Raw genomic sequence first — 57,671 nt, 5'->3', positions numbered from 1 at the left:
GCCGATGCGCCTTGCGGACAAGTAGCGGACCAGATCGTCGCTGCTTACAACGACCGCGAAGCGGCCCGCGAGTTGGCTCGCCGGGCGGATGTCATTACGTACGAGTTCGAGAATGTCGATGCCGATGTGGCGGCGATGCTCATGTCGGAATCGTACGTGCCGCAGGGCAGCGAGCTGCTCTATACGACGCAGCACCGGCTTCGCGAGAAGCGTGCGATCGAAGCGGCGGGCGTACGGGTTGCCCCGTACAGCGAAATCCGGAGCAGCGAAGAGCTGCGAGCCGCAGCTGAAAAGTTTGGACTTCCATGCGTGCTGAAGACGGCAATGGGCGGTTATGACGGCAAAGGGCAATGGGTGATTCGGAGCTTTGACGAGATCGAAGAAGCGTACGAGACGTTAAGCCGTGCCGGCGTAGAGCTAGTGCTGGAGCAATTCATTAAGTTTGACAAAGAATTATCCGTTATTGCGGCAAGAAGTCCTCAAGGCGAGATAAAAGCGTTCCCCGCTGCGGAAAATATTCATGTCGAGAATATTTTGCATCTGTCGATCGTTCCGGCACGCATTGCGGAGAGCGTTCAGAAGGAAGCGGAGAAGCTGGCGGTCAAGATCGCGGAAGGGCTTGGCGTAGTTGGCCTGATTGCCGTAGAGCTGTTCCTGACGGCCGATGGCGAGCTGTTCGTTAACGAGCTGGCACCGCGCCCTCATAACAGCGGCCACTATACGATGGAAGCTTGCCGGACCTCGCAGTTCGAACAGCATGTTCGCGCGGTATGCAATTTGCCGCTGGGCGATACGGAGCTGCTTACGCCGGTTGTTATGGTGAACGTCCTTGGTCAGCATGTAGAGCCGCTGCTTGCGCGGATGGCGAAGCATGATGAAGAGGCGGCAAGATTAAACGTTGCTCCGAAGGTTCATCTGTATGGCAAGAAGGACGCCGTATTCAAACGGAAAATGGGCCATGTAAACGTGCTTGCCGGCGATGTGCAGCAGGCGCTTGATTGGATAGAAGAGACAACTATTTGGAAGGTGTGAACGGTACATGTTAGAGCGTTACAGCAGACCGGAAATGAGAGCAATTTGGACGGAGCAGAATAAATTCCAGGCATGGCTTGAGGTTGAGCTTTGCTCCTGCGAGGCTTGGGTTGAGCTTGGCGTTATTCCGGCAGAAGACGTAGAAGCGCTTCGCAAAGCGGCTACTTTCAATATCGACCGCATTTACGAAATCGAGCAAGAAACCCGCCATGACGTAATCGCGTTCACTCGCGCGGTATCCGAGACGGTTGGTCCGGAACGCAAATGGGTTCACTACGGCCTGACTTCGACTGACGTTGTCGATACGGCAAACGGCTACCTGCTTCTTCAAGCAAATGCGATTCTCAAAAAAGACATCGAGCGTTTCATCTCGATCCTTCGCGAGAAAGCGATCCAATACAAAGATACGCCTATGATGGGCCGTACGCATGGCGTGCACGCCGAGCCAACAACGTTTGGCCTGAAAATGGCGCTGTGGCATGAAGAAATGAAACGCAACCTCGAGCGCTTCGAGCATGCGGCAAACGGCGTTCAATTCGGTAAAATTTCCGGTGCTGTCGGTACTTACGCGAACATCGATCCGTTCGTTGAAGAGTTTGTTTGCAAAAAGCTCGGCATTAGCCCGGCTCCAATCTCGACGCAAACGCTGCAGCGTGACCGTCACGCTGAATACATGGCGACACTGGCGCTTGTTGCAACATCGCTTGATAAATTCGCTACGGAAATCCGCGCTTTGCAGAAGAGCGAATTCCGTGAAGTGGAAGAAGCTTTCGCAAAAGGCCAAAAAGGCTCGTCCGCAATGCCTCACAAACGCAACCCGATCGGCTGCGAGAACATCTCCGGCCTGTCCCGCGTAATCCGCGGCCACATGCTGACCGCTTACGAGAACGTACCGCTCTGGCATGAGCGCGACATCAGCCACTCGTCTGCGGAACGCGTTATTTTGCCGGATGCAACGATGCTTCTGAACTACATGCTGAATCGTCTGGGCAACATCATTCAGAACCTGACCGTGTTCCCTGAAAATATGAAGAAAAACATGCAGCGCACATTTGGCGTTCCGTTCTCCGGCCGCGTCATGACAAAGCTGATCGACAAAGGCCTCAGCCGCGAGCAAGCTTACGACACGGTACAGCCGCGCGCGATGCAGGCGTGGGAAGAGCAGCGCCAATTCCGCGACATCATCGAGTCGACACCTGAGATCACAAGCCTTCTGTCGGCTGAAGAGATCGAAGATGCTTTCAATCCGGCTTGGCACTTAAAGCATGTGAATACCATCTTTACGCGTCTTGGCTTGAACTAAAGGGCAAGGGGGATTCGAGGAATGACTGCACAATCGCAAGCTTTATCCACGGCGGCGGACTACATCAAAGCTCCGCTGCTGTATAAAGGCAAGGTTCGTGAGCTTTACGATCTTGGCGAGCATTACCTGATCGTCGTGACAGACCGCATCTCGGCATTCGACTATGTATTGGATCCGGCTGTTCCGCAAAAGGGCAATGTGCTGAACCGCCTGTCGGCTTTCTGGTTCGAGCAAACGGCCGATATTCAAACGAACCATGTCGTACACACGGACGTCGAAAAGCTTGGGGACATCGTTACGGCGCCCGAGCTTCTGAAGGACCGGATCATGGTGACGAAAAAAGCCGAGCGTATCGACATTGAATGCGTCGTTCGCGGCTATATCACCGGCGGCGGCTGGAGACAATACCAGCAAACGTCCGCGATCAACGGCATCGAGCTTCCGGAAGGCATGCGCAAAAACGAACGCTTCCCTCAGCCGATCTTTACGCCGGCAGCGAAAAACGACGTTGGCCACGACGAGGACATTCCGTTCGAGCGGATGCAGGAGATGGTTGGCGCTGAGCTCGCTGAAGAGCTTCGCGACCGCAGCATCAAGCTGTACGAATTCGCTCACGAATATTGCGCGAAGCATGGCATTATCCTTGCCGACTGCAAATTCGAATTCGGGCTGATCGACGGCAAAGTCATTCTGATCGACGAGATCTTTACCCCGGATTCCTCGCGTTTCTGGGCGGAGAGCAACTACGCTTACGATATCGAGATCGACAGCATGGACAAAGAACCGGTCCGTACTTACCTTCTCGGCTCCGATTGGGATCGAGACAGCAAACCGGCTCCTCTTCCCGAATCCGTCGTAAACGAAACAACCAATCGTTACCTCGACATCTACAGCCGTTTAACCGGCCGTTCGCTGGTATAGATCGAAATTATTTATCTGTATATTAGTTAATTAATATATTTATTAGTTAGTTTATTGATATATCGATGTACGTTCTTATGTTTTTATGGCGTTGAGCACGATAGTGCGCTAACGCCCAATGCTGCTCACACGACTACCCGGGAGGGTGTTGGAAGTCCGGCTGCCGGGAGTAAGGGAGCAAGGGTATCTATCGGAGAGCGATAGCGCTCGCCTTTGAAATTCGGAAAATAACCGCTGAGCGGTTCTAATCAAATTTTCCGATTTCAACAGCGATGTAGAGAGATACCCTTGCGACCGAGCGAACTAATGGCTGCCAGCACGTCCCACCTCACGACCGGAAAAACCATTTTCAGGAGGCCCTACTATGAAAGCAAAAGTCTACGTCACGATTAAAGAAAATGTACTCGACCCGCAAGGTCAAGCCGTTCAAGGCTCGCTGCACACGATGGGCTTCGCGGAAGTTGATAAAGTCCGCATCGGTAAATACCTGGAGCTTCAGCTCGACACGAACGACCGCGCGGAAGCGGAAGCACGCGTGAAAGTCATGTGCGAAAAGCTGCTGGCAAACACGGTAGTCGAAGATTTCCGTTTTGAATTGGAGGGATAATCGATGAAGTTTGCGGTTCTCGTATTCCCCGGCTCCAACTGTGACATTGACTGCTTCAAAGCGGTAGAAGATACAATCGGCCAAGAGGTTGATTACGTATGGCATACGGCGACTGACCTTTCCGGTTACGACGCGATTCTTGTACCGGGCGGCTTCTCCTACGGCGACTACCTGCGCTGCGGCGCAATGGCTAGTTTTGCTCCGGTCATGAATGAAGTTGTAAAAGCAGCAGAGCAAGGCAAGTTTATCCTTGGCATCTGTAACGGTTTCCAAATCCTGACCGAAGCTAACCTTCTGCCAGGCGCACTGATTCGCAACACAGGTCTTAAATTCCGTTGTCAGCAGCAGCTGCTTGAAGTGGTAAACAACGGAACAGCATTTACGAACCAATACTCGCAGGGCGAGATTATCGATATTCCGATTGCGCATGGCGAAGGCAATTACTATTGCGATGATGCAACGCTGGCTGAGCTGAAAGCGAACAACCAGATCGTATTCCGTTACGCAGGCGACACGAACCCGAACGGTTCGGTAGAGAACATTGCGGGCATCAGCAACAAGAAGGGCAATGTCGTGGGCATGATGCCTCACCCGGAGCGCGCGGTTGACCAAATCCTCGGCTCGGAAGACGGCAAACGGATGTTTACATCGATTTTGAATGCATGGAGGGAACAACATGGCGCAGCAATTAACGGCTAAGGAACCGACGCCTGAACAAATCGTCGAGCAAAAGATCTATCAACAATTCGGTGTATCGGATTACGAATTTGAGCTTATCTGCGGCTTCCTCGGCCGTACACCTAACTATACGGAAATCGGCGTATTCAGCGTTATGTGGTCCGAGCATTGCGCGTACAAGAACTCCAAGCCTATCCTGAAGAAATTCCCGATTACAGGCCCTCGTGTCCTGATGGGACCGGGCGAAGGCGCGGGTATCGTGGATATCGGCGACAACCAAGCGGTTGTATTCAAAATCGAATCGCATAACCATCCGTCCGCGGTTGAGCCTTACCAAGGCGCTGCAACGGGTGTAGGCGGCATTATCCGCGACATTTTCTCCATGGGCGCTCGTCCGGTAGCTCTGCTGAACTCGCTTCGTTTCGGCAAGCTGGAAAATGACCGCGTGAAATACTTGTTCGAGAACGTCGTAAGCGGCATCGCCGGCTACGGCAACTGTATCGGTATTCCTACCGTTGCAGGCGAAGTGATGTTCGACGAGAGCTACGAAGGCAACCCGCTCGTTAACGCGATGTGCGTAGGTCTTATCGATCATGACAAAATCCAGCGCGGCGTGGCAAAAGGCGTTGGCAACCCGGTATTCTACGTTGGTCCGGCAACGGGCCGCGACGGCATCCATGGTGCAACATTCGCATCGGTTGAGCTGTCCGAAGAATCCGAAGAAAAACGTACCGCGGTGCAAGTCGGCGATCCGTTCATGGAGAAGCTCGTTATGGAGTCTACGCTTGAGCTGATCAACTCCGGCATCGTACTCGGTATTCAAGATATGGGCGCAGCGGGCCTCACTTGCTCGAGCGCAGAGATGGCTTCCAAAGCCGGGAACGGCCTGGAATTGTACCTGGATGAAGTTCCGCAGCGCGAAACAGGCATGACGCCTTACGAAATGATGCTGTCGGAATCGCAAGAACGCATGCTGTTTGTTGTTGAGCCTCAGCATGAAGCGCAAGCGCAAGAAATTTTCGACCGTTGGGGCGTTATCTGCAAGAAAGTCGGAAAAGTTACCGACGATGGCCGTCTCCGCCTGTTCCACCAAGGCGAGCAAGTTGCCGACATGCCGGTTAAAGCTCTCGTTGACGAGTGCCCGGTATACAACAAGCCATCTTCCGAGCCTGCTTACTACCGCGAGAACGCAAGCGTGGATGCAGCTGCTTTCGAAGAAATTACCGACCTTAACGGTGCTCTTGAAAAAGTACTCGCTTCGCCGACTGTGGCAAGCAAAGAGTGGGTATATAACCAATATGACTACATGGTTCGTACGTCGACGGCCGTTCAACCAGGCTCCGACGCGGCAGTGGTTACGATTCGCGGCACCCGCAAAGGTCTTGCGATGACGACGGACTGCAACGGACGTTACGTATATCTTGATCCTGAAGTAGGCGGCCAGATTGCCGTAGCGGAAGCTGCCCGCAACATCGTGTGCTCCGGCGCAGAACCGCTTGCGATTACGGACAACCTGAACTTCGGCAGCCCGGAGAAGCCGGAAGTATTCTGGCAGATCGAGAAAGCTGCAGACGGCATGTCCGAAGCTTGCCGCGTGCTTGATACGCCGGTAATCGGCGGCAACGTCAGCTTGTACAACGAGAACGCAAAAGGCGCGATCTATCCTACTCCGGTAATCGGCATGGTTGGTCTCGTGCATGATGTGGATCACATCACGACTCAAGGCTTCAAAAAAGAAGGCGACGTTATTATCCTCGTCGGCGAGACGAAAGCGGAGCTTGGCGGCAGCGAGCTGCTCTACGCTCTGAACGGCTCGGCGGCAGGACGTCCGCCGCAAATCGATCTGGCAACGGAGAAGACAACGCTGAACGCTATTCTGACAGCGATCCAAGGCGGTCTGGTAGCTTCGGCGCATGACCTGTCCGAAGGCGGTCTGGCAGTCGCGCTTGCTGAATCCGCAATTAGCGGCGGCATTGGCGCAGAAGTAAACGTTGCAACGGATCTTCGTCCGGATCACCTATTGTTCAGCGAATCGCAATCCCGTATTCTGCTTTCGGCAACGCCTGAGAAAGCAGCGGCATTGCAAGCGCATCTGAACGAGCAAGGCGTAGTGAATGCGGCAATCGGCACTGTCAAAGGCAGCAGCCTGACCATCAACGTAAACGGCAAATCCGGCGTAAACGCACCGGTACAACAACTGGAGAAGGTCTGGAAGGATGCGATTCCATGTCTGATGAAATAAAACAGCTGAAGCTGTGGACGGGAAATCATTATAACGAAGGCATTGGCCGTGACGATATTTTTGATAAACTGCGCGAGGAGTGCGGCGTGTTCGGGGTCTTTAACGTCCCGAACGCGTCCTCCCTCAGCTATTACGGCCTTCACGCCCTGCAGCACCGCGGCGAAGAGAGCGCGGGAATCTGCGCTGTGGATACGGAGAACGGCAGCCGTTTTGCCTACCACCGCGGCATGGGACTTGTGAAGGAAGTATTCGATAAAGAGCGGATTGAGTCGCTTCCCGGCAACCGCGCTATCGGCCACGTTCGTTATTCGACCGCTGGCGAGAGCAAGCTGGCGAATGCGCAGCCGCTTATTTTCCGTTATCGGGACGGAGATCTGGCAGTCGCAACAAACGGCAACATCGTTAATGCGCCTGAGATCCGCAAAGAGCTCGAGAGCCAAGGCTCGATCTTCCAGACTTCCAGCGATACCGAAGTTATTGCCCACTTGATCGCTCGTTCTCCTAAGAGCTTCGAGGAAGCGGCAAAGGATGCCCTGCAGCGCATTATCGGGGGCTTTGCGTTCCTGATCATGACCAATGACAAGCTGCTGGTAGCTTCCGACCCTAACGGTCTTCGTCCGCTCGTAATGGGCAAATTGGGTGACGGATACGTCTTCTCTTCCGAATCCTGCGCATTCGAATCGATCGGTGCCGAGTACGTCCGCGACGTGCAGCCTGGCGAGCTCTTGTACCTTGATGCTGACGGCATGCGCGAGGACCGTTACGCGGAAGTGGAACGCCGGGCAACCTGCGCAATGGAGTACATCTATTTTGCCCGTCCGGACAGCGATATTAATACTATCAACATCCACTCCGCGCGTAAGCGGATGGGTAAACAGCTTGCGATGGAGTCCTTCGTGGATGCGGATATCGTAACCGGCGTACCGGATTCGAGTATTTCGGCGGCAATCGGTTATGCCGAGCAAACGGGTATTCCATACGAGCTTGGATTAATCAAGAACAAATACACGGGCCGTACTTTTATTCAGCCTTCTCAGGAGCTTCGCGAGCAGGGCGTTAAGATGAAGCTGTCCGCCGTGCGCAAAGTCGTGGAAGGCAAACGCGTCGTTATGATCGACGACTCGATCGTACGCGGCACGACTTCCCGCCGGATCGTGAACATGCTTCGCGAAGCTGGCGCGACGGAAGTGCATGTGCGGATTACATCGCCGCCATTCAAGAACCCTTGCTACTACGGTATCGATACGCCGGACCGCAAGGAGCTGGTTGCTTCTTCGAGAACGGTGCAGGAAATGTGCGAAATGATCAATGCGGACTCTTTATCTTTCCTTAGTCAAGAAGGCTTTATCGATTCGGTAGGCGGCAATGACGGCGCGTACAACCGCGGCATGTGCCTCGCTTGCTTCGATAACGATTATCCAACGCCGGTAAACGAAGAGTCGGATAAGAGCTGCAGCTGTTAATAGTATAAAAAGGGGTTGACTGGTGTGTCAGAAGCGTACAAAAAAGCCGGTGTCGATATTGCGGCCGGCAATGAAGCAGTCGAACGGATGAAGAAGCATGTTAAGAAAACGTTCCGCCCGGAGGTACTGACGGATCTCGGCGGCTTTGGCGGATTGTTCGGCCTTAACAAGGACAAATACGAGGAGCCTGTACTCGTATCGGGGACGGACGGCGTCGGCACGAAGCTGAAGCTGGCGTTCTTGATGGATAAACATGACACGATTGGCGTTGACGCAGTTGCGATGTGCGTAAACGATATTATCGTACAAGGCGCCGAGCCTCTCTTCTTCCTCGATTATCTGGCATGCGGTAAAGTCGTTCCGGAAAAAATCGAAGCGGTAGTCAAAGGCATCTCCGACGGCTGCGTGCAAGCAGGCTGTGCCCTGATTGGCGGCGAAACAGCCGAAATGCCTGGCATGTACCAAGGCGACGAGTATGATATTGCCGGCTTTACGGTTGGCGTAGTGGATAAGAAGAAAATTATCGACGGCACGACAATCGCTCCAGGCGACGTTGTACTCGGATTCGCATCGAGCGGCATCCACAGCAACGGCTACTCGCTGGTACGCCGTCTTCTTCTCGAAGAGTGCGGTTACGCGCTGGACCAACGTCTGCCTGAACTGAACGATGAGGTTCTTGGCGATGTGTTGATCGAGCCTACCCGCATCTACGTGAAATCGGCTTTGAAGCTGATCGAGCAAGTAAATGTAAAAGGCATGGCGCACATTACGGGCGGCGGCTTTATCGAGAATATCCCGCGCGTTCTTCCGGAAGGCGTAAACGTCAATATCGAATACGGTTCGTGGCCGATTCTGCCTGTCTTCCAGCTTATGCAGGACAAAGGCGCAATCACCAACCGCGATATGTTCACAACCTTTAATATGGGCATCGGGTTAGTCGTAGTGGTTCCAGCAGATCAAGCGGAGAAAGCCCTTCAAGTGGCGACTGAGCTTGGCGAAAAAGCATACCGAATCGGAACTGTAACGGAAGGCAGCCGCGTAGTTACGTTCACGGGAGCGGACGTTTAATGGGAACACTCCGAATAGCCGTCTTCGCGTCAGGGCAAGGAACGAACTTCCAAGCCCTGGCCGATGCGGTGCGGCAAGGAAGGCTCGATGCAACCATCGAGCTTCTTGTTTGTGATAAGCCTGCTGCTCCGGTTGTGGAGCGGGCTCGCATGGCCGGGATTGATACCTTCCTCTTTGTGCCGAAGGAATACCCTTCCCGCGAAGCATACGAAACCGAAATTTTGGAGGAGCTTCAGCGCCGAGGCATCGAGCTGGTTGTCCTTGCGGGTTATATGCGCATTATTACTTCCGTGCTCGTTGAGCCTTATTACGGCAGAATGATTAATATCCATCCGGCTTTGCTGCCTTCTTTCCCAGGCGTAAACGGGATTGGACAAGCGCTGGAATACGGCGTGAAGGTGACGGGCATTACCGTTCATTATGTGGACGGGGGAATGGACAGCGGGCCGATTATCGCGCAAAGCGTTGTTGAAGTGCAAAGCGGCGACACGGAGGACACGCTAGGCGAGCGGATTCACGCAGCCGAGCAGCAATTGCTGCCCCGGGTTGTGCAGTCCATTGCGGAGGGACGCGTGACTCTGGAAGATCGTATCGTTACGGTTAAACTTTAAATATATAAGTACCTATTTTGAGGAGGCAATATCGCGTGGCAATTCGTAGAGCGTTAATTAGTGTATCGGACAAGACTGGCATTGTTGAATTTTCTCGTGAGCTGGCAGCTCAAGGCGTGCAAATCATCTCGACTGGCGGTACGTTTAACCTGCTGGAGAAGGAAGGCATTCCGGTTATCGGCATTTCCGACGTAACAGGCTTCCCGGAAATTTTGGACGGCCGCGTTAAAACCCTTCATCCTGCGGTTCACAGCGGGCTTCTCGCGATCCGCGACAATGAAGAGCATCAAAAGGTTATGCAGGAGCTTGGCCTGGACTACATCGACCTTGTGGTTGTTAACCTGTATCCGTTCAAGCAAACCATCGCAAACCCTAACGTGGAATATGAGGACGCAATCGAGAACATCGATATCGGCGGTCCTACTATGCTTCGTTCGGCCGCGAAAAACCATGCATTCGTAACGGTAGTTGTGGATGCTAACGATTATGCTGGCGTTATCGAAGAAATTAAAGCCGGCGGCGACACCACGCTGGAAACGCGCAAACGCCTGACGGCAAAAGTATTCCGTCACACAGCAGCCTACGATGCGCTGATCGCGGACTACCTGACGAAGCAAGTTGGCGAAGAGCTGCCTGAGTCTTACACGGTTACTTACGAGAAAGTGCAGGATCTGCGTTACGGCGAGAACCCGCATCAGAAAGCGGCGTTCTACAGCAAACCGCTTGCTCCTGTCGGCAACATCACAACGGCTGAGCAGCTGCACGGCAAAGAATTGTCCTACAACAACATTAACGACGCGAACGCGGCGCTTGCGATCGTCAAGGAATTCGACGAGCCAGCCTGCGTAGCCGTGAAGCATATGAATCCATGCGGCGTTGGCATTGGCGCAGATATCCATGAAGCCTACCAAAAAGCATACGCGGCCGACCCTACTTCGATCTTCGGCGGCATCGTTGCGGCGAACCGTACGATCGGCGCGGAAACAGCCGAGCTGCTGAGCCAAATCTTCCTCGAAATCATCATTGCGCCGGACTTCACGCCTGAAGCGCTGGAAGTGCTGACGAAGAAGAAAAATATCCGTCTTCTGAAGCTGGGCGAGCTGGCCGGTTCCGCGGCTGAGCGCAAATCCGACTGGCTGTCGACAACGGTTGACGGCGGCTTGCTTGTCCAAGAGAGCGACGTTCGCAGCCTGACCGAAGCGGATCTGCAGTTCGTTACGAACCGCAAGCCGACGGAAGAAGAACTGAAGCAATTGCTGTTCGGATGGAAAGTCGTGAAGCATGTGAAATCGAACGCGATTTTGCTGGCGAAAAACAACATGACCATCGGCGTAGGCGCAGGTCAAATGAACCGCGTAGGCGCAGCGCGTATTGCCATTGAGCAAGCGGGCGAGCAAGCTGCGGGAGCGGTACTCGCTTCCGATGCGTTCTTCCCAATGGGCGATACGGTTGAGCTGGCCGCCAAACACGGCATCACCGCAATCATCCAAACCGGCGGCTCGATCAAGGACGAAGAGTCGATCGCCGCAGCGAATGCGCATAACATCGCGATGGTGATGACGGGCGTTCGCCATTTCAAACACTAGGATAAGCAAAGCTTAAGGTAGCGGAGCTTCTTGTCGCAGCGTGCACGGGTAAGGCATGCGGCGGCAGGACTGCTTCGCTATTAGGCATTTATATTCGCTCACTATCATATCAGGGGGTATATCGAAGCAATGAGAATTTTAGTTGTTGGCGGCGGCGGACGTGAGCATGCGATTGTCTGGGCGCTGAAGAAAAGCGAGAAGGTCAAGGAAGTGTTTTGCGCGCCGGGCAATGCGGGGATTGCGCAAATTGCCGATTGCGTGCCGATTGCGGTTAACCAATTCGACGAGCTTGTGAAGTTTGCGAAGGATGCGGCGATTGACCTCGTCTTTATCGGTCCGGACGATCCGCTGGCGGCGGGTATCGTAGATGCGTTCGAAGCACATAACATTCCGGTATACGGTCCGAACAAAGCGGCAGCCGAAATTGAAGGCAGCAAAATCTTCATGAAGGATCTGCTCCGCAAATACAACATTCCTACAGCGAAATACGAGACGTTCACGAGCTACGAGCCGGCTCTAACTTATTTGCGCGAGCAATCCGTTCCAATCGTTATCAAGGCGGACGGCCTTGCAGCAGGCAAAGGCGTAACGGTTGCGTATTCCATGGAGGAAGCGGAGAAAGCGTTGAAGGAAGCGATGGTCGACAAGGTGTTTGGCGAAGCCGGCAACCAGATCGTTATCGAGGAATTCCTGGAAGGCCAAGAGATGTCCATCCTGGCATTTGTAGACGGCGAGACGGTTAAAGCGATGGTACCGGCGCAAGACCATAAGCCGGTATACGATAACGACAAAGGCCCGAACACGGGCGGCATGGGTACCTATACGCCTCTGCCTCATATCGATCAGGCCATCATCGAAGAGTCGATCGAGAACATCATCAAGCCAACGGCGAAAGCGATGGTGAGCGAAGGACGTCCGTTCCGCGGCGTATTGTTCGCCGGTCTGATGATTACGAAGGACGGTCCCAAAACGATTGAATTCAACGCGCGTATGGGCGACCCTGAGACGCAAGTCGTTCTGCCGCGCCTGAAGACCGAGCTGGTTGACGTCGTTCTGGCGTCCCTGAACGGTCGCCTGGACCAGCTGGAGCTGGAATGGAGCGACGAAGCGGCTGTTTGCGTTATCGTTGCATCGGAAGGCTATCCGGCTTCGTATCCGAAAGGCCGCGAGATTACCGGCCTTGATGCGGCTGAAGCGCAAGGCGCGCTCGTGTTCCATGCGGGAACGGCGGAGAAAGACGGCAAGATCGTAACGAGCGGCGGACGCGTGCTTGGCGTTGTAGGCCGCGGCCGCGACATTGCGGAAGCGCGTGCCCGTGCTTACGAAGCGGTTAGCGTTATTCATTTCGACGGCATGCACAGCCGTACCGATATTGCGGCAAAAGCGCTGAAGGGCTAAGCTCTTCGGACGGCAAAAAGACCTTCTTCCAGCCAACGGGGCGGAAGAAGGTCTTTTTTTTTCTTAAGACCGGTTACTCCTTGTAGAACAACAGGCTGCGTTCAAGGATGATATATACGACGGCAACCACGATGCCGGCGAGCAATAGAACCGTCAGCCAATGGTCCGTTAGCCAGGATATCCACATCGGCATAGGAATCATCTCCTTGGTTGGACATTAATGTACTGATTATAGATTGAGCAAGGAGCCGCACAACTATTCCTCCCGAAGAGCATTTTATAGTGGTGAACCCTCATCATTCGGACAGAATAACGGTATTGACACCATCCTCGTAAGGATGATAATATGAACCCAATACAATTCATAGTAATCGGGTAGGAATTATAGATAATAAGAATGGAACCGCAGGAGGACTTATCGTTATGGAGAAACAATTATTGCTGCGTCATGAAGAGCTCGAGCTTACCGCTACGCTTCATTATCCGAGCGATCATCAGAAGGACAATGCCAAGAAGCAGGCCATTATTATTTGCCACGGCTTTATCGGAAGCCGCGTAGGGGTTGACCGGTTGTTCGTTAAGACGGCAAGAGCGCTGGCGGCGCAAGGCTCTTACGTGATCCGGTTTGATTACGGCGGCTGCGGCGAGAGCAACGGGGATTACGGAGCGCTTGGCTTTGAAAGCATGATTGACCAGACCCGCACGGTGATTGATTACATTGCCGGCATGGATTGCGTGGACCCAAGACGAATCGTTCTGCTTGGCCACAGCCTTGGCGGCGCGGTTGCGCTTATGACGGCGGTACGGGATAAACGCGTGAAGCGTCTTGTTATGTGGTCTCCGGTTGCGTATCCGTTTAATGATATTGTCCGGATCGTCGGACGCGCAGGTTATGACGAGGCGGTTCAGAAGGGCAGCACGGACTATGCGGGCTTTACGCTTCAGCCGGTATTTTTCGAATCGCTGCTGCAGCATCAGCCATTCCAAGCGGCAACGCGCTTTGGCGGAGAAGTACTGCTTGTCCACGGCACAAGCGATGATCTGATTCCGGTCGATTACAGCTTCCTGTACCAGAAGGTATTCTGGACGCGCAGCGACGGGTTATGCGACAAGGAGATTATCTTCCAGGCGAACCATACGTACTCCACCCGCCATCATCAGGAGGAAGCGATCCGCGTGACCTCCGAATGGCTGGAAGGGCTTGATAAGAAGCAGCAGGAATGGCATAACTGGAGTATTTAGGAAGACATGTCCCGCTTTTTATGTTTAAATGATAGTAATCGTTATATCGAACGCTATCATTCTCTACTAAAAGGCGGGGAACTCATGGGAAGTCGTATTCGCAGGGCATGGTTGGTCAGCTTGGTTATTCTACTTGTTTTCATATCCGCTTGCAGCAGCGGTTCAGGCAAAAATGCGGGAGAAGCAGCACCTTCTCCGACATTATCTGAAGAGCCGGAGGCTACGCCGTCGGCTGAGCCTACGCCGGAGCTTTCTTTCACGGCTCCTCTTACGGGGCTGAAGCGGGAGACGGACGCGGCGGCGCGACCCGTTGCGGTTATGGTCAACAATCTGAAGCCGGCGCGTCCGCAATCCGGACTTACCAATGCCGATGTGGTATGGGAAGTGCTCGCGGAAGGCGGCATTACGCGGCTGGTGGCGATCTTCCAAAGCACGGACAAGGGTGCCGATGCGATTGGACCAATCCGCAGCATTCGCCCGTACCTGATTGATATCGGGGAAAGCTACGGCGCTATTCTGGCTCATTCGGGAGCCAGCAATGACGCCTATGATATTTTGCAGCATCAGGATAAACCTTATCTGGACGAAATCTCGAACGCGGGTCCGTATTTCTGGCGGAGCAAGGACCGCAAGGCGCCCCATAATCTGTACTCCGAGCTGGATAAGCTTCGGGCAGGAGCCGAGAAGAAGGGGTACCGCAGCGATGTGACGGTTCCGACCTACACCTTTGCGGAAGAAGGCGCAACCGCTTCGGGCGCGGCAGCGTCCTCGATTCAGATCAAGTTTCTGCTCAAGGACTACAAGGTCTCCTATGAGTATGACGCGGCAAGCGGCTTGTATAAACGACTCGTCAATGATGAGCCGCATACCGACCTGAATAACGGAGAGCAGCTGAGCGCGGCCAACGTGGTTGTGCTTGGCGCCAATCACAAGACGCTGGATGATGTAGGACGGCTTTCGGTTGATCTTCATGCGGGAGGCTCGGCGTTATTGTTTCAGAAGGGCAAGGTCGTCGAATGCGAATGGGTTCGCGCAAGCGACAATATGGTGAGGCTGATGAAGGATGGCGCAGAGCTTCCTTTTGTACCGGGGAAAACGTTCTTCCAGGTCGTTCCGAATACGCCAACTTTCGCCGAGCATGTGATTTATGGGTAAAAAATAGACAAGTCGGACACACTCTAACTAGGTGTAGAGGGTGTCCGCAAAAAGAAATGAAGCGGTGCGTTCCTTTGCGGAACGCATCTTTTTATATTTTTTTTGCAAAAACGAAAACTTTTCATAAATCCTTTACATTCCCTTAACAAATATAAAGTAAACTGTGTTAAGATATTGTGGGCTCATTTCGAAATGATGCCTAACCATCCAGTCGGGTAAAGGGGATTACGATGTTTAAGAAAAAGGATATTTTCTTTAAGACGTTTGAAGAAATGGCGGATACACTGGTTGACGCAATCGAATATTTCGCAAACGGTGTTTCGGACCTGTCGGATGTCGCTCAGTTCGCCAAAATCATGAAAGAGCATGAGAGCAAAGGCGACCAGTACGTTCATACGATTCTGAAAGAACTGAACAAAACGTTCATTACCCCCATTGAGCGGGAAGATATAATGGCTTTAACAAGTTCGCTCGACGATGTGCTTGACGGCATCGAAGCATGCGCATCTCGCTTTGAAATGTACAACATTCAGGAAAAAGACGAGTACATAACGCTGTTTGGCGATATACTGCTTCGTTCCGCGAACCAGATCAAGAAAGCGATCTATCTCCTTACCGACAAGAAGCTGCTGGCGATCCGCGAGCCTAACATTGCGCTTAACGAGCTGGAGAACCAGGCGGATGACCTGCTGCGCGTTTGTATCAAGAGCCTGTTCACGAATGTGACTGATCCGATTGAACTGATGAAGCGGAAAGAAATCTACGAAATGTTGGAGCAAACGACCGACTACTGCGAAGACGTAGCGAACACGCTGGAATCGATCATTATGCGCAACAGCTAAGCTTACACGGAGAGTAGGAGTCAATTCAAATGGATTCAATCACATTATGGATGGTTGTCATACTTGCGCTCGGTTTCGATTTTATTAACGGTTTCCACGATACGGCGAACGCGATCGCTACGACGGTATCAACCCGTGCCCTGAAACCAAGGGTTGCCATTATTATGGCGGCGTGCATGAACTTTATCGGTGCGATCACGTTTACGGGCGTTGCGAAAAAAATCGGCAGCGGCGTTGCCAATCCGGCGGATTTGTCCAACGGGGTAGAGATCGTTATCGCGGCCTTAATCTCGGCGATTGCCTGGAATCTGCTTACCTGGTGGTTCGGCATTCCTTCTTCTTCCTCGCATGCCTTGATCGGCTCGCTTGCCGGCGCGGTAGCTTCGGGAGCGGGATTTGATGCCATTAACGCACACGGGTTTGTCGATATCGTTAAGGCGCTTATCTTCTCGCCGCTGATTGCTTTCACGGCCGGTTTTATTATCATGTGGATCTTAAAGCTAATCTTCGCGAGGACAAGCCCGCATCAGGTGAACAAGGGCTTCCGGTTCGGACAGATCCTGACCGCGGCATTCCAGTCGTTCTCCCATGGTACAAACGACGCCCAGAAAGCGATGGGTATCATTACGTTTGCGCTCGTGGCAGGCGGTATCCAGGATCACTTCGAGGTCCCGCTGTGGGTTAAGATGTCCGCCGCGCTTGCGATGGCTCTAGGTACATCCATTGGCGGATGGAAGATCATTAAGACGATGGGCACGAAGATCTTCAAGATCGAGCCGATTAACGGCTTTGCAGCAGACGTAGGCTCGGCGGGCGTTATCCTGTCGGCAACGATGCTTGAGCTGCCTGTCAGCACAACGCATGTTATCACCTCTTCGATTCTCGGCGTAGGCTCCGCAAAACGCTTCTCCAGCGTACGCTGGTCGCTTGCCGGGAAAATCGTTATCGCATGGTTTATTACAATTCCGATCACGGCGCTTTTTGCGGCAGGCGTGTATTGGGTAATTGATACGGTATTTATGTAAGAAGAAAACAAAAAGTGCCGGGGATGGTTCCCGGCACTTTTTGTTTTCTTATTGAAGCTTTATTGCAGCTGCCACAGGGCAGGTACGTTGGAAGGCTCCCAACCGGTGAGGGAAGTATGAGCCTGAAGGCATTTATAAGTAGCTCCGTTATACGTAACGAGGGTTCCTACCGCATAAGCCGTATTTGGCGCCCAGGCAGGCGCGCCCGTAGACGCTGCCGTTGTGCCGCTGACCGTGCTGGCAGACGATTGGTTGCCGGCCGCATCGATGGCATATACGGCGAAGTTGTAGGTTGTGCTCGCCGCAAGACCTATAACGGTATAGGATGTTGCGGTACCTGAGGTCGTTGCGACTAGCGTGGACCCGTTATAAATTTTGTAGCCCGTAACCCCTACGTTATCGGTAGACGGACTCCACATCAGCATCATGCTGGAGGAGGTTGGAGTACCCATGATATGAAGTCCTCCCGGTGCGGTAGGTGCCGATGTATCGACGGCCGGAGGCGCCGTTGTCGTAATGCTCAGGCTGTTGCTAGCGGCGGATTCGTTGCCTGCGGCATCCACCGCTTTTACGGTAAACGTATAGGCCGTGCTTGCCGTGAGGCCGGTAACGGTATAGCTGGTGCCCGTGGCCGTTCCGGCTAGCGTAGTGCCTCTATAAATTTTGTAGCCCGTTACGCCAACGTTATCGGTCGAAGCATTCCAGGACAAGGTTACTGTTGTCGCTGCCGTAGCGGTTGCCGCAAGAGAAGCTGGGGCGGAAGGAGCCGTTGTGTCGACGGGATTCGAGCCGGTAAAGTTAACGTCGATGACGTTATAGAAAGCATTGGCCGTATCGGCTACTTCCCACACGGCGAGGATGACATGGTAGCCGCTTCGTTCGGGTACGCTGCATGTATTGGAGTAGGAGAATGGCGGCTGCGCGCCGTTATAAGCAACGGAGCAGAACGGCGTCAGATCGAAGGAATCGCGGGTAAGCGCGGCATTGGGGTTCCAGGTCGGCTTGGTAATATAGTACTTCCAGCTTGCGGTTGAATGATTGGCCGTCAGCTTCCAGGTGAAGGTGTTTGTGCCCGAGGAAATGTTCACTTTCGACCAGCGGGTTGCGGATTGCTCATCCAGCTTGGGAAAAGCACCGTTCGCGCTTGCGATTTTGCCGTCGGCAGGTCCTGCTGCAGGGAAGCCTTTAGGGGCTTCCAGGCTTTGCGGCTCATACACGATTGCTCCGCAATCGGTATTGGCTCCGCTTTTGCACAGCGCTGCCCGGCTGGCCGGTCCTTCCACGTAGCCATGCGAGTACGCTTTTGCCGTCGTGAACAGCATGGAGACGGCGGCAAGCACGAGAAGAGCACAAATCGTCATGATCTTGAATGGAGTAGGCCGCGATAATCGTAATACAGTCATTATTCATACCTCCTAATAATTTGTTTATATAAACTCGGGGGGAGCTTATATCGGGCAAACAAGGATCGGGTACAATGGCTGCAGCGATAAAGTTGTTTTAAAAGTTATAAGGTTATAATGATTGTAGTGGAAGTTAAGAAAATCCTCATGAGTCTTTTGGAGTAAAGTTCCAAAATTATGAAATTTATGTTCAAAATATAGCTCTGCCTGTGCAAAAACGAGTGTTGAATTTGACAACCAACGTCAGAAAGCGTTGATTCGACAATGCGGCTAGTTCTATAGTCATAGCGGAGCATGGACTAATCTTGCATAACTCGACAAACGGGCAAATAAAAAAACCACCCCGCCTGCAGCCGGAGCTGCAATCGGAGTGGTTCAGTAGGCATTGCTAATTAACGCTGCCGCTTCCGCTTGCGGCGTCTGCCGGCGGAGCCTGTTGGTTTTCTGCGGCGTTTGCGCTTCTTCGGCACAACTTCGATATCATCGTCCGCCGCGTCGCTGCCGGAGTCCTTTTTGAAGGAGCCTAGAATGACCTTGACGAGAGGAGCCATCTGCGACACACTGGATACGACCTTTTGAACCTTGCCCACCGTGGTCAGAATGCCATCCAGTCCGCCAATCCGGTCAACAAAGCCTTTGATCTCGGTCAAGCTTGGCATGCTAAAGCCGCCGGCTTTGGCCGGTGTTGTCGTCTCCACCAATTCTGCCGCCGTAGCCGGCACGACGACGGGAAGGCTTTCCTCATGTTGTATAATAGTCTCTTCCGTCGAAAAGACAGGAGGCGCAGGTGGAATCGGGGCGCCGTCCGTACCGAAGCCAAGAGGATTCTGGAAGCTGTTAAATCCCTGACTGGTCTGGTTACGGGCATAGCCGCGCCGGTGATGGCCGCTGTGCGGTGAGTGCGGCGGATACTGGTGAGGGTTCGAATGTCCGCCCCCGCCAGGATAGTTCCGGTAATTCACGCGGATCACAACCTTTTTTCAAAGTTTATGGAACAATGTCTTCCCTACTCCGTCCGCTTCCACATGGGGGATCAGCCTGCACGCAGGTCCGGTCCCGTATGCCGTATAGGGAAGTATTCTTGGTATTAGTCTATGGCATAGGCAAACATGACGATTGGACGAATGCCCTTTTTTTATATAAATAATGCGGATATTTACCTACGGGCTGCTCTTCCGTCCTGTAAAGCGTGAATACGGTAATGCTTGAAAAAACCCCCTAAAAAAGCTACAATGTGAGCATTAGACATTAATGACAATGCCTGAAATGCGCGTGTAATCACGCCCCTGAGGAGTGGATGACAATGCAGCTTAAGAAGCTGAACGATAAAGCAATCGATCAATTATTCGAAGCGATTCTTACCCTTAAATCCGTCGAGGAATGTTATATCTTTTTTGATGATCTGTGCACGGTAAACGAAATCCAGTCGCTGTCGCAGCGTCTGGAAGTTGCGCGCATGCTGGGCAAAGGCAGCACATACAACCAAATCGAAGCAGAGACAGGCGCCAGCACGGCTACGATTTCCCGGGTTAAGCGCTGTTTGAATTATGGCAACGATGGGTATAAAATGACTTTAGAGCGTTTAGGCAGATAGTGCTATGAAGCCGGGCATTCTCGTGATAAGTCATGGTTCGAGGGAAGCAGAATGGGTTCGGCTGGTTGACGAGGCGGTCGCCACTGCGGCAGCCTCTCCGCGCGTGCAAGGCGTGCCGGTCTATTCTTCTTTTCTCGAAATTGTTGAAGGCCGTTTGATTCAGGATGGCATAGATGCGTTGGAAGAGCAGGGAGTAACGGATTTATTCGTGCTTCCTTTGTTCCTTTCGTCCGGCAGCACGCATGTCGATGAGATCGGGCAGGCATTTGGCCTGCCGCCGGTAGCCGAGCTTGAAGGCGATCTTGGAATCTTCAGAGTTAATGCCAAGGTTCATTACGGCATGCCGATTGACGACGATCCCGATATAGCGGAGCTGCTGCTGTCGAATATTAAGCCGCTGTCCGTTCAGCCTGAAGAAGAGACGGTTATGCTTATTGCGCATGGCAGCCGGGAAAAGGTTTTCCATGAACGCTGGCAGCACGGTCTGAACCAGCTCGCGGAACGGCTTCGGAAGCTGGGCGGATTCGCTCACTCCGCTACGGCGATGCTGCTGCCCGACCAGGCGGCGGATCATTTGAGGGCTTTGCAAGAAGAGCGGCCAAATGAAGCGGTAATCGTCGTTCCTTTATTTTTGAGCAAGGGTTATTTTACGAATACGGTCATTCCATCGCGGTTGAAGGGTCTGGATTACCGGTATAACGGGCAGGCTATGCTGCCTCATCCGGCTATTGAGCGTTGGCTGGAACGGCGTATGACGGCTTGGCTTCAGGACAGGTAAATGACCGTTTTTTGAAAGAAATGGTGGGTTAATCGATGAAGCGTGCAAGATTGATTTACAACCCGACATCGGGAAGAGAAGAGATGAAGCGTCGTCTCCCGGATATTCTGCAGAAGCTGGATCAGGCAGGAATCGAGACCAGCTGCCACGCAACGATTGGAGCGGGAGATGCAACGATTGCCGCGGCGGATGCGGCCGAGCGGGATTATGATCTGATTATCGCGGCAGGCGGCGACGGAACCATCTATGAGGTCATTAACGGAATGGCCAATAAGCCTAACCGGCCTCCTCTTGGCATTTTACCGCTGGGAACAACGAATGATTTCGCCCGCGCGATGGGCATCCCGAAGCATTGGGAATACGCGTGCGATCTGATTATCCAGAATTACACGCGGCCGATTGACGTCGGTCAAGCCAATGAGCGTTATTTCATCAATATCGCGGGTGGCGGCTCGCTGACCGAGCTGACCTACGATGTGCCGATTAAGCTGAAGACGATGATCGGGCAGCTGGCTTATTATTTGAAAGGCTTAGAGAAGATGACCCGCTTAAGCCCGACGGAGCTGATTATCGAAGCGGATGGGGTAGGCAAATTCCACGAGGAATTTATGCTTTTCCTGATCTGCAACAGCAATTCGGTTGGCGGCTTCGAGAAGCTGGCGCCGGATGCGAAGCCGGATGACGGGCTGTTTGACGTCGTGCTTCTCCGGAGATGCAACCTGGCCGAATTTATCCGAATCGCTACGCTGGCGCTTCGGGGCGAGCATCTGAACGACTCGCATGTGATTCATTTCCGTACGAATAAGATGAAGGTCACTTCACCAAGTTATGTGCAGATTAACCTGGATGGTGAATACGGCGGTACGCTGCCGTTTACGTTCTCGGTGCTGCCTTCGCATCTGCAGATTTTTGCCGATGAGCATGGCGAAGCTTCCTATCGCAATCGCTGATAGCAGCAATTGGAATAAACCTCTAATAGCAGGCCTGGTGCCTGTTGTTGGAGGTTTATTTCTTTATGCAGATGCATTACACTATAGGGATAATAGCATGAGGAAGCGGAGAGCAATGATGAATAGAAATCATACGCGTAATAATGCGGGTTCAAATAGAAAAAGCCATACGCAAGGCGGACGGAGGAGCGGGGGAACGGAAAGGGCTTCTTCGCAGGCAGCCGTGGATGCGCCGGTGCAAAAAAACGATGAGGTTGTTGTCGACATCATTGGTTTGACCCATGACGGCGAGGGGGTTGGCCGGGCGGACGGCTATACCTTGTTCATTCAGGGGGCATTGCCAGGCGAGCGTGTACGGGCGAAAGTGATGAAGGTGAAAAAAGCATACGGCTACGCGCGTTTACAAGAGCTGCTGGAGGCAAGCGCGGACCGCATTGTTCCGGTATGCGGCATTTACGACAAATGCGGCGGCTGCCAGCTCCAGCATATGGACTATGCCGCGCAGCTGAACTGGAAGCGGCAGCATGTCGTCGATGCGCTGGAGCGGATCGGGAAGCTGCGGATTGCCGGCGAAGGCGAGACGTCGTCCGGAATTATCGTTCATCCAACGGTAGGGATGAGCGATCCGTGGCGCTACCGCAACAAGGCGCAGGTGCCGGTCGGGGCATCGGCGGGCGACGGCGAGCTGGTTGCAGGCTTTTACGCCAAGGGCAGCCATCGCATTATCGATACGGATGAATGCCATATTCAGCATGACCGCAACGATGAGGTTGTCCGGATTGTGAAGGCGATCGGCCGCGAGCTTGGCGTTTCCGCCTATAATGAGGAAACCGGGCAAGGGCTGCTGCGTCATGTCATGACGCGGACAGGCTTTGTAAGCGGCGAGATTATGGTCGTGCTTGTGACGAACGGACGCAAGCTGCCGCAAGCCGAGCAATGGGTGGAACGGATTCGCGCGGCGCTGCCGGAAGTAAAAAGCATTGTGCAGAACGTAAACACGCGCGATACGAATGTTATCTTTGGCGACGAGACGCGGGTGTTATGGGGCAGCGAGGTTATCTATGACGAGCTTGACGGTATCCGGTTCGCGATCTCGGCGCGTTCATTCTATCAGGTAAATCCGGCGCAGACGGTAGAGCTCTACCGGACCGCGGTTGATTATGCGCAGCTGACGGGCAAGGAGTCCGTTATCGACGCTTATTGCGGCATCGGAACGATCTCTCTGTTCCTCGCACGGAAGGCGGGCCGAGTCTACGGCGTAGAGATTGTGCCGGAGGCGATCGAGGACGCGAAGCGTAATGCGGAGCTGAACGGCATCGGCAACGCTTCGTTCGAGGCAGGTCCGGCGGAAGTGGTCATCCCGCGCTGGCGCGAAGAGGGAATTATTCCCGACGTTATCGTCGTGGACCCGCCGCGTAAGGGCTGCGACCCGGCGCTGCTGGATACGATTCTGAAGATGCAGCCGGAGCGGGTGGTGTACGTCAGCTGCAATCCTTCCACGCTGGCGCGCGACTTGCGCACGCTCGAAGACGGTGGCTATAAGACGGTGGAGGTTACGCCGGTCGATATGTTCCCATGGACCTCGCACGTGGAGTCTGTTGTGTGGATGAAACGAAGCATGTAACTGAAAGCTTCCTTCCGAGATGCGGAAGGAAGCTTTTTTATCATTTTTAAGAGGCTGGCACGTATAGTTGTAAAGGCAGTGGATTCTTTGATAAGGGGGGTATGGCATGTACAATTCGCCATTCGAACGTCTGGATGATCATCCCGTGCTAATGAGTGCCAGGCAGATAGCCGCAAATCAAATTCTGTTAACGTATGATCGGCGGGCTGACCTTAATTCGGCCGTACGTTTATCTAACTATTGGATTCGCAGCAATGCCGGAACGAATAGTGCCGCAAGCGTAAATATGGGGGATGCCCTAACGGCATCGAACGCCATCCGGCCGGATATGGCGATGATAACGCCCGCGGACAATTCAGGCATGCATTTTCTCATGACGTTCAGGAGCAACATTCCTCCCCGCACGTTTTATATTGTTCTTCCTTGCTTTGTGAATCTGGAAGGGGGAGCAGGATTTAACGGCGAGAACTGGGGACCTTTCAGCATGAATATGTTTATCGGCATGTAATTTTTAATTCATCAAGACTCAGCCAGGGAGCTTTAAGCCACTTCACGTGAAGTGGCTTTTTGTTTTTTTGGAGGACAGCGATAAATAAGGCGTTGAACATCAGATGCTTTTTTTACATGTCTTGGGCTTAACTGGAAACAATACAACAAGGATACTCCATTCATTCAAACAAGGAGGCCAAACTTTATGCGCGATATTCTAGCTTCCATCTACCGTTTGACCGAACAGCCGGATTCGGTGCCATTACTCGGGCTTCTTAACGAAGCCTTCGCGGATTCCAGCGACTACAGGGCATCGCTCATAGGAGCGGTCGAAGGCGAAGAATTGTACTTGTGTTATTTGGATTCTTTGTGCTCGACTGAAAAGCTTGAATTTCTGCTCGGGGATGAGAGCGGCGGGGATTTATCCTTTCGCCTTTCCCGATATAGCGGAGCCGGCTTAATGGAAGGAGAGTTTCAACGCTGCGAAATAGCGGTTTGCAGCGGGTCGGCCGTGTTATGCAAGCAGAGCTCCTCTGCCGGGCTGATCCTGCCTTTAGCGGAAAACCAACAAAGGGGAATCGGATCGCCCGTAACCGAAAATGTTCTTCAAGGCCCGATGAACGCCTTTATCGAAAGCCTGGATGTAAACACCGCTCTCATCAGGCAGCAGATTCATTCGTCAAAGCTGAAAATGTGGGAAACCGTAATTGGTACGGCCAGCCATACGCGTGTTGCCCTGTATTATTATGCGGATGCCATTGACCCCGAATTGTTATCCGATCTGCAGGATCGGATCGCCGAAATTCGGATCGAATCCATCCAGGACAGCGCGCAGTTCCTGCGGATTCTCATGTCCAGAAAACGATTCCATCTATTTCCCTTGGCAATTTCCACGGAAAGACCGGACCGGGTTTCCATGGATCTGCTTAAAGGAAAGGCCATTATTATGATTGACGGCTCTCCGTTTGCTTTGAGCATTCCTTCGGTATACACCGACTTCTGGCATTCTCCAGAAGATAAATACGTCAATCCGTTTGTAACCAATTTCCTTCTTACGCTGCGTTTCCTGGCCATGTTTATCAATTTATTCCTTCCTGCCCTGTACGTAGCGCTTACCTCCATCAACGTGGACGTCAATCGTCTGGAGATCAGCCTGGCAGCTGCCGCAAGCCGCGAGGGCGTGCCTTACCCCGTGTTTGTGGAAACGCTTCTCATGCTGATTATGATCGACTTTATAACGGAAGCGGGCTTGCGGCTGCCCAAGACGGTTAGCTCAACGGTTACGATGGTTGGAGGGGTTGTGCTTGGGCAAGCGATCATTCAGGCAAATATCGTCAGCAATCTGCTTATTATCGTGGTGGCGGCTACCGCCATTACGAATTTTATTGTAATCGACTATCAAATGGGGCTCGTCCAGCGAATTCTGAAATATTTCATTGTAGCGGGAGCTTCCATAGCAGGCTTGCTTGGCATTGTTTTCTGCTTCGCCTGCCTCATTATATACCTTAGTTGCATAGAGACCTTTGGAACGCCGTACCTCACATCCTTGTGGCCAAAAAAGAATAAGGTAACCTAATATTCGCATCGAAAAGGGAAGGATTGTCCTATGAAGCGTCTATCGACTCTCAGCGGCTATGATATGCTTGCCATTCAAATGCTATACAAAGGAGCGGTGGCAGGCTTTATTTACCCTAACTTTATCATTCGCAGCACGGAAGGAGCTTATTGGATTCCAATTGCCGTATGGGCCGCCGGCGCGCTGCTCAGCTCGTGGATTTTCAGCAGGTTATTAGCTCAATTAAACGGAGAGAAGCTTATAGCCGGAATACATGCCTCTATCGGGGGAATCTGGACCTGCGTGATCTGTCTGCCCGTTATCTTTTTTTTGCTGACGGCGCTTGTCGTTATGCTGAGGGCTTATACGGAAGTTATTACGATGACGATGCTTCCGACCACGCCTATCGCTTTTCTTAACGGCATGCTGATTGCTCCGGCCATACTTGCTCTAGCGGGGATGATGCCCATCGTTCGGGCGGCCAGGGTGTTTTTTCTGTTGACGCTGCTATTAACCTTGGTCCTGCTGATTGTTGGTCTGAGCGACGTGCATTGGATAACTGGGGCACCCTGGATTCGCACAAACGGGGATTTTCTATTGGACAAGCGGTTTTATGCGGCTTCGTTCATTTGGATGGGTTTCGTTATCACGTCACTTATCGGACCTCATACGCGGCATTCCGCAAGGCGCAATTGGAAAATGTATTCGGCTGCCCTTTTATGTACGCTTCCTCTAATTATGGGTTATATCTATTTGCCGGTTATGACGTTCGGTAGAGAATTAAGCAAGAGGCTTACCTTCCCGTTTATCTCCAAAATGGATAGTATATCGCATTATTGGATTTTGTTCGAGAATCTTACGGCGATTTTTGTATCGGTGACGATGTTCTATCTGTTTATCGTTATTGCTTTGAAGCTCCATGCCATTGGAGAGATGGTCGCCGTTATAATGCCCCGGGCAAACAAACGATGGATTCATTCAGGCGCATTTCTGGTCGTGTATGCTTCGGCTACTCTCCTAGTCTCCTGGAGAGTAGTGGAGAACATCACGATCTTAACGATCGGTCTAAGGCTCTACGTTATGTTTGTTTTTCCGTTGTTTGGCTTGCTAGCACTGGCTTATGGCCGGAGAGCCGGGAAGGAGGGGGCACTGTGAGCACAAGCGGATATGGAAGGGCAATGATGCTGCTGCTCTGCCTGCCAATCGTTTTTGTTGCGGGATGCTGGGATTCCAAAGATATTGATAATCGCCTAATGCTTGGCGTTATGGGTCTCGAGAAACGCTCCGTCGATTCCCCGCTAAATGTATGGTTCCGGTTTCCGCTTCCCAAGGGAGCGCAGGACGGGACAACGTCCAAGCAAGACTTTTTCACGACGAGCCAGTACGGGCAGACGGTATCTGATGCCATGAATAAAGTAAGGTACAAGCTGCCCAAAGCGCTTGATCCTTCGTCTACCCGGGCGATACTCCTCGATGAGTCCTTGGCCAAGACAGGCGTGGATCCTTATTTGGAGTTTGCGATCAGAGAGCGGTCCGTCCCGCTGGATGCGGTTGTTGCTGTCATCAGGGGAAACATGGAGCGGATATTCACTCACGCAAATCCAACCGGCGAGCTCACGGGGATTTATACGAAGCTCTTTTTCGAAAAGTACGCCGGAGGCATTCCGAGAAAGAACAGAACGATGCTCTGGGAGGTATACGCGAAGCTGTATAACCCCTTGCATTCGAATCTGATTCCTTTGTTAACGGAGGGAAAGCAGAACTCCTATGTGCTGGCAGGCAATGCGATATTCGTCAAAGACAAACTCGTTGGAGAGCTGAATCTGGATGAATCGCTGCTTTACGAGATTTTCACGCACCGGTTTCATGACTCCGAGGTAGAACTGATGAGCAAATCGGATATCCGTATCGTACATAACCATACCCGTGTAAGCACCTCTTTTAAGGATGGCAAGCCGATTATTCGACTGGATACCTCCCTTGTCACTACGCTCATTGACAGCTCTCGCTATCGGAGACAAAATGCTTCGGAGGTTGTCGCCGAGTTTGAAGCGGATCTGAACGCGCATGCCAAATCGATGTTTGAAAAAACGCAGCGGCTTGGAGCGGATGTGTTCGGTTTCGGCGATCGCTTCCGCAGTCGTCTTCAGCCGTCGGAGTACGAGAAATGGCCGGAAATGTTCAAGCATGCGGAGATCAGCTATTCGTTCCGCGTCGATCTGAGAAATACGGGATTGGAGTTTCTCGACTGACGCGTCCTCCGGTAAATAGGAAACCGACCGAATTTGACAAAAGCTAGGGCGTTAGTTATGCGGCACAAGTCTTCCTTACTCTGACATGTATGGTAGCAGCGGCACTTTCGTATATTTTCCTCCTTGTTATGATAGTTGACATAGCGTAAGAATCATCGCAATCAGCCTATACCGGGCTGCTTGTATGATCATTCTTTAAGTTTTGCTTACGCAGCAAGTTTTGCTTCGCAAAACTTTTGAGGAGGAGTGTATGTGGTGAAACGCAATCTTTTTGGTCTGATATCGTCGTTTATTCTGGTTGGCGGTCTTCTGGCGCCGGCTGCGGCAACGGCAGCGCCAACAAAGCAGCAAAGCTATAACGCTAATCCCAGTGTACTGGATGTAGGTTCGAAGCTTAGGGCCGATACTTTGGAAAGCGTCGAAGCCGAGGGACGGCTGGATCTGACAGGCAGCGAGGCTTCCGGGAATCCGGGCTCGTCGTCAGAGGCGGCTGGCTTGACGGAAGCGGATGTGGGCACTGTCAAACCGTGGCTCACGAATAACGATGTGAACGGCCAATATTATTTGACGAATTTTACTCTTCGGGCCGTCGGGAAGAGCGGCGAGGTATGGGTAGCGAACAACCTCAAATTCCCGGATGGCGATCCTCGAAACGGCTCCGTTCAAATTACGGACGAGCAGGTACAATACCTGCTGAACGAATTCGAAACGCGCATTTATCCGAAAGAAGTCGAATACTTTGCACCGCCGGCGGAACGCAAAGGAGAAGAGGGGTATAACGGCTTGTACAAGGATGACAGCGGGCGCGTTGTTATTCTGATCGACAACATTAAGGATCAAAGCTACTATGACCCTAACTATCCGAGCTATATCGCCGGTTATTTCTCCCCGACAATCAGCGATTTTGCCGACCGCAACGTGATGACGATAGACAGCCTGGATTGGCTTAACAGAACCGGACCATCCGCAGCAAAGCCCTATCTCTATGAAGGCGTATTTGCCCATGAGTTTCAGCATTTGCTGCACCGGGATACCGATCCTGCGGAAGAAAGCTTCATCAATGAGGGCTTGTCCGATTTCGCCCAGTACATGGTCGGATACGGCCATTCCACGGACCACGTAAACGAATTTTTATCCAATCTCCGCAACTCGCTTACTTTATGGGGCGATCAGTCCGATCTCCAGATTCTTTCCGATTACGGCAACGCGTATCTGTTCCAGCTGTATCTCTATGATCATTACGGTGAGTCGTTTATTCGAACCTTGTTCCATAACCCTAATACCGGTATTAGCGGTGTGGAAGCTGCGCTGACCGAAGCGGGAATCAATAAGTCATTCGCCGACTTATATGCCGACTACATGACGGCCGTTGTGCTCGACAGCGGTTATAAGGGGGATTCCTCCACCTACAAGTTTAATTCCATTGATCTAGCTCCCGACTTTGCTTCTTCGGTTAAGTCGGACAATGTTACGCCTGCATGGGGAACAGACTTTAAGGTGCTTAAGCCCGACTCCAAAATTGATCATCTCTATTTCCAGGGACTCGACTTCCTGCGCACCAACTGGATACCTGTAGAGGATCCCGAAAGAGGGAAGGTCCTATGGAGCAATCAAGGCGACCAGGCAGACAATTTCCTCATCAGGGAACTCGATCTGACCGGTCAGGCAACACCGGAGCTCAGCTTCGATACCAGCTATAATATCGAGGAGCAATGGGATTTCGGCGTGGTGCAAATCTCAGAAGACGGAGGAAAGACCTGGACCTCGCTGTCCAACGAGGATACGCGCAGCGATCTGGTTGAAGGAGGCTATCCGAAGACGGCCGCGAATCTGCCGGGCTTCACGGGCAGCTCCGAAGGCTGGAAGACGGAGACCTTTGATCTGTCCGCTTATGCCGGCAAGAAGGTGCTGCTTGGATTCCGTTACCTGACGGACTGGGGCTACAACGAAGCAGGCTGGTACTTATCCAATCTGCGGCTGAACGGGACCGTCATTGATCCGATGTCCGATACCTCCGGCTTTAAGAGCCTAGAGCAGACGATTGGCCAATACGTCAATTATCAGGTGGAGTTCATTGGCCTTATGAAAAACTACGACAAGCAGAAGGACAAGGAGCATGGCAACCAGGTTAAGGTTATCCGGGTGCCTGACCCGATCAACATGGCAGAGTCGAGCCGCATTGAGCTTGCCGACATGCTCCACAGCTCCAAGTACGACCGCATCATTATGATGACGACGTATGCCGCGCCTGAAGGCACCGTGAGCAGCGTGCCTTACGATTACGACGTTGTCTTAAAGTCTAACGGGAAAAAAGGCAAGCCGTCTAAATAAACATAGAAGAAGACGCCAGGATTCTCCTGTGCGTCTTCTTTTCGTGCGATAGAATATTCATGTTTTTTTATCCGAGGATGCGATTGCGCGTGATTTGCAGGGAGCTGCTTTTCAGTTCCTGAATCTCGTTCATTAGCGAGGCTACCTTGTCTGAGTAGAGCTGCTTTAGCTCCGCGTCCTTTAACGAGGCTAGATTGATCTCGATCGTCAGCAGTGCAGACTGGGCTGCAGCTTCGAACAAAATCGCTCCAATCCCTAGATCGGAGATGACGTTTTTGTTGGAAGACTCCGCAATGCGACGGGTAAATACCAGACCATCCCGGCACACCTCAATGAGACGCAGAGGAACATCAATCGCTTGAATCGCAGCTTCGTGAAGCGCGTTTTTGCGTATATGTTTCTCTTCATCGGAGCTCTTTGGCAGCTTTAGCGCATCCATGTATCTATTAAAAGAAGAGATGTCCGCCTGGAGCAGCTCTTCGCATTCTGTCGTTAAGCGACGCATCTTCTCTATGACTTCAACAATAGTAGATTGAATATCGGCGAACTTTTCACCTTGAGTCAAGTTACCGACCATCGAAGTCATCGAGGCTGCAAGCGCAGCAATTAATGCGGCTACGCTTCCTCCGCCCGGCGTAGGACTAGCGCTGCCGGCTTGCTCCAGAAAATGACGGATGGAATCATCCCACGAAATCGTTGCAGTCATCTATTTGTCCTCCCCGAGTTGAAGGTCAATAGCCTTCAGCAGATTTTCGTACAGGATAGCCGTCGTTAACGTTCCGACCCCGCCAGGTACGGGGGATACCGCCGCTGCGCTTGATTGAACGCCGATTGCAACATCGCCAATCATTTTACCCTCCGGCGTTTCATTGATTCCGGCATCTATAATGACGAGGTTGGGATGAACCATATCCTGCGTAACGACGCTTGGACGGCCAACCGCGACAAAGGCGATTTCGGCATGGCCTAGATGGGAAGCGATATCCGGCGTGCGCGAATGACAGACCGTTACGGTGGCGTTCTCGCGCTGAAGCATATGGAACAGCGGAAGCCCGACGGTCTGGCCGCGTCCCACGAGCGTTACGTTCTTGCCTTCAAGCGTATAACCGTAATGCTTCAGAAGACGAATGCAGGATTGGGGGGTAGCCGGGTAGAGACCGGTGTCACCCGTTACCGTAGCAAGCTTGTTATCAGGCGTAACTCCGTCCACGTCTTTCAACGGGGAGATCGCCTTCTCAATGGTGCTTGCCGACAGATGCCGGGGCAAGGGCAGCTCCAGCATAATGCCATGAACGGTTGGATCATTGTTTAATCGGTTAACAAGCTGAAGGAGCTCTTCTTCCGCAACTCCTCCCGGGAACGCGTGGAGAGTAAAAGCTACGCCTAGCTTCTCGGCGATTTTTTGCTTGGCCCCGGCATAATAAGCGGATGCGGGATCTCCTTCGACCAGAATGGTCGCCATATGAGGCTGAACCCCAATCCGCTTCCATTCTTCGACCTTCGTTCTTATTTCTTCGTATACCTGATCTGCTGCTTCCTTCGCTTTCAAGAGCTTTGTCATTCCAATCCCTCCATGCCGTTTTGTTCATGAACGAAAAAAAGCACCTGCGGAAGGCTCGCGAAAAACGCGAGTCTGTCCTCAGATACTTTTCCCAGGCGAACGGAACGTCCAAGCCGTATGCTCCCTCGTGGTTGATTCCACTTTTTTCGCCAGTCGCATACAACGTTATTTTTCTTACTGTATCAAAAGTTTGAACAAAAGAAAAGCCATTCGCCTCTAGTAATCTATTTCTTCCTCCCAGCATACACATTAGTAGTCTTGGCCGGAAGATACATAGATTCCATGGAGGGTACGATGCGAATGACCGTGCTTAAATATGTAATGGCTTTGCTTCTTTTTCTGGGCTTTAATCTGGAGGCGGCGGGCAATGTAACGGCAATAGCTTCTTCTGCTTCTGCAGCGGCTTCGGCAAAGCCGACTGCCGCGGAGGACAAGCCGATCGAGATCAGCTTTGCGGGGGATATTTTGCTGGATGGGAAGGTTGCGGCGAACATGGATAAGTATGGCGTGAATTACCCGTTTGAAAAGGTACGCGGGCTATTATCCGGCTCGGACATCAGCTTCGCCAATCTGGAGACTCCGATCTCGACACGCGGGCAAAAGGCGATCAAGACGTACACTTTCCGCTCCGCTCCCAAAACGCTGCAAGCGATCGTAAACTCCGGAATCGACGGAGTATCCGTTGCGAATAACCACACGCTGGACTACGGCGTGGACGCGCTGACCGACACGATAGATTATCTGGACCAATACAAGATTGGCCATACCGGCGCCGGCAGCAATATCGACGAGGCGTTTACCGCCTACTCCAAGAAGGTCAATGGGAAGAAGGTAGCGATCGTTGGCATAAGCCGGGTGCTCTCGGGTCCAAGCTGGTATGCGGGGGATAACAAGGCGGGTATCGCCTCGGGTTACGATTTTGAGACGATGATGCGTTACGTTAAGAACGCCGTTAAATATTCGGACATAACGGTTATCTATATTCACTGGAATAACGAATACCAGGATTACCCGGAGGACTATGCGAGAACGTATGCGAAAGCTTTTATCGACGCGGGGGTAGATGCCGTAATCGGCAGCCACAGCCATTGCTTGCAGGGGATTGAGACGTACAAGGGCAAACCGATCTTCTATTCCCTCGGCAACTTTGTGTTCACCCCAACGCAGCGTTCAAATAAAGCGTACGACTCCATGATTGCTACTTTAACGTTCGACGGGGATAAGGTGAGCAGCAAAATCACGCCGGTAAAAATCGATAACACAAGACCGATTCTGAGGGAGCAGGCTTATAACGAAACGACATACTCGAAGCTGAACAAGATTTCATTCAACGTGAAGGTTAACGAGGATGGAACGGTATCGGCAAAATAACGGCAAGAAGAGGGATTAGAAGCCCCCTGGCGAATTATTGTCCGACGGACAAAAATGCCAGGGGGTTATAATTTGAGAATCGGTAAGTCCAAATCCAAATACAGATTTTGGATCTTTTTAGCCTTGTTCATTATGACGGTTGTTGTCATTAATGTCGCGTCCAAATATGCCGATGGAACCAATGTAGCCGTCTCGACCGTAAAAACCGAGATTAACGGAAAGCTGAGCTTGAAGATCGGCTCGCTGAAAGGGACTTACAAGGTAGACGATTTCTCCGTCGCGGAAGCGGGTTCGGTAAGCATCCCGTATGAGGCGTCCTCGGAGGAGGGAACGTTTATCCTCAAGGTCAGCCATGATGACGAGACCGTCTGGGAGAAAACAGTAGCCTCCAAGGAGACTGGCAGCATTGATTTTGAAGCAGTACAAGAGCGCTACCAAATCACGGTCGAAACCGAATCGGCGAAAAAGCTTCTTATCAAGTTATCGCGATAATAGAAAAGGCCCCCGATCCATTCCGATCGGGGGCCTTGCTTTGCGTTGCGTTGTTACATGGCTTCCATCTTCTGAGCCGTGTACAGCTTGTAGTACCGGCCGCGCTGGGCCATCAGTTCGTCATGCGAGCCGGCTTCGGCGATGCCTTTGTCGGCTACGTACATAATCCGGTCGCAGTTCTTAACCGTGGACAGACGGTGCGCGATAATAAACGAAGTCCGTCCCTTAAGCAACTCGTTCAGACCCTTCTGCAGCAGGCGCTCGGTCTGGGCATCAATCGACGAAGTCGCTTCGTCGAGAATGAGGATGCGCGGATTCGCGAGCAGCGTGCGGGCGAACGAGATCAGCTGGCGCTGGCCTTGGGAAAGCTTCGAACCGCGTTCGTTCACCTCGGTCATATAGCCATGCTCGAATTCTCGGATGAAATCGTCCGCGCATACGGTTTTGGCCGCGGCGATAATCTCTTCTTCCGTCGCGTCCAGCTTGCCGTAGCGGATATTGTCCATAATCGTGCCCGAGAAGATAAAGCTGTCTTGAAGCATAATGCCCATCTGGCTGCGGAGCGACTTGAGCGTCACGTCCGCAATGTCATTCCCGTCGATCAGAATCCGGCCGTCGGTGACATTGTAGAAGCGCGAGATCAGATTGACGACGGTTGTTTTGCCCGCGCCGGTAGGACCTACAAGCGCGATGCTTTCGCCGGCCTTTACGTCAAACTTCAGGTTCTGAAGGACGTTGACGCCAGGATCGTAAGCAAAGGTCACGTCGTCGAAGGTAACCCGGCCTTTGATAGCCGGCAGCTCGCGCGCGTTAGGCACATCGCTGACCGTAACCGGTTCGTCGAGCGTCTCGAAGATCCGTTCCAGATAAGCGACAGCGTTGATAAAGCTGTTATACAAGTTGGAAATGTTAAGGATCGGCTGCCAGAAGCGCGCCGCGTAGCTGCTCATCGCCAGAATGACGCCAAAGGTGACTTCCGCCGGGCTTAACGCCAGGAGACCTACAAAATAAATGGACGTCGTTACGAGCGTCGTCAGGTTATCCACCGAGAACGGCACAAGGAAGTTGAAGTACATGGCTCTCATCCACACGCTGCGATAGTTGACCGACAAGCGGGTGAAGGTGCCTTCGTTATGTTTTTCCCGGGTAAAGATTTGCGTAACGCGAATGCCGCTGATGCTCTCCTGCAGATACGCGTTCATATTGGAGCTCTTATTCGATACCGCCTGCCATGCGCGGCGCTGCTTCGTCTTGATCAGCAGCATGATGCCGATAAAGATCGGCAGGCCGCCCAAGATAAGTAGCGACAATCTGGCGTCAACCGCGAACATAAACGCCGCGATAAAGATCAGGTTGAGAATCTCCAGAATCAAGTTGATGATACCGTTGGACAACACATCGGATACCGAGTTGACGTAGTTGACAACGCGGATCAGAATTTTGCCTTGCGGTCGGTCGTCGTAATATTGGAACGGCAGCTCCTGCAAGTGTTTGAACAGATCGGAGCGGATATCAAAGATAATATCCTGTCCGACGCGGGTCATAATGCGGGAGCGGATCGTCGCCAGAATAACGCTGACCACAATGGTGCCGAGCATTAACAGCGACAGCCAGACAAGTCCGCCTTTATCCTTGGCCGGAATCGTAACGTCAACCACATGCTGCATGATCAGAGGCGCGGAGAGCGCGATACCCGCTGACAGGGCGCTCAGCACGAAGGCGATAATCATCGGCTTCTTCTGGCGCTTGATATAGACGAGAGCACGCTTGAAGTGCTTGATGTTAAAGGGCGACTCCAGATTCTCGTCGATGTCGAATTTATTCCTTGCCATGAGCTGTCACCTCTCTCTCGATGCCTTCGTTCTGCAGCATAAATACTCCGTAATAATACCCGCGTTTTGCGAGTAGCTCGGCGTGAGTTCCTTCTTCAATAACGCGGCCGTTCTCCAAAATGAGGATCCGGTCGGCTTGCGACGTTGTCGACACGCGCTGCGCAATAATAATTTTGGTGCAGGAGAATTCCAGCTCCTTCAGGCTCCGCTGAATATGCTCTTCCGTCTCGTTGTCGACGGCCGAGGTGGTATCGTCCAGAATGAGAATCGGAGGCTGCACGGCCATCGCGCGCGCCAAAGCGATACGCTGCTTTTGACCGCCCGACAGACCCACCCCGCGTTCGCCTACGACCGTATCGTAGCCTTCCGGCATTTTGCGGATAAAGTCATGGGCTGCGGCAAGCTTCGCGAACTTCGTGACTTCCTCCTCCGGCATATCCGGATTGCCGTAAGCGATATTGCCGTCAATCGTATCGGAGAAGAGCAGGACGTCCTGCGTCGCTACCCCGATATTGCCGCGAAGCTCATCCAGCTCAAGCTTGCGGACATCCTTGCCGTCCACGAGAACGCGGCCCTTCGTGACATCGTAGAAGCGCGGAATCATATTGATCAGCGTTGTTTTGCCGGAGCCCGTGGCGCCCATGATGGCAACGGTTTCGCCAGGAGCAATTTTAAAGCTGATATTTTCGAGCACCGTAGCGCTGTCGTATTTGAAGCTGACGTTATCGAATTCGATGCTGCCCTTATAGCGGTGCTTCACAACCGGGTTGTGCTCATTGACGATTTGAGGCTGGGCGTAGTACACATCGATGATTTTGGTAAGGCTGGCGAAAAACCGCTGAATATCGTTAATAATAATGCCAATGTTGCGCATCGGGTTGGATAGACCCCAGATGAGCGCGGAGAAAGCGGAGAACTCGCCAAAGGTAATCCGGCCGTCCATCACGAGCAGGCCGCCCGCAATCATGAGAATAACGTTAAAGGCCTGGGACAAGGTCTCCAGATAAGGGAAATAATCAAGCCATACCAAGGCGGCCTTCTTGTTGGCCGTCGAGTAATTGACATTCTTCTCGGTGAACTTCCGAATCTCGAACTCCTCGCGCGCGAAGGCCTTGACGACCCGGTTGCCCGCGATATTTTCCTGCGTTGTTGTATTCAGCTGCGACAGGCGCTCCCGGAGATCCACATACATCGGGCGTACGCGTCTGGCGAAGATAAAAGCGACGATTAGGATTGGCGGCGACAGGATAAGCAGCCATAACGTAAGCGAGACGTCGATAAAGAAGAAGTAGACAACCGCTGCCAAGAAGATCGTAAGAGACTCGATAATCGTCTTGATAATCCACGCGAGCGAGTGGCGCACCATCTCGAGATCGCCCGTCATCTTGGTCATCAGATCCCCGGTACGGTTGCGGTCATAGTACTGCATGTCTTGGCCTTGAATTTTGTTGTACAGGTAAATCCTTACGCGGAACAGCATGTTTTGCGATGCGCGTTCGTAAAGCAGGGTAGTGAAGTAAGCGAGTCCCGTGCGAAGCAGGGAGAAGCCGATCATGCCAAAGCATAAGCCGATCAGCAGGGATCGTTCATCGGTCAGGTTTTTTACGGCATTGTCGCTTGCGATGAAGGTGTCGACAATGCGTTGACCAATGTACGGGTTGATAATCGTGAGCGATGAGCCAATCACGGACAGACATAGGGCAATTATGTACCTTGCCCGATCACCATTCAGATTGTGCCAAAGCCACTTGAATTGAAACATGTGATCACCGATTTCTGTGTTAGTGTAAATGCTTTATTGGTAAAAAACTATGGAGATTATATCACAAATAAACCATTATCCAACGGGTTTTTATAAGTTTAGCTGAATAAAAATAAAAGGCCCAAGGACTGTCTCAATCTTGAAGGAAGTATGTCTGAATATTGGAGTTTGCGATCTTGGCCGTAGACATAGGATTTTATTTTGGATAATAATGGGGGAGTGATTGTAATTCAGGGGGAGGTCGTATATTTGAAGGGGGACATGGCGGATATCGATGCTTTTTTGGAAAAGGCGGTTAGCATCTTCCGGTCGATATTATCAGACAATTTAACAGGTATCTATGTGCACGGTTCATTGGCTATGGGCTGTTTCAACCCGCAGAAAAGCGATATCGATCTTATCCTTGTCGTAAAGAATAAGCTCTCGAAGGAAGAGCTGCAGCTGATGACGCGGCATATTTTGCTTCTGGATCATGACTTGACCGGCAGCAATGGGATAGAGCTAAGCATAATATTGGAGTCTTACGCAAAGGAGTTTGCGTACCCGACCCCATTCGAATACCACTACTCGGAGTCTCATCGCGAGCGTTATCAATCGGAACCCGGCTACCTTTGCGGAGGATTCGAAGACCCGGATCTAGCCGCGCATCTTACGGTTATTTATTACAGGGGCAGGACTTTATGGGGCGTTCCGATCCCTGAACTATTCAAGCCCGTTGAGAGCATCCATTATATACAATCCATTCTTGGGGATATAAGCGAAGCATCCAAAGGGATAATTGATTTGCCGGTGTATTATTCCTTAAATCTATGCAGGGTTTTGCTCTACTTGCGGGAAGGCGAAGTGTCCTCCAAGCAAGAGGGAGGGGAATGGGGACTAAGGGTATTGCCGAGCAAGTATCATGCCATTTTGAGGGCCTGCTTGAATGACTACATGGGACAAGGAAACCTGCTGGAGCGGAATGAGAGGCAACTCATTGAATTTGCCGATTATATGCAGGCTGAAATAAAGAAGGCAGCGAAAGGAAGCGGATGAGAGCCGCTTCTTTTTTGTTATGCAAACGTAGGTTAATCAAGATAATCGTAACTTCTTCGTCTGTTTTTCCTTTTGTAAGCGCTATAAAATGAACATCGATAAACGCGGAAAGGAGGAATAGAAGGAGGATTAAGGACCAATACCGTAAAGAGAGGATGCTGAAAATGAGGATTCAGTTGAAGTGGCTGTCAGCCATGCAAAGCCTGGTTCTGTTCGCTGCGCTGGTGCTGGCCTTTGCTCTGCCGCAGACGGCGCACGCTGCAAGCCAGACAATTAACAATGACGTATTCTGGAAGGACACCTCGGGCAATCCCATCTACTCGCAAGGCGGCAATATTTTAAAGGTTGGCAGCACGTATTACTGGTATGGCGTCAAATATAACGGTGCGGTAACCTACTATAATAATCCGACGTCCAAGAACAGCGATACCAGCTTTGCGGCTGTCACCTGTTATTCGTCTACGGACCTCGTGAACTGGACCTTCCAGGGCAATGTCATTACGGGGGCAACGGACGGTTCCACCTGGGATGCCGATTGGCTGGGTCGTCTTGGCGTCGTGTATAACACAAATACGCAGAAATATGTCCTGATTACGCAATATTCGGGACCGGCAGGCAGCGGGATTGCGTTTGCAACCAGCAGCACCCCGACGGGGACTTTCGCCTTCAATCATATCCAGTCGACAATTACGAATGTCGTGAACAATATGTCAGGCGACCAATCTACTTTTATCGACGACAACGGGAAGGCTTATCTCGTATTCAGTAACGCCAGCGGCAGATCGCATCTGTATGTGTCCGAGCTTCGGGCATCCGATTACTTGAACGTGGAACCGGCAGTTAACGTTTATAACAGCAGCGCAGGCGGCCGCGAGGGGAATGCAATGTTCAAGTATAACGGCGTCTATTATTTATGCTCTTCCGACCTGCACGGCTGGAACGCTTCCCATACTTATTGCATTACTTCAACCAATATTACCGGTACTTACTCGAGTGAGTTTGTGATGAACGGAACGGATGCCGACTTCTCGCATGTGTCCCAGACCTCGATGTTTATTCCCGTGCAAGGCACTTCGCAGACGACCATTCTCTTTGGCGGCGACCGCTGGAGCGACTTCGCGGGCAACGGCATCGGCTATAACCAATGGATGCCGATCTCATTCAGCGGAACGACTCCTACGCTGAATTCCCTCAGCCAGTTCAATCTGGATGCGGCAGCGGGAACGTGGAGCGTAGGAAGCGGCAATAACTATGTCATGAATCCAAGCTATGAGGCCGACCGGGTATCGCAGATCGACCTGGCGGGCTGGAGTACGTGGTTTAACACGGCCGCGGATCCTAACTCGAATATTGAAGGCGGCGCGCATTCGGGAAGATGGTCGGGTAACCAATACGCAGCAACAGCCTACAGCGCAAGCCGCTACCAGAATATAACCGGTCTTCCGAATGGAACGTATACCTTGAAGGTATGGGTGAAGAGCAGCGGCGGGCAATCCACGGCGCAAATTTACGTGAAGAACTATGGAGGCTCTGAGCTGGATGCGGCTATCAACACCTCTATTAGCAGCTGGACGCAAATCACGATCCCCAATATCCAGGTAACAAGCGGCAAGGCGCAGATTGGTCTATACTCGGTAGCTAACGCGGGCAATTGGGTCAGAGTAGACGATTGGTCGCTGGTCAAAAACTAATCGTAACCACAGTGGGCAGCAAGTCAGGGAAGCTTTTCCCGGGCTTGCTGCTTTTTTTGTCTCTATTAAAATGTACGGCAAAAATGTACGGCAAAAGTGAACGGCTTCAATAATCAAAGGTAATCGTAGGTTTTTCCCGTATGCAGGCCGTGGACTACCTTCTATAATGGAAAGACGAAAGTCGTGTCTACAGCAAGCCCATACACATCGCCATTCAGGAGGGATTCTCTTGAAGTTATTAATTATTGACGACGAGACCCGGACAAGAGAATTGTTGAAAAACTATATTCCGTGGGACACGGTAGGAATCGACGAGGTAGAGACGGCACGCAACGGACTTCAAGCGCTGGAGCTTGCGATGGAGCGGAAGCCGGATATTATACTTTGCGATATAAGGATGCCTAAGATGACCGGAATCGAATTCGCAACCGCGTACAGGATTGCGGATCCGGATTGCCCGATTATTTTCCTCAGCGGCTTCTCCGATAAGGAGTATCTCAAATCCGCGATTCAGCTTAAGGTGTTTACGTATATCGAAAAGCCCGTAAATTTGAACGAAGTGCGCGACGTGGTGGAGGCGGCCATCCGGCAACGCAAGGAGGAGCGGAAGCGCAAGGAGGAAGAGCGCAAGCTGCAGGAGGGCTTTGACCATAGCTTGCCTTATCTTAGACAGGAGATGGTTCGCAGGCTGGTATCGAATCCGTACTCTCCGCATGTCGTTCCGGCATTGGGCAGTCGGGAGACGTTCCTGCTTCCAAGTGAAGGTTCCTATACGGTAGCCGTCTCCAGCCTTTACTGGAGTCCGCTTGATTTGCCGGAGGATCCCGGCGTGACGCAGTTGCGCATACTGGAAGCGATCTCTAGCCGTGACTGCTTTTATGATATGAAAGCGCTTGCCGGGTTTGATTCGAGCCATCATCTGGTGCTTATTCTGCCCGGCGAGTACGGAAGCTCCTACCGGGAAGGCAGAGAGAAGATAGAGGAGATTTTTGCCGGGCTCCGCGAGATTGCGGGACCGGCCATCGACCTTCGGATTGGAATCGGGCAGCCGGCAGCCTCCTATCGGGAGATCCCCGAATCCTACCGTCTGGCTTCCCTTGCTTGCGCCTATCAATATTACGGCAACGGATCAAAGCCTGTCTTCTCGGACGTGCTTGCGTCGCATGCTCCCGTTGCAACGAACTGGGAAGAAGTGCGGTTGATGAGAGACCAGCTCCGCAAAGGCCATGTGGAGGAAGCTAAGCAAATCGTCCGGGAATGGACGGCTTATGTCCGGAAGCAGATGGATCTTGATATTATGCGATTAAAAGATACGTATTTCCAATTCCTCATCGCGATTATGGAAACGGCTATCCAGCTTGGGCTGGCGGAGGTATCGAAGGATACCGAACGGAGGTACATGTGGAAGGAAATCGACCGTATACCGTGTCTCGGAGATTTGGAGCAATATGTGATATCGTTCCTGGAGGCAATGGCTGAGCCTAGCGAGGATGAGGCGGGAGCGGGGAGCGGAAAGATGAGGGAGATTCACCGTTATATCCATGCCCATTTCCATGAGAAAGGCTTCACGATCCGCGCCATAGCCGATCATGTACAGTTAAGCGAGACTTATCTATGCGCTTATTTCAAGAAGCATAGCCGTCAGACGATCAAGGAATACATTACGGATACAAGAATGAACAAGGCGAAGGAGCTGCTCTGCGACCAGAATGTAAAAATGATCGAGGTAGCGCTCCTGATCGGCATGACCGATGCGAATTACTTCACCACCTTCTTCAAACGGAACGCGGGCTGTACCCCTTCCGAATTCAGGGAGCGTGCCGTCCGATGAGAAGAAGATTGAAGCGGCCTTTCTTCTTCAGCATCCGTTACAAGCTGTTTGCGACTTACGTGCTGGTGATCATGATCCCTTTCCTGCTCCTCTTGTTTATTCATATCAGCACGACGCAGCAGGAGAATAAGGAAGCGGCGATTTATGCCTCGCGCAAAATGCTGGACGAGACGAAGGCTTATCTCGAATACAAATCAGAAGCGATTACGGAGGTTCTAAATTTTATCGCCTTCAACGAGCTTGTGCAGACGGCGGTCAATGCCGATTCCAAGCCGTATGAGGATATTGACGTGTGGCATATGGCTTCGCTGCAGCTGTCGAGGCTTATCAATCAATTCCGTTATAATGACGACATTGATTCCATTCAGATTTATATGAGACAAGGGCTTGCCGGCGCTACGGAAAATGCCGATTTTCTCGATATGAAGAAAGCGGAGGCAGAGCCCTGGTACGCCCGATTTGCTTCGGCCAAAGCCTTTGTCGCCTGGCTTCCTTCGACAGCGGTTGATTCCAATGCCGACAGCCGGGAATTAACGGTATTGCGTAAAATTCCGAATGAGCATGACATTCAGCGGTTCGACGGCATTGTACGCGCGCGCTTAAAGCCCGCCGCCATGGATTCGGTGCTTAACCATGCGATTCTGACGCCTCATGCGGCGGCTTTTCTGTTCAACGACGAAGGCGAGCTGTTAGGCAAGTCCGACCGGTTTATTTATTCGAATGAGCTCGCAATGGAAGTCAGCGCTCTTTATCGTCATTCCGACGAGGTAGACAATTACTACAATAATAATTATCCGATCGACGGAAGCCGGCATCTGCTTGGGGTGCAGGCGATTCCCCATACCGACATGAAGGTTGCGCTTGTCGTGCCATATACCGATATTTTGCAATCCAGCGTGAAGGCGAGGAACCGGATCATATCGATTTTCCTGATTGTTGTACCGTTTATGCTGCCTTTCTCTTTCTTTGTCGCTGCATCGGCAACCAAGAGGATAAGAAGGCTTATTATCCATGTCCGGAAGATAAAGCATGGCCATTTCCAGCTGGCGCCTCTTCCGGCAAGCGATGACGAGATTGGCGAGCTGACGCATAACTTCAACACGATGGTCCAGAATATCTCGGGTTTAATCGAAGAGAAGTCGTCGCTTGGGCGAGAGGTGAAGAACAAGGAGCTGAAGGCGCTGCAAGCACAGATTAATCCTCACTTCCTATATAATACGCTGGATCTGATTAATGCGATGGCGATAGAGTCTAACGCGAATGACATCAAGCGGGTTGTGGACGAACTGGCCGTCTTTTATAAGCTAAGCTTGTCGAACGGCAAGGAGTATGTCTCGCTTGAGAGCGAGCTGAAGCATATCGAGGCGTACGTGCGGATTCAGAACATGCGCTTTGGCGACAGCGTCCGTCTGGAATTTGAAGTGCCAAGGGATCTGTACGACTGCCGGCTGCCGAAAATATTGCTCCAGCCGCTTGTCGAGAACGCGATTCTGCACGGCATTATGGAGAAGGACAGCGAAGAAGGCGAAATCCGGATTTCCGCCTGGACGGACAAGGGAGATCTGCTCATCGAAGTATGCGATGACGGCGTAGGGATGAATGCGGAGCGGCTGAACGCCATTCTGCAAGCTCCTTCGGGAGAAGGCGGACGTGGCGGCTATGGCGTCCGCAATATCGAGGAACGTCTGCAGCTGTCCTACGGTCTTCAGTATGGACTGAAGTTCGACAGCTCGGAGGGCGAAGGAACGCGCGTCTTGCTGCGGCTGCCTGAACGAAGACTGGATGAACGGGGGAGAGCGCAATGAGACGGGGAATAAGAGGGCGGCTATGGCTTGGTGCGGCTCTGCTGTGCATGTTAATCGTGCTGGGATTAACAGCCTGTTCCAGGAATGCAGATAAGCAGGATGTTGCTGCAGCTGGTTCCGGCCATGAGAAGGAAGTAAAGCTTATCGGTTATCTGATTGGCGAGGCGCCAAAGGGAATGCCGCAAGTGCTTCAGGCGATTAACGACAAGCTGAAGAACGATATTAACGCAACGATTGAGCTGAATTATATCGGATGGAATGATGTCGCGTCAAAGTATCCGCTTGTTATGGCGAGCGGCCAGGACGTGGATTTTATATTTGCGGCAGATTGGAACTTCTATGTGACGGAGGCGACAAAGGGAGCCTTCTATCCGCTTAGCCAATCCATGCTGGAGCAATATATGCCGCGGCATATGGCGGCGATGGCACCGGAAGCGCTTCGCGCTGCCGATGTGAACGGGACGCCGTATATGGTTCCGACGTCCTCTCCCGACCGCAAGGTGAATGTGGCCTTGTTCCGCAAGGACGTGATGGAGAAGGCCGGCATGACGCAGATTACGAAGTTCTCGGAGATCGAGCCGTACCTGGCGGAGATTAAACGCGACTATCCGGGCATGATTCCGCTTAATCTGGACTCCCAATACGATCTTCCAACTCCGTTTGCTTATCTCATGCTGGAGAAGTTCGCCTGGTTTACGGCTCCGTTTGATTCGGGCGACCCTCTGGCTCAAGGCATAACGGCGGATATGGAGGACCCTGCGGCCGTGATGTACAGTATGGCGGAAGAACCGATTCTGGGCTGGCAGAAGGAAGCCGCGTATATCATGAAGGACTGGTATGACAAGGGCTACATTAACAAAAATCCTTACGCCAACAACATCCGTTCTAAGGATAATTTCTGCAACGGCAAATCGGGCATCGCATTCGGGAATTCCATCGATATGATGAACGTCTTTATGTCCTGCAAGGAGCAGGGGATAGAAGTCTATCCGTTCCCGATGCTGTATCCGTCAGGGAAGGCTGCGGAATCCAGCTGGCTGAACAACGGGGTAGCGATTGCCGCCTCCTCCAAAAATCCGGAAAGGACGCTGGAGGCGCTTGATTTGATTATGGAGGATCCTTCGTACGCCTATTTGGCTTATTACGGGATCGAAGGGGTTAATTACACAATTACGCCTGACGGTACGGTTGGCCTGCCGGAAGGCGTGACCTCCGAGTCCAATACGTATCCTCCCGATGCCGCTGGCTTCTGGTTCGTGAACAAGAACCTGTTTAAGCCCGTTGCCAAATCGACCGAGTCGTATAAAGAGCTGCAGGACCGGATTCAGCCGCTGCTGGAGCCAACGCCTCTGGTAGGGTTCCTATTTAATTCCGATCAGGTGAAATCGGAGATTGCCAATCTTAAAAGCGTCTCGACGCAATATGCGCAGCCGATTTATATCGGTGCGGTTAGTGATGTGGAGGCGGCCTTCGACACCCTTGTGCAGCATTTGAAGAAAGCCGGGATTAATAAGGTGAAGGCAGAGGTGCAAAAGCAGGCGGCGGAATATATCGCCAGCCGCTAATCGATAGAATGAAGAAGTCAGTCCGGGGTGTGCGAACGCCGGGCGGGCTTTTTTTTCGTTCATAGGTTTTCAAAGATGATCGTAGGTTTACCCCGTGTGAGGCAAAAGCCGCTTTCGATAACATAGAAACAGATAGAGATTGATGGAGAGAATGTTACGGAGGTTGCTCGCATGAAGGATATTCGAAAGAATTGGCTGTTGTATCTGATGTTTTTACCGGTTGCCGTTTACTTTGTCGTATTCGCTTACATCCCGATGGGCGGCGTCGTGATGGCCTTCGAATCTTATTCCAGGCAAGGCGGCATGTTCCTGAGCGAATGGGTGGGCTTTGACAATTTCCATTATTTCTTCGCTTCGGGCAAAGCATGGCTTGTTACCCGCAATACGATGGTGTACAACGTGATGTTCCTTGGGTGCTACACCTTGTTCTCCATTGTGGCTGCCGTATTCCTGTCGGAGATCCGGCGCAAATCGTTCAAGAAGCTCAGTCAGACGCTGATGTTCCTTCCGTATTTTATTTCCTGGGTAACGGTGTCGGCCTTTGTCTATAACTTCCTCAATTACGAGTACGGCATCGTAAACAAGCTTCTTCATTACATGGACGTGCAGGCGCTTGATATTTATTCGAACACCAGCTATTGGTACTTCCTGCTTCCTTTCTTGTATGTGTGGAAATGGGTAGGCTACGGCAGTATCCTGTATCTGGCCGCTATTGTAGGCATCGACCAGGAGATTTACGAGGCAGCCACGATTGACGGGGCAACCCGGCTTCAACGGATTACGAGAATTACCTTGCCGCTGCTCAAGCCAACGATGATTATTTTGCTGCTGCTGGGACTCGGGCGGATTATGAGAGGCGAGTTCGATATGTTCTATCAGCTGATCGGCAACAACGGTCTGCTGATGGACGCGACGGATATTATCGATACGCTGGCGTTCCGATCCTTAATGGGATCTGCCGATTTCGGCATGGCTTCTTCGGTCGGACTGTATCAGTCGGTGCTGACCCTCATTATTATTCTGACCGCTAACTGGCTGGTGCGCCGGTATGACAGAGAACAAGCGCTGTTCTAACCGCAAGCTTCCTATTCCACTTACGCGAGAAAGCAGGTGTTACGATGAGCAGTCCAACTTCCAGCCGGAAGCTGAATTCCGCTCCGCTTTTTACAACGATCTCTTATACGGTCGTATCCATCATTGCTCTTCTATGTCTGCTGCCCTTTATCGTTCTTCTGGCAGGCGCATTCTCCTCTGAGAGCTCCGTGCTTGCGGACGGGTACTGGTTCTGGCCGCGCGAGGTATCCCTTGAAGCGTTTAAGTATATTTTCCGCTATCCAAACGATGTGCTCTCGGCTTACAAGGTATCGATTATTGTGACGGTAGTAGGCACAGTATTGTCGCTGTTCATCTCAACGATGGCCGCCTATGTGCTGGGGAGAAAAGAGCTGAAGCACCGCAATAAGCTGGCCTTCTTCCTCTTCTTCACCACGCTGTTTAACGGCGGACTTGCTCCTTACTATATTTGGCTCAGCCGCAACCTGCACCTGACGAACACTTACGCGGTGCTGATTCTAGGTCCGATGTTCAACGTGATGTACATTCTTATTCTTCGCAGCTTTATAAAAAGCTCCGTTCCCGAGCCGCTGATTGAATCGGCGAGGATTGACGGAGCGGGCGAGATGAGGATTTTCCTGCAGATGGTTCTGTCGCTCAGCAAGCCTGCGCTTGCTTCGATTGGGGTGTTTACCGCGCTGGCTTACTGGAATGACTGGTGGACGGCGATGATGTTTACGACGAAGGACTCGCTCATTCCGCTGCAATATCTGCTCTATAAAATGCTGTCCTCCATCAATCTGTCCTCCGCTATGGCGCAGCATGTGACAAGCCTGGATGCTCCGAAGGAGACCTTTAAGCTTGCAATGACCGTGATTGCAACGGGACCTATTTTGCTCGTCTTCCCGTTTGCGCAGAAGTATTTCGTCAGCGGCGTAACGATTGGCGCCGTTAAGGGATGATATAGATTCCGCTTGAATCGGAATTTATATAGATGCTTTATTTGCTTGGCCATTATAAGGGGAGGGATTTATTTTGATAAGAAAAACAAAAAGCCCGTTTACGATGCTGGCCTTGATCGCGTTGATCGCGCTTTTACTGGCCGCCTGCAGCAGCAACAATAGCAGCAATACGCCGGCATCCTCCAAGGTCTCTGAAGAACCTTCGGCTTCAGCATCAGCTTCTCCGTCTGACGTCAGCAAGGAAACGGCTGCCGCAGATACCGGCAATGATAACTCGGAAGAAGTGAAACTGGTCGGGTATTTGCTGGGCGAAGCGCCAAAGGGCATGCCCGACGTCATGGCAGCCCTTAACGAAAAACTGAAGAAGGACATCAACGCAACGCTTGAGATTAACTATATCGGCTGGGGAGATATCGCCGCGAAATACCCGCTTATTCTGGCATCGGGCGAAGATGTCGACTTCGTCTTCACGGCCGATTGGAACTTCTATGTGCCTGAAGCCAATAAAGGCTCCTTCAAGGAACTGACGCAGGATATGTTCCAGAAGTATATGCCGAAATATGCGGCGAAGCAGGATCCGGCTGCCTACAAAGCCGCGCAAGTAAACGGCAAGCAATACATGATTCCGACTACAACTCCAGACCGCAAGGTTGGCGTAATCGTGCTCCGCAAGGACGTTATGGAGAAAGCGGGTTTGACGAATCCGACGAAGATCTCCGAGCTGGGGCCTTATTTTGCCGAGATTAAGAAGGATTACCCGAACATGATTCCGCTGAACCTGGACTCTCAATATGACCTTCCGGCACCGTTTGGCGCTTTGGTCCAAGAGAAGTTCGCTTACGCCGGCGCTCCGCTTGATTCCGGCGACCCGTCCGGTGTCGGCAACTATACCGACCAGGAGGACGCAACCGGTAAAATCCTGAGCATCACCGACGAGCCGGTTCAAGGCGCATTCAAATATGCGGCCGGCATTATGAAGCAATGGTATGATGCGGGATATGTCAACAAGAATCCTTATTCCAACAAGATTCGCTCGAAGGATAATTTCTGCGACGGAAAATCCGGCGTAGCGTTCGGCAACTCCATCGACATTCAAGCTACCCTGTCGTCTTGCAAGGATAAGAACATCGACACCTACATTATGCCGGTACTGTCGCCGACAGGCCATGCGCCGTCCAACAGCTGGCTGAACAACGGCGTTGCGATCGCCGCAAGCTCCAAGCATCTTGAACGGGCGATGGAAGCCCTTGATTTGATCATGGAGAATCAGGATTACGTATTTAATGCTTACTATGGAATCGAAGGCAAGAACTACGTGCTTACGGCCGACGACAAGCTGGCCTTGCCGGACGGCGTAACCGCTGCGGACAATACGTATCCTCCCGATGCAGCGGGCTTCTGGTTCGTCGACAAGGATTATTTCAAGCCAAGCGCAAGCTGGACGGATTCCTACATCGAGCTGAACAACAAGATCAAGGACTTCCTGCAGCCGATCCCGTATCTGGGCTTCACGTTTAACACGGACAATGTGAAGACCGAGATTGCGAATCTGAAAAACGTCTCCACGCAATACTTCATGCCGCTTGCGATCGGGGCCGTGAAGGATGTCGACAAGCAATTCGATTCGCTGAATTCCAAGATGAAGGCAGCGGGCGTCGACAAAGTGAAAACCGAGCTGGAAACGCAGGCTTCCGCGTTCCTTGCGGCGAAGGGCTGATAAGAGAGGTTAGGGCGGTTCCTTGGGGACCGTCTTTTTTTATTGCCCGTGAGTTGGGGGCTGGAGTGCTGGAGTGCTGGTAACCTGGAAGTTCATAGAGCTTTCAGGTTTTTGTTTTGGTATTATTTTCATATAAAGTATTTTTGAGAGGAGGCAACGTCATGAAACAAGTGTATATCGTGCGTCATTGCAAAGCAGCCGGACAGGAGCCGGATGCGCCATTAACGGAGACGGGCATTCGGCAGGCGGAAGAGCTTGCGGACTTTTTCTCCTGCAGGGAAGTAGATGTCATTCTATCCAGTCCGTTCGAAAGAGCTTTTAGAACAATAGCGCCGCTTGCAGGCAGACTTGGTGTGGATATAGCTACGGATGACCGCTTAACCGAGAGAGTTCTGTCAGGAGCCAATCATGCGGATTGGCGGGAGATGCTGCGACTGACTTACGAGGATCCGGATTTGCTTTACGAGGGAGGGGAGTCCAGCAATGAAGCAACGAGCCGTGCGGTAAACGTCCTTACGGAAGCTCTGAACAGCGGCAAAAACAACATTGTTATCGTCTCCCACGGCAATCTGATTTCTCTGCTGCTTAAGCACTTTGACAACCGGATCGGATTTGAAGAGTGGGAAGCCATGTCTAATCCCGATGTCTTTCAGCTTACCTTCCCGGCGGGTAAACCTAGCATTCAGCGAATTTGGGAGGAATAATTGCTCTTCCTATGTTTATTTCCGACCGTTTTGCGTTAATTCTAGTAATAGGGAAAAAATATCGTTAAAAGGAGTTTTGTCCGTATGCCGCAAGGCAAGTGGTTTCGCATAGGTTATGGCATTATCGTTGTTTTATTGATCGCCTATCTGGCGTCTAAAGTAGATTTCGTGTTTAATCCGATCGGCAAGGTGCTTGCCGCGTTATTCGTGCCGCTCTTGATCTCCGGCATGTTCTATTATTTGTTCCGGCCGTTTGTAAGGCTGCTTTCTATGAAGCTGCCCAAGGCGGTCGCTATTTTGCTCGTTTACATAGGCGCGATTGGCATCTGTTATTTGTTCTTCTGGATGATCTGGCCTCCAATCCGGGACCAGTCCATTAATTTGGTGGACAACTTTCCGCAGATCGTCGCTTCCGTCCAGACATGGCTTGAATCCATGCAGCAGCATGAATGGTTGAGGGAAATCGGGCAGAAGGATGCCCTTTCTACGGAAAATCTGACGAACAAGCTGACCGGTTCGCTGGATGAACTGCTTAATTCCGTCATCGGCAGCGTGCGCGGCATTTTTAACGTGATTATGAACTTCTTCTTCCTGCTTGGTCTCGTTCCGTTTATGATTTATTACTTGCTGAGCGAGGGAGACAAGCTGCCCGGCCATATCCTGCGGATGCTGCCGGAACGTTTCCACAAGGAAGCAAGCGGGGCGCTCAAGGAGATCGATGCGTCGATTGGTTCGTTTATCCTGAGCAAAGTGCTCACGTCGCTCCTTATCGGCGTGCTGACTTTTGTTGGTTACCTGCTTATCGATATGCCTTATCCGTTGTTGCTTGGCTTGATTGCCGCCATCACGAACTTCATCCCTTATATCGGGCCGTTAATCGCCTTTATCCCGACGGCTGTTGTTGCGCTTACCGTCTCTCCGATGACGGTGCTTCTGGTTGGCGTTGTGCTTGTTGTCTCGAACCAGATTGAAGCGAACCTGATCGGACCTCGGATCATCGGCAAGCAAATGAACGTTCATCCGTTCACCGTCATGCTGCTTGTTATTGGCGCAAGCTCCATTATCGGCGCTTTCGGGATGATCATCGTAGTTCCCGTCTATGCGATTATCAAGATTATCGCCATCCGCGTTTACGCATTCCGCAAGCATAACCACATCCCGCCAAAGGATCCGCTAGCGGAGGTTATCGAACGAAAGTAGTAAAAAAGCTGTCCACCCCGGACAGCTTTTTTTATTCCCCTATCCGGTTCCCGCTTCCTCATTCTGAATTATTTTCCATTCCGCCGGGCATGATAAGAAATGCAATTTTGGGCACATCTCGGACGGGAGGGGATTAGTCATGGTGACGTTGAGACAGATGGCTACGATGGTCATTCTGTTTTTAATCGGCAGCTCCTCTTTATTTCTGCTTGGCGGCACGGCGGAGCGGGATGCGTGGATGTCGGTGGCCGTTGGCGTGCTGGCCGGATTTGTGGTTATCAGTCTTGTGACGCTGCAGATCCAAAGGCTTGAGCCTGACCGGAACCTCATTGAAATATTCATGCTGTACTTCGGCAAAGTGATTGGCTTTGTTTTTGGACTCGTCTATGTCGTCTATTTCTGTTACAAATGCACCCGTAATGTCCGTGAGTTCGCAGACCTTTCCATTATGTTTCTGCTGTCGGATACGCCGCTTTCCGTCATCATGCTCATCATTTGCATTATTGGCGGTTATGCCGTCATGGGTGGTCCCGGAGTATTCTTTCGAATGACGGAGGTGCTGCTGCCGATCCTGATTTTGATCTATGTCTTAATCTATTGCCTATTGATTTTTACAGGAACCATAGATCTTGCCAGACTGCTTCCGATGCTGGAAAAGGGCTTCAAGCCGGTCTGGGACGCCGCTATTCCCGAGATTATCTCATTTCCTTTCGGCGAAATGGTATTGTTCCTCATGTTCTGGCGGTATATCGACAAAAGCAGCTTTGGCCAGGTGATGCGGGTAACGTTAAAGAGCTACTTGTTCGCCGGAGCGTTTATTACCGTCATGAATGTAGTAATTATCGCGAGCCTAGGCTCCTTAGCCGGATGGAGTACGGTACCGCTTCTGCAAGCGACAACCTTTGTGGCGATCGGGGATGTGTTTGAACGGTTTGATCCGTTTGTCGCGCTCTTGTTCTTTACAGCGGTATATGTAAAATTGACGGCTTATTACCTTGGCGCTTCGCTTGCCCTAGCCTACTTGCTTCGCATTTCGCTTCGAATTGCGGCCATACCGGTCGGTATCGGCATTTTTTTCGGCTCGTTCTGGTTTAAGAGCTACATGCACCAGGTAAACGTCGGCTTCGAACAAAATATCAAATATCATTTTCCAATATTCCAAATGTATATTCCGATCCTGCTGCTGATCGTTATGCTTCTACGGTCCGGCGTTCGATCGCGCGGCAAGGTACAAAAACAGCCATCTAGCGAGGACAGCAACCATGCTAATTGATAAGACTTCATCAAAGCCGGGCAAGCAGACCACTTCGTCCGGTCAGGACAAGCAGCCTGAGCAAGTGCTGCTTACGGATATGGATATCAATATCGAGCGCCTGCACCGGTTCCTGGGGGGCGGCGAGGATGTCGTATGCCGTACGCTTCAGCACCGTTCCTTTGACAACACTCGTTATGCGATCCTTTATATTGACGGCATTGTTGAGGGGACGACTATTAACACGCTGCTGCTTAGTCTGCTGGACGATGCCAATAATTCGTATACGAATGAGAAGAGCAGCGAAGGGGCCGGCCTATATCATCATTTAACCGAACAGTCCATCGCAATCGGCAAGCTTAGCGAAGTCAGCACGATTGAGCAAGCAGGCTACAGCATACTTGAGGGAAGCACGGTCCTTGTGGTGGACGGCAGCCTGAGGGCTATCGTGATGGATACTACCGGAGGCAAAACCCGTGCGGTAGAGGAGCCAAGCAGCCAGACGGTTATTCGGGGGCCGAAGAGTGGCTTTACCGAAAATCTGCGGACCAATACCTCGCTTATCCGCAGAATAATTAAGTCACCCGATATACGGTTTGACTACAAGATGATCGGACGCCAGACAAGAACGAATGTGGCGGTTGTCTATCTGGAGGGAATCGCGGAGCAGGAAATCGTCAATGAGGTTCACCGCCGGTTGGATAAAATCGATATCGACGGCGTGCTGGAAAGCGGCTATGTCGAAGAGTTTATTCAGGACCGGGCGTTTACGCCTTTTCCGCTGCTGCAGAATACCGAGCGTCCGGATGCGGCAAGCGCTGCTCTGCTGGAAGGCCAGGTTGTGGTTATGGTATCCGGAACGCCGTTTGTGCTGATCGCGCCGGTAACCTTTGCCAAGTTTTTTCAATCGAGCGAGGATTACTATCAGCGTTACGATATTGCGACCTTTCTACGGATCATCCGGATGGCTTCCTTCTTTATATCCATGCTGCTTCCGTCGCTTTATATTGCGATCACCACCTTTCATCAGGAAATGCTGCCGACCTCGCTGCTGATCAGCTTGGCGGCCCAGCGGGAAGGGATTCCTTTTCCGGCCTTGCTTGAGGCCTTCCTGATGGAGATTACTTTCGAGATCTTACGCGAAGCGGGTGTCCGGATGCCGCGGATTATCGGACCCGCGATTTCGATCGTTGGAGCTCTCGTGCTTGGCCAGGCAGCCGTACAGGCGGGGATTATATCGGCAGCCATGGTTATCGTCGTGTCCTTTACGGCTATTGCGAGCTTCGTTATTCCTGCCGTAAATATGGGCATTGCCGCCCGGCTTATCCGCTTTGTGTTAATGATTCTGGCCGGTACGTTCGGTTTGTTCGGCATCATGTCCGGGCTTATGATTCTGCTTGCCCATTTATGCGGATTACGCTCATTCGGCAAGCCGTATATGATGCCTTTTTCGCCTTTTGTACCGTCCAATTTGAAGGATGTACTGATTCGCGTGCCATGGTGGGCCATGCGTAAACGCCCTTTGAATATCTCTAACGATAGCAATGTAGTAAGGGAAGGCGCGGGGCAGAAGCCCAGCCCCGATCAGGAAGGAGCCTAGAATCATGAAGCCGGCTATATCGACCCTGCAGACCGTTGCCTTAATTCAAAGCGCGGTTACGCCTACGCTCGTATTGGCAGTGCCAAGCGTAATGGTCACGATTGCTCACCATGACGCCTGGATTTCAGGCGTAATAGCAACCATAGCCGGCATGATTATGGCTCTGGGAATTGCCCTGATCTGCAGGGCTAATAAAGGACAGCTTTTCCTGGAATGGATGGAAAGCAGCTTCGGAAGACCGATTGGCGTGGGGATCGGATTATTTATAGGGATTTATTATTTTAATTCCTTTTGCGTCATTGTCCGTACGTTTGCCGATTTTATATCCGATATTGTCCTTGATTCCACTCCGCTGTTTATGCTGACGGCCATTATGGTCGTCGTAGCGGCTTTTACCGTCATGCAGGGAATCGAAGCGATTGCTCGATCGTCTTTTTTGGTGCTAATCCTGATCATGCTTATTGTGCCAATATCCGTCTTTGTTCTTTATACAGACATTGATTTCAAGAGGCTTATCCCACTGTTTGATACGAGCCCGGTAAGATTGGCGATTGCTTCTTTTCCTCCTATCGGTCTGTTGTCGGAGGTAGCTGTCCTGCTTCTTATAAATCCTTATATGAAAAAACCGGCATCCGTTGTGAAAGCAGGTCTTTTGGGCACTTTCCTTGGATCCTCGCAGCTTGTGCTCGTTATTTTGCTTAGTCTTACGATCTTTGGACAGCAGCTTGTTCCGTTTATGTCCTACGCCTTTGTTAATGTCATGTCGATCGTGGAGGTTGGCGAGTTTCTGGAGCGGATCGAAATATTTACCGTTTCGGTCTGGGTCCTGACGATGTATATCAAATTAGCCGTGTTCCTGTTTGCAGCCGTTCATTGTATCTTCCACTCTCTTCGTCTGCGCAGCGAACGCCATACGGTTATCGGATTAAGCCTTCTGGCGATCGTAACGTCAGCGAGCGAGTGGCCGCAAGATATGGAGAGCACCTTTATGACAACCCTGGTCAACATGCCGGTGCTGCTGATCACGAATATTTTGCTGCCCATTCTTATTGCTCTGGGACTTCTCGTCACGCGAAGGAAACGAAAGCAGCAAGGAGGCATGCGGAAGCCATGAGATTGCGATTTAAGTCTATTTGTTGCGCTATGCTGCTTCTTCTGTTTGCGTCCCTGACAACCGGCTGCTGGAACCGGATCGAGCTGAACGAAGTGGCCATCACATCGGCAACGGGCATTGATTGGGACGGAAACAGCTGGATTGTGTCCTACCAGGTTGTTATTCCTGCCGCAATATCATCGGTTATGGGGGGATCGGGAGGCAGCGGCCCGAAGTCGCCTATCATTGTATACTCGACGAAAGGCAAAACCATACGGGATGCGATTATGCACAGCTATTCGGAAAGCCCGCGCAAGCTTTTTTTCGCTCATAACCGTGTCGTGGTTATTGGGGAAAAAGCGCTGCAGCATGGCGTAAACGAACTGATCGACGTCTATTTCCGCAATTCGAGCACCCGGGAGACCGTAAGCGTGCTTGCGACGCCGGGCACGGCGCGCCGAATTCTGGAGCAGTTCATGCAGCTGCAGGCGATTTCGGGGGCAGGTATGAAGGAGATTATTTTATCCGAGATGAAAAACACCTCCATTTTGCCCAATATTCCGGTCTATCAGCTTGCCATGGAAGTGACGGGGGATGCGAAAAGCGCCGTTGTCCCCGAGATTTTTGTGTCCGGAACGGAGGATACGTCCTCCCTGGATTCATTCGGAAGCACATCCATTCCTTCCAAGCTGAAGCTGGGACGCCTCGCCGTCCTGAAGGATGATAAAATGATCGGCTGGATGAGCCGGAAGGAATCGCTAGGAGCATCTTATTTGAGGGATAGCGTGAAACAGTCCTTTGTTGTTGTTCCTTGCGAAGACGATAAAGGCAAGAAAGGCTATGACACCATTCAAATTCTGAAGTCCTCCACGAAGGTTATTCCGAAGCTGAAGAGTAATCAGCTCACGTTTACGGCGGAGGTCGACGTGACCGGATCCTTATTGGAATCCACTTGCTCGCAGGATTTATATAAACCGGGCATCATCCAGTTGCTTGAACAAGGGGGGCAGCTGCAGGTTAGTGCCCTGCTTCAAGAGGCATGGAAGAGGGGGCAACAGTTAAATACGGATATATTCGGAGCGGCGGAGAAGACCCATCGCAAATATCCGAAGCAATGGAAAACGTGGAGCAAGAATTGGGATCAGGTGTTCAAGCAGGCCCCGCTTGAGACGAAGGTCAAATTCCGGATGGCACGGATGGGATTAAGCAACAAATCCTTTGATTACTTGATGGAAAAGAGGGAGAAGTAGGACGTGTTATATGTCGCTATTGTGATCGTACTGGCGTACGTCGTATTGTTGCTTGTAGGTGGAAAGCCGCTCCTCCGCAAAAAATGGTACAAAGATTTCGTCGTTTACCTGGTTCTGCTGACCTGGAGTGCCGTTATCGCGGTAGGCTTTGTTCTCAACTGGCCGGGTACGGAATCAGGTACAACGGTAGCGCTTATTAACATGGCGATGGAGCCGATTAGAAAAATAATGGTAGGCGTAATTGGCTGGGGGATGGATTAAAGACTAGTTCTTGAATCCTTGCGAGGGTTAGGTATATTGGGAAAGGATAGTTCCTGAAGAACCCGCTGTTGCGGGTTCTTTTTGCTTTCGGATCCTACGTACGCACCAATTGTTGCCGGAGGCTGCCGAACAAGAAGGAATCCTGCCGAATGACAGCGAATCAGATGAGCCGCAATTATTCCTTCAGAAGGTGTGATCATCGTTGAGCAGGTTGTCGAAGTGGGTCCTTTGTATGATTATGGTTATGATGGCATTGGCGAGTTATCCGGGGAATCTGGGGGCAGAGGCGGAGAAGGCTGCCGGCATTACCGTTCCTTACACCGTTAAGCCGGGAGATACGTTGTTTGGTATCTCGAAAAAATACTATCTGACAGGCGATTACGAACAAGTAGCGAAACTCAACGGCTTGAATCCCAAAGCATCGTTGAAAGCCGGAACGGTGATCAAGCTGAAAAGCCCTCTCGTACTGGATTACTACGAGGTACAGCCGGGAGAAACCCTATTCGCGATCACGAAAAGCTATTTTAACCGCAGCAACTATATGGACACCTTAATGACCTACAACGGGATAAGCGATCCCAATACCGAGCTGCAAATCGGGATGACGCTTCGCATTCCGCTGCCGTCGGGAGAAGGTAGGCATCATGTTGTAAAAGGCGATACCCTGTATAGCCTGTCGGTCAAATATTTCAAATCGCAGGACTATCAGAAGGCGGTTGCCCAGACGAACGGGGTGGGCACGGATACAAGCCTCATTCAAGCGGGGCAAGAGCTGCAAATTCCTAATCCGTATTACATGGCGGCGGCGAAGTCCGGCAGCACGGTCGCTGCGACGGCCTCGACCAAGCTTTCCATAGAGATCGATATTACGAAGAATAAGCTGTACGTAAAATCCGGAGGGACAATTAAGAAGACATTTAATATTGCCAGCGGGAAAAAAGCGGGTTTAACGCCAACCGGAACTTTCGAGATTCTAACAAAGATCGAGAACCCTTGGTACTCCGCCAAAGGAATTCCCGGGGGCGATCCGAAGAACCCGCTCGGCAGCCGCTGGCTGGGACTAAGCGTCCCGAATACCCAAGGAACGAAGTACGGCATTCACGGAACCAACGCCCCTTCATCCATCGGCACGAACGCAAGCGCGGGCTGCATCCGCATGCTGAATGAGGATGTAGAATGGCTATATAATGCGGTGCCTACGGGTACGAAGGTTACGATACATAAATAGAGTGATTTTAAGGGTTGGACAAGGGTGTTAAGGTCCCTTAGGAGCCTTAACCCTCGGAACGCAGCGGCGATTTGCCGGGTTAAGGCCCTCTAGGGACCTTAAGGATGCGGAATTTATGGCGAGAGCCGGCAAAATAAAGGGGATTCCGGCTTTTAAGGTCCTTGAGGGACCTTAAGCGTTAGAACCGAGGTGTGGGATAAAAGCTACCTAGAGTGGAGCGAATAAGACCCCGGCAGGGTCTTATCTGGCTCAAGTAG

At 51.8% G+C, this 57,671-nt stretch carries 48 protein-coding genes and 1 riboswitch (1 of these 49 running past the window's edge); of the genes, 42 read left to right on the top strand and 6 right to left on the bottom strand.

Features of this window, described 5'->3' with window-relative positions; genetic code table 11:
* The 15 genes from purK to PGL01S_RS19380 form a co-directional block, all read left to right on the top strand.
* Positions 1 to 1,032: the 3' portion of a 5-(carboxyamino)imidazole ribonucleotide synthase gene (gene purK / locus PGL01S_RS19450; RefSeq protein ID WP_127496242.1), read on the top strand. Its footprint begins 135 nt before the window's first position; only the last 1,032 of its 1,167 coding nucleotides appear in the window; its start codon lies off the left edge, out of view; it ends in the stop codon at positions 1,030 to 1,032.
* Between the two features lie 7 nt (positions 1,033 to 1,039).
* Positions 1,040 to 2,335 (top strand): adenylosuccinate lyase, encoded by a 1,296-nt coding sequence (gene purB / locus PGL01S_RS19445; protein WP_116394136.1) that lies wholly within the window; start codon positions 1,040 to 1,042, stop codon positions 2,333 to 2,335.
* 21 nt (positions 2,336 to 2,356) lie between these two features.
* The gene (locus PGL01S_RS19440) at positions 2,357 to 3,256 is read left to right on the top strand and encodes a phosphoribosylaminoimidazolesuccinocarboxamide synthase (protein WP_127496241.1); all 900 of its coding nucleotides are present in this window, start codon (positions 2,357 to 2,359) and stop codon (positions 3,254 to 3,256) included.
* A 364-nt stretch (positions 3,257 to 3,620) separates the two neighbouring features.
* Positions 3,621 to 3,863, top strand: coding sequence for a phosphoribosylformylglycinamidine synthase subunit PurS (gene purS, locus PGL01S_RS19435; RefSeq protein ID WP_015842490.1), 243 nt, complete (start codon positions 3,621 to 3,623; stop codon positions 3,861 to 3,863).
* A 3-nt stretch (positions 3,864 to 3,866) separates the two neighbouring features.
* A complete protein-coding gene (gene purQ, locus PGL01S_RS19430; RefSeq protein ID WP_116394138.1) occupies positions 3,867 to 4,562 on the top strand; it encodes a phosphoribosylformylglycinamidine synthase subunit PurQ in 696 nt (231 codons plus the stop codon).
* Positions 4,540 to 6,783: a phosphoribosylformylglycinamidine synthase subunit PurL gene (gene purL / locus PGL01S_RS19425; protein WP_127496240.1), complete on the top strand. Its 2,244-nt coding sequence runs from the start codon at positions 4,540 to 4,542 to the stop codon at positions 6,781 to 6,783. The genes purQ and purL overlap by 23 nt, the downstream gene beginning before the upstream one ends.
* Complete coding sequence (gene purF, locus PGL01S_RS19420; protein ID WP_116394140.1) at positions 6,768 to 8,246, top strand: amidophosphoribosyltransferase; 1,479 nt, start codon at positions 6,768 to 6,770, stop codon at positions 8,244 to 8,246. The genes purL and purF overlap by 16 nt, the downstream gene beginning before the upstream one ends.
* Positions 8,247 to 8,270: 24 nt before the next feature.
* Positions 8,271 to 9,314 (top strand): phosphoribosylformylglycinamidine cyclo-ligase, encoded by a 1,044-nt coding sequence (purM, locus tag PGL01S_RS19415; RefSeq protein ID WP_127496239.1) that lies wholly within the window; start codon positions 8,271 to 8,273, stop codon positions 9,312 to 9,314.
* A complete protein-coding gene (purN, locus tag PGL01S_RS19410; RefSeq protein ID WP_127496238.1) occupies positions 9,314 to 9,925 on the top strand; it encodes a phosphoribosylglycinamide formyltransferase in 612 nt (203 codons plus the stop codon). Before purM ends, purN begins: the two co-directional genes overlap by 1 nt.
* Before the next feature lie 35 nt (positions 9,926 to 9,960).
* Positions 9,961 to 11,511 carry a bifunctional phosphoribosylaminoimidazolecarboxamide formyltransferase/IMP cyclohydrolase gene (gene purH, locus PGL01S_RS19405; protein WP_116394143.1) on the top strand — a complete coding sequence of 517 codons (1,551 nt, stop codon included), beginning with the start codon at positions 9,961 to 9,963 and terminating at the stop codon, positions 11,509 to 11,511.
* 129 nt (positions 11,512 to 11,640) lie between these two features.
* Positions 11,641 to 12,909, top strand: a complete 1,269-nt coding sequence (gene purD, locus PGL01S_RS19400; protein ID WP_127496237.1) for a phosphoribosylamine--glycine ligase — start codon at positions 11,641 to 11,643, stop codon at positions 12,907 to 12,909.
* A gap of 423 nt (positions 12,910 to 13,332) precedes the next feature.
* Entirely contained in the window at positions 13,333 to 14,151 is an 819-nt protein-coding gene (locus tag PGL01S_RS19395) for an alpha/beta hydrolase (RefSeq protein WP_127496236.1), read from the top strand.
* A gap of 84 nt (positions 14,152 to 14,235) precedes the next feature.
* Entirely contained in the window at positions 14,236 to 15,306 is a 1,071-nt protein-coding gene (locus PGL01S_RS19390; protein ID WP_127496235.1) for a DUF3048 domain-containing protein, read from the top strand.
* A 230-nt stretch (positions 15,307 to 15,536) separates the two neighbouring features.
* Positions 15,537 to 16,148 carry a DUF47 domain-containing protein gene (locus tag PGL01S_RS19385; RefSeq protein WP_116394147.1) on the top strand — a complete coding sequence of 204 codons (612 nt, stop codon included), beginning with the start codon at positions 15,537 to 15,539 and terminating at the stop codon, positions 16,146 to 16,148.
* A 29-nt stretch (positions 16,149 to 16,177) separates the two neighbouring features.
* Positions 16,178 to 17,173, top strand: a complete 996-nt coding sequence (locus PGL01S_RS19380; RefSeq protein WP_116394148.1) for an inorganic phosphate transporter — start codon at positions 16,178 to 16,180, stop codon at positions 17,171 to 17,173.
* Between the two features lie 59 nt (positions 17,174 to 17,232).
* Here the strand turns inward: PGL01S_RS19380 and PGL01S_RS19375 are convergent, their stop codons facing one another.
* Together PGL01S_RS19375 and PGL01S_RS19370 are read right to left on the bottom strand one after the other, a co-directional pair.
* On the bottom strand, positions 17,233 to 18,576 hold the full coding sequence (locus PGL01S_RS19375) for a lytic polysaccharide monooxygenase (protein ID WP_127496234.1): 1,344 nt from the start codon (positions 18,574 to 18,576) through the stop codon (positions 17,233 to 17,235).
* 392 nt (positions 18,577 to 18,968) lie between these two features.
* Positions 18,969 to 19,538: a hypothetical protein gene (locus PGL01S_RS19370; RefSeq protein ID WP_127496233.1), complete on the bottom strand. Its 570-nt coding sequence runs from the start codon at positions 19,536 to 19,538 to the stop codon at positions 18,969 to 18,971.
* Positions 19,539 to 19,879: 341 nt separating this feature from the next.
* Between PGL01S_RS19370 and PGL01S_RS19365 the strand changes: the two genes are divergently transcribed.
* The 9 genes from PGL01S_RS19365 (at position 19,880) to PGL01S_RS19325 (ending at position 30,149) form a co-directional block, all read left to right on the top strand.
* Entirely contained in the window at positions 19,880 to 20,170 is a 291-nt protein-coding gene (locus tag PGL01S_RS19365) for a YerC/YecD family TrpR-related protein (protein ID WP_015842506.1), read from the top strand.
* Between the two features lie 4 nt (positions 20,171 to 20,174).
* Positions 20,175 to 20,948, top strand: coding sequence for a sirohydrochlorin chelatase (locus tag PGL01S_RS19360; RefSeq protein WP_127496232.1), 774 nt, complete (start codon positions 20,175 to 20,177; stop codon positions 20,946 to 20,948).
* A gap of 35 nt (positions 20,949 to 20,983) precedes the next feature.
* Complete coding sequence (locus PGL01S_RS19355; protein ID WP_127496231.1) at positions 20,984 to 21,898, top strand: diacylglycerol kinase; 915 nt, start codon at positions 20,984 to 20,986, stop codon at positions 21,896 to 21,898.
* A 115-nt stretch (positions 21,899 to 22,013) separates the two neighbouring features.
* Positions 22,014 to 23,522, top strand: a complete 1,509-nt coding sequence (gene rlmD / locus PGL01S_RS19350) for a 23S rRNA (uracil(1939)-C(5))-methyltransferase RlmD (protein WP_244935659.1) — start codon at positions 22,014 to 22,016, stop codon at positions 23,520 to 23,522.
* 106 nt (positions 23,523 to 23,628) lie between these two features.
* Entirely contained in the window at positions 23,629 to 24,030 is a 402-nt protein-coding gene (locus PGL01S_RS19345; protein WP_127496230.1) for a hypothetical protein, read from the top strand.
* A 186-nt stretch (positions 24,031 to 24,216) separates the two neighbouring features.
* Positions 24,217 to 25,587 (top strand): spore germination protein, encoded by a 1,371-nt coding sequence (locus PGL01S_RS19340; RefSeq protein WP_127496229.1) that lies wholly within the window; start codon positions 24,217 to 24,219, stop codon positions 25,585 to 25,587.
* Between the two features lie 30 nt (positions 25,588 to 25,617).
* Positions 25,618 to 26,721, top strand: coding sequence for a GerAB/ArcD/ProY family transporter (locus PGL01S_RS19335; RefSeq protein WP_127496228.1), 1,104 nt, complete (start codon positions 25,618 to 25,620; stop codon positions 26,719 to 26,721).
* Entirely contained in the window at positions 26,718 to 27,818 is a 1,101-nt protein-coding gene (locus PGL01S_RS19330; RefSeq protein WP_164775520.1) for a Ger(x)C family spore germination protein, read from the top strand. The genes PGL01S_RS19335 and PGL01S_RS19330 overlap by 4 nt, the downstream gene beginning before the upstream one ends.
* A gap of 255 nt (positions 27,819 to 28,073) precedes the next feature.
* Positions 28,074 to 30,149 carry a choice-of-anchor J domain-containing protein gene (locus tag PGL01S_RS19325; protein WP_127496226.1) on the top strand — a complete coding sequence of 692 codons (2,076 nt, stop codon included), beginning with the start codon at positions 28,074 to 28,076 and terminating at the stop codon, positions 30,147 to 30,149.
* Between the two features lie 67 nt (positions 30,150 to 30,216).
* On the opposite strand, the gene PGL01S_RS19320 is transcribed toward PGL01S_RS19325, so the two are convergent.
* On the bottom strand, positions 30,217 to 30,855 hold the full coding sequence (locus PGL01S_RS19320) for a cyclodeaminase/cyclohydrolase family protein (protein WP_127496225.1): 639 nt from the start codon (positions 30,853 to 30,855) through the stop codon (positions 30,217 to 30,219).
* Positions 30,856 to 31,710, bottom strand: coding sequence for a bifunctional 5,10-methylenetetrahydrofolate dehydrogenase/5,10-methenyltetrahydrofolate cyclohydrolase (locus tag PGL01S_RS19315; RefSeq protein ID WP_127496224.1), 855 nt, complete (start codon positions 31,708 to 31,710; stop codon positions 30,856 to 30,858).
* Between the two features lie 82 nt (positions 31,711 to 31,792).
* Positions 31,793 to 31,877: riboswitch (ZMP/ZTP riboswitch) on the bottom strand.
* Positions 31,878 to 32,010: 133 nt separating this feature from the next.
* On the opposite strand from PGL01S_RS19315, the gene PGL01S_RS19310 reads away from it, so the two are divergent.
* Both PGL01S_RS19310 and PGL01S_RS19305 read left to right on the top strand, forming a co-directional pair.
* Positions 32,011 to 33,081 (top strand): CapA family protein, encoded by a 1,071-nt coding sequence (locus PGL01S_RS19310; RefSeq protein ID WP_244935658.1) that lies wholly within the window; start codon positions 32,011 to 32,013, stop codon positions 33,079 to 33,081.
* A gap of 72 nt (positions 33,082 to 33,153) precedes the next feature.
* Entirely contained in the window at positions 33,154 to 33,573 is a 420-nt protein-coding gene (locus PGL01S_RS19305) for a hypothetical protein (protein ID WP_127496222.1), read from the top strand.
* Between the two features lie 53 nt (positions 33,574 to 33,626).
* Here the strand turns inward: PGL01S_RS19305 and PGL01S_RS19300 are convergent, their stop codons facing one another.
* Positions 33,627 to 35,405: an ABC transporter ATP-binding protein gene (locus PGL01S_RS19300; protein ID WP_127496221.1), complete on the bottom strand. Its 1,779-nt coding sequence runs from the start codon at positions 35,403 to 35,405 to the stop codon at positions 33,627 to 33,629.
* The gene (locus PGL01S_RS19295) at positions 35,392 to 37,167 is read right to left on the bottom strand and encodes an ABC transporter ATP-binding protein (protein WP_116394162.1); all 1,776 of its coding nucleotides are present in this window, start codon (positions 37,165 to 37,167) and stop codon (positions 35,392 to 35,394) included. Before PGL01S_RS19295 ends, PGL01S_RS19300 begins: the two co-directional genes overlap by 14 nt.
* Positions 37,168 to 37,416: 249 nt before the next feature.
* On the opposite strand from PGL01S_RS19295, the gene PGL01S_RS19290 reads away from it, so the two are divergent.
* The 16 genes from PGL01S_RS19290 to PGL01S_RS19215 all read left to right on the top strand — a co-directional run bounded on the left by PGL01S_RS19290 (position 37,417) and on the right by PGL01S_RS19215 (position 57,414).
* Complete coding sequence (locus tag PGL01S_RS19290; protein WP_244935656.1) at positions 37,417 to 38,202, top strand: aminoglycoside adenylyltransferase domain-containing protein; 786 nt, start codon at positions 37,417 to 37,419, stop codon at positions 38,200 to 38,202.
* 164 nt (positions 38,203 to 38,366) lie between these two features.
* Complete coding sequence (locus PGL01S_RS19285; protein ID WP_127496220.1) at positions 38,367 to 39,893, top strand: family 43 glycosylhydrolase; 1,527 nt, start codon at positions 38,367 to 38,369, stop codon at positions 39,891 to 39,893.
* 229 nt (positions 39,894 to 40,122) lie between these two features.
* Positions 40,123 to 41,724 carry a response regulator gene (locus tag PGL01S_RS19280; protein WP_127496219.1) on the top strand — a complete coding sequence of 534 codons (1,602 nt, stop codon included), beginning with the start codon at positions 40,123 to 40,125 and terminating at the stop codon, positions 41,722 to 41,724.
* Complete coding sequence (locus PGL01S_RS19275) at positions 41,721 to 43,529, top strand: cache domain-containing sensor histidine kinase (protein WP_127496218.1); 1,809 nt, start codon at positions 41,721 to 41,723, stop codon at positions 43,527 to 43,529. The genes PGL01S_RS19280 and PGL01S_RS19275 overlap by 4 nt, the downstream gene beginning before the upstream one ends.
* Entirely contained in the window at positions 43,526 to 45,094 is a 1,569-nt protein-coding gene (locus PGL01S_RS19270) for an extracellular solute-binding protein (RefSeq protein ID WP_127496217.1), read from the top strand. Before PGL01S_RS19275 ends, PGL01S_RS19270 begins: the two co-directional genes overlap by 4 nt.
* 171 nt (positions 45,095 to 45,265) lie before the next feature.
* Positions 45,266 to 46,168 (top strand): ABC transporter permease, encoded by a 903-nt coding sequence (locus tag PGL01S_RS19265; protein ID WP_015842534.1) that lies wholly within the window; start codon positions 45,266 to 45,268, stop codon positions 46,166 to 46,168.
* Positions 46,169 to 46,212: 44 nt separating this feature from the next.
* Positions 46,213 to 47,109, top strand: a complete 897-nt coding sequence (locus PGL01S_RS19260; protein ID WP_127496216.1) for a carbohydrate ABC transporter permease — start codon at positions 46,213 to 46,215, stop codon at positions 47,107 to 47,109.
* 73 nt (positions 47,110 to 47,182) lie between these two features.
* Positions 47,183 to 48,826, top strand: coding sequence for an ABC transporter substrate-binding protein (locus PGL01S_RS19255; protein WP_127496215.1), 1,644 nt, complete (start codon positions 47,183 to 47,185; stop codon positions 48,824 to 48,826).
* 161 nt (positions 48,827 to 48,987) lie between these two features.
* The gene (locus PGL01S_RS19250; protein WP_127496214.1) at positions 48,988 to 49,530 is read left to right on the top strand and encodes a histidine phosphatase family protein; all 543 of its coding nucleotides are present in this window, start codon (positions 48,988 to 48,990) and stop codon (positions 49,528 to 49,530) included.
* An 84-nt stretch (positions 49,531 to 49,614) separates the two neighbouring features.
* The gene (locus PGL01S_RS19245) at positions 49,615 to 50,730 is read left to right on the top strand and encodes an AI-2E family transporter (RefSeq protein WP_127496213.1); all 1,116 of its coding nucleotides are present in this window, start codon (positions 49,615 to 49,617) and stop codon (positions 50,728 to 50,730) included.
* Between the two features lie 139 nt (positions 50,731 to 50,869).
* Positions 50,870 to 52,003: a GerAB/ArcD/ProY family transporter gene (locus PGL01S_RS19240; protein WP_127496212.1), complete on the top strand. Its 1,134-nt coding sequence runs from the start codon at positions 50,870 to 50,872 to the stop codon at positions 52,001 to 52,003.
* Complete coding sequence (locus PGL01S_RS19235) at positions 51,993 to 53,582, top strand: spore germination protein (protein ID WP_127496211.1); 1,590 nt, start codon at positions 51,993 to 51,995, stop codon at positions 53,580 to 53,582. Before PGL01S_RS19240 ends, PGL01S_RS19235 begins: the two co-directional genes overlap by 11 nt.
* A gap of 4 nt (positions 53,583 to 53,586) precedes the next feature.
* Entirely contained in the window at positions 53,587 to 54,696 is a 1,110-nt protein-coding gene (locus tag PGL01S_RS19230; RefSeq protein WP_127496210.1) for a GerAB/ArcD/ProY family transporter, read from the top strand.
* Positions 54,693 to 55,925, top strand: coding sequence for a Ger(x)C family spore germination protein (locus PGL01S_RS19225; RefSeq protein ID WP_127496209.1), 1,233 nt, complete (start codon positions 54,693 to 54,695; stop codon positions 55,923 to 55,925). Before PGL01S_RS19230 ends, PGL01S_RS19225 begins: the two co-directional genes overlap by 4 nt.
* A 3-nt stretch (positions 55,926 to 55,928) precedes the next feature.
* Positions 55,929 to 56,186 (top strand): hypothetical protein, encoded by a 258-nt coding sequence (locus tag PGL01S_RS19220; protein WP_127496208.1) that lies wholly within the window; start codon positions 55,929 to 55,931, stop codon positions 56,184 to 56,186.
* Between the two features lie 232 nt (positions 56,187 to 56,418).
* Entirely contained in the window at positions 56,419 to 57,414 is a 996-nt protein-coding gene (locus tag PGL01S_RS19215; RefSeq protein WP_127496207.1) for a LysM peptidoglycan-binding domain-containing protein, read from the top strand.
* Positions 57,415 to 57,671 lie beyond the last annotated feature (257 nt).

The sequence above is a fragment of the Paenibacillus glycanilyticus NBRC 16618 genome (genome assembly GCF_004000805.1).
Lineage (GTDB): Bacteria > Bacillota > Bacilli > Paenibacillales > Paenibacillaceae > Pristimantibacillus > Pristimantibacillus glycanilyticus.
Note: the sequence above shows the minus strand (reverse complement) of the source record. Positions and strands in the feature narration are given on the sequence as shown.

Excerpts from the sequence above, each read along its gene's own strand:
- purB (WP_116394136.1), top strand. The coding sequence starts at position 1,040 with ATGTTAGAGCGTTACAGCAGACCGGAAATGAGAGCAATTTGGACGGAG.
- PGL01S_RS19440 (WP_127496241.1), top strand. The coding sequence starts at position 2,357 with ATGACTGCACAATCGCAAGCTTTATCCACGGCGGCGGACTACATCAAA.
- purS (WP_015842490.1), top strand. The coding sequence starts at position 3,621 with ATGAAAGCAAAAGTCTACGTCACGATTAAAGAAAATGTACTCGACCCG.
- purQ (WP_116394138.1), top strand. The coding sequence starts at position 3,867 with ATGAAGTTTGCGGTTCTCGTATTCCCCGGCTCCAACTGTGACATTGAC.
- purL (WP_127496240.1), top strand. The coding sequence starts at position 4,540 with ATGGCGCAGCAATTAACGGCTAAGGAACCGACGCCTGAACAAATCGTC.
- purF (WP_116394140.1), top strand. The coding sequence starts at position 6,768 with ATGTCTGATGAAATAAAACAGCTGAAGCTGTGGACGGGAAATCATTAT.
- purN (WP_127496238.1), top strand. The coding sequence starts at position 9,314 with ATGGGAACACTCCGAATAGCCGTCTTCGCGTCAGGGCAAGGAACGAAC.
- purD (WP_127496237.1), top strand. The coding sequence starts at position 11,641 with ATGAGAATTTTAGTTGTTGGCGGCGGCGGACGTGAGCATGCGATTGTC.
- PGL01S_RS19395 (WP_127496236.1), top strand. The coding sequence starts at position 13,333 with ATGGAGAAACAATTATTGCTGCGTCATGAAGAGCTCGAGCTTACCGCT.
- PGL01S_RS19390 (WP_127496235.1), top strand. The coding sequence starts at position 14,236 with ATGGGAAGTCGTATTCGCAGGGCATGGTTGGTCAGCTTGGTTATTCTA.
- PGL01S_RS19385 (WP_116394147.1), top strand. The coding sequence starts at position 15,537 with ATGTTTAAGAAAAAGGATATTTTCTTTAAGACGTTTGAAGAAATGGCG.
- PGL01S_RS19380 (WP_116394148.1), top strand. The coding sequence starts at position 16,178 with ATGGATTCAATCACATTATGGATGGTTGTCATACTTGCGCTCGGTTTC.
- PGL01S_RS19375 (WP_127496234.1), bottom strand. The coding sequence starts at position 18,576 with ATGACTGTATTACGATTATCGCGGCCTACTCCATTCAAGATCATGACG.
- PGL01S_RS19365 (WP_015842506.1), top strand. The coding sequence starts at position 19,880 with ATGCAGCTTAAGAAGCTGAACGATAAAGCAATCGATCAATTATTCGAA.
- PGL01S_RS19360 (WP_127496232.1), top strand. The coding sequence starts at position 20,175 with ATGAAGCCGGGCATTCTCGTGATAAGTCATGGTTCGAGGGAAGCAGAA.
- PGL01S_RS19355 (WP_127496231.1), top strand. The coding sequence starts at position 20,984 with ATGAAGCGTGCAAGATTGATTTACAACCCGACATCGGGAAGAGAAGAG.
- rlmD (WP_244935659.1), top strand. The coding sequence starts at position 22,014 with ATGATGAATAGAAATCATACGCGTAATAATGCGGGTTCAAATAGAAAA.
- PGL01S_RS19345 (WP_127496230.1), top strand. The coding sequence starts at position 23,629 with ATGTACAATTCGCCATTCGAACGTCTGGATGATCATCCCGTGCTAATG.
- PGL01S_RS19340 (WP_127496229.1), top strand. The coding sequence starts at position 24,217 with ATGCGCGATATTCTAGCTTCCATCTACCGTTTGACCGAACAGCCGGAT.
- PGL01S_RS19335 (WP_127496228.1), top strand. The coding sequence starts at position 25,618 with ATGAAGCGTCTATCGACTCTCAGCGGCTATGATATGCTTGCCATTCAA.
- PGL01S_RS19320 (WP_127496225.1), bottom strand. The coding sequence starts at position 30,855 with ATGACTGCAACGATTTCGTGGGATGATTCCATCCGTCATTTTCTGGAG.
- PGL01S_RS19315 (WP_127496224.1), bottom strand. The coding sequence starts at position 31,710 with ATGACAAAGCTCTTGAAAGCGAAGGAAGCAGCAGATCAGGTATACGAA.
- PGL01S_RS19310 (WP_244935658.1), top strand. The coding sequence starts at position 32,011 with ATGACCGTGCTTAAATATGTAATGGCTTTGCTTCTTTTTCTGGGCTTT.
- PGL01S_RS19300 (WP_127496221.1), bottom strand. The coding sequence starts at position 35,405 with ATGGCAAGGAATAAATTCGACATCGACGAGAATCTGGAGTCGCCCTTT.
- PGL01S_RS19295 (WP_116394162.1), bottom strand. The coding sequence starts at position 37,167 with ATGTTTCAATTCAAGTGGCTTTGGCACAATCTGAATGGTGATCGGGCA.
- PGL01S_RS19285 (WP_127496220.1), top strand. The coding sequence starts at position 38,367 with ATGAGGATTCAGTTGAAGTGGCTGTCAGCCATGCAAAGCCTGGTTCTG.
- PGL01S_RS19275 (WP_127496218.1), top strand. The coding sequence starts at position 41,721 with ATGAGAAGAAGATTGAAGCGGCCTTTCTTCTTCAGCATCCGTTACAAG.
- PGL01S_RS19270 (WP_127496217.1), top strand. The coding sequence starts at position 43,526 with ATGAGACGGGGAATAAGAGGGCGGCTATGGCTTGGTGCGGCTCTGCTG.
- PGL01S_RS19265 (WP_015842534.1), top strand. The coding sequence starts at position 45,266 with ATGAAGGATATTCGAAAGAATTGGCTGTTGTATCTGATGTTTTTACCG.
- PGL01S_RS19260 (WP_127496216.1), top strand. The coding sequence starts at position 46,213 with ATGAGCAGTCCAACTTCCAGCCGGAAGCTGAATTCCGCTCCGCTTTTT.
- PGL01S_RS19250 (WP_127496214.1), top strand. The coding sequence starts at position 48,988 with ATGAAACAAGTGTATATCGTGCGTCATTGCAAAGCAGCCGGACAGGAG.
- PGL01S_RS19245 (WP_127496213.1), top strand. The coding sequence starts at position 49,615 with ATGCCGCAAGGCAAGTGGTTTCGCATAGGTTATGGCATTATCGTTGTT.
- PGL01S_RS19240 (WP_127496212.1), top strand. The coding sequence starts at position 50,870 with ATGGTGACGTTGAGACAGATGGCTACGATGGTCATTCTGTTTTTAATC.
- PGL01S_RS19235 (WP_127496211.1), top strand. The coding sequence starts at position 51,993 with ATGCTAATTGATAAGACTTCATCAAAGCCGGGCAAGCAGACCACTTCG.
- PGL01S_RS19230 (WP_127496210.1), top strand. The coding sequence starts at position 53,587 with ATGAAGCCGGCTATATCGACCCTGCAGACCGTTGCCTTAATTCAAAGC.
- PGL01S_RS19225 (WP_127496209.1), top strand. The coding sequence starts at position 54,693 with ATGAGATTGCGATTTAAGTCTATTTGTTGCGCTATGCTGCTTCTTCTG.
- PGL01S_RS19215 (WP_127496207.1), top strand. The coding sequence starts at position 56,419 with ATGATTATGGTTATGATGGCATTGGCGAGTTATCCGGGGAATCTGGGG.